The following is a 57,671-nucleotide window of genomic DNA, read 5'->3' on the forward strand; positions in this document are numbered from 1 at the left end:
TTCCCACTTCGCCATAACAACCGCGGCAATAGAATTGCCGACCACATTGACTGCCGTACGGGCCATATCTAGAATACGGTCAATTCCTGCAATAAAAGCAAGTCCTTCGAGCGGAATCCCAACCGATCCCAGCGTAGCCAGCAGCACGATAAAAGATGCACCCGGTACACCAGCAATCCCTTTGGAAGTGAGCATCAGAGCAATCACCAAGGTGATCTGAGCGCTGATCGACATGTTAATGCCATACATTTGAGCAATAAATAGAGCAGCAATGGCTTGATACAGCGTAGAGCCGTCCAGGTTGAACGAATAGCCCGTAGGAATGACAAAAGAGGTGATGGCCTTAGGTACACCGAATTTCTCCATTTTCTCCATCATCTTAGGCATTGCCGTTTCGGAGCTTGCTGTAGAGAAAGCGAGGATCAGCTCGTCTTTTAGAATGCGAATAATGGTCATTACACTTGTGCCGCAAAGCTTGGATATCAAGCCTAGCACGACGAACACAAACAGGAACATCCCAAGGTACACAGCAAACACCAGCTTACCCAGTGGAACCAAAGAGCCTACCCCGAATTTCGATACCGTCACACCAATCAATCCGAAAACACCAAGCGGTGCGAATTTCATAATTTGGTTGGTCACCCAAAACATCGATTCTGAGAGTCCCTGAAAGAAGGATAGTACCGGCTTCCCTTTCTCACCGACTGCGGCAATTCCCAAGCCTAGAAATACCGAGAAGAAAATAATGGCGAGCATATCACCCGCGACAAGAGATTCAAACACGTTTCTCGGAACGATATTGACGAACGTATCAACGAAGCTGTGACTGGTCATCTTCTCCGTCGCATCGACGTACTTGCTAATATCCGTCTTTGCAAGCGCAGACATATTGACGCCCGCTCCAGGCTTCAACACATTGGCCACGACTAATCCAAAAATAATGGCGATCGTCGTTACGATTTCAAAATAAAGAATCGTCTTTCCGCCAAGCTTGCCAAGCCTTTTTATATCCCCAACGCCCGCTACTCCGACAACAAGCGAAGAAACGACGATGGGAACGACGATCATTTTAATTAAACGGATGAAAATATCGCCCAATGGCTTTAAGTAGCTCTCAACAGTTGGGTTTCCAAAAAATATAGCTCCTACGATAATCCCCAAGATGAGACCAAACAAAATTTGAAATGCTAATCCGAACTTTTTCATGATGATTCCCCCTTTTGTTAAGCGCTTTCTTTTTCATGAAAGCTTTTGGTAACGCTTTAATAGTTTTCATCTTAATGGGGAATCTACAGAAAGCTAGATGAATCTACAAATTCTCTTTATAATTTTTTTCAAAAAATATAGGTGTATAAAAGCTAGCTATAGGTATAGAAGGAATAACGCAAACTATGTCGAATGACTTTTACTTCATGTGAGAAGGAGGGAAATAAGACACTTTGAAGGAAAAATGGTTCCTGCTCATACTTATGATCATTTCGGTTCCGATCGCAGGCGAGTTGAATTTCTATCCGTTTCAAGATGAGTTTCGGGTTAGTTTAGGCACCCCAACCTTCTTCCTTTTCCTGTTGTGGCTGCGGACTCCTTCCCCTCTTGTCTCAGGTCTTCTTGTCGGGATATCCGTTGCGCTCTTTCGCACAGGGCTTCAGGCGTTCCTTGGCTCGGATTGGAACTGGTCTGCTTCCTTTCATCATCATTACCCGGTATTCTTCTACTACCTGACCTATGGAATCGTCTTCACAGCAGTTCGTATGAACCGGTATCATAATCGGCCGCTTATTGTCGGCTTTCTCGGTGTTTCGATTGAAATCGCCGCGACGTCGGCAGAACTGCTGTTTCGATATACCTCCATCACCGAGATGGCTTCTCTTACCACCTGGAATCAGATTGCCTTAATTGCTTTTTTTCGCAGTTTTTTCGTGCTAGGAATTTTCAATATCGTGAAGTTGCGCCATTCGAGGGCAGCCGAAGAGCAGCAGCGCAAAGAAAACGAGAAGATGATCATGCTGATCTCCGAGCTGTATGAAGAATCTATTCAGTTGAAGAAAACGCTGCACAATGCGGAATATATAACGCGCGTTAGCTATGAACTATATCAGTCTTTAAAGGATGTGCATCTTCAGGGGCTCGATGACCTGTCGCAAAAAGCGCTCCGAATCGCCGGTCAGGTTCATGAAATCAAAAAAGATAATCAACGGATTTACGCGGGGTTGTCCGGTTTAATTTCACATGATAGTGATTACTTACCCATGGATGAATTGGCCGGAATCGTCTTACGTTCTAATGAGAAATATGCCAGATCCCTCAGCAAGAAGATTGCATTCTCGCTGAACAACGATGGTGAATCCCCATTATGTCACGTATATGCCACTTTATCCTTGCTTAACAACCTAGTGACTAATGCCGTTGAAGCCATTCGGGAGTCGGGCTATATCAGGATTAGCGTGATTCGAAACGGAGATGATATTGTTATCAGTGTAGTTGACAACGGTCCAGGTATTGCGCCTAAACTTCATGATCGGATCTTCATGCCAGGGTTTACTACGAAATACGATGAATCCGGCAACCCTTCCACGGGTATAGGACTCGCTTACGTGAAACAAGAAACTGAGCAGCTTCATGGGACCATACGGGTTCAAATCGGCAATGACGGGGTTGGTGCTAATTTCATCATCACATTACCAGTGAGCCAGATCGGAAAGGAGGAATAGCATAATGCGATTTTTTATTGTCGATGACGATCCGGCCGTGCGTTCCATGCTGGAGCATATTATCGAGGATGAGGATTTGGGAACTATCGTAGGTGAAGCCGCAGATGGGGCACACATTGACAGCGACCTGCTTGCCCTCAAGCAAGTGGATATCGTTCTTATCGATTTATTGATGCCTGATCGTGACGGCATAGAAACCGTTCGTGAGATTTCCGGTAACTTCGAAGGCAAAATCATCATGATTTCTCAAGTAGAGTCGAAGGAAATGATTGGGTTGGCTTATTCCTGCGGAATTGAGTATTACATCACGAAACCGATCAACCGATTGGAATTGATCGCTGTTATTCGTAAGGTTTCCGAGCTGCTTAGGCTGCACCAATCCATCCGAAACATTCAGAAATCACTAAGTGCCATCGGCATTAACGGCGTCCTTACGGAGAAAGATTCGTCTTCCAGTGCAAAAACGATAGTAACAAGCGGGAATTATGTCTTATCGGACCTTGGATTAATCGGCGAGTCTGGCTGCAAGGACTTATTGGAGATGCTTGATTATTTGTATCGTACCGATATGAATCAACCGCTGGAGCTTAACTTTCCGCCGCTTCATGAAATTTTTCAAAAAGTTGCCGAAAAAAAATTAGCCCCCTCAGCCTCCGACAGCGATTTGAGAAAAGAAGTCAAGGCAGCCGAGCAGAGGGTACGGCGGACTGTGAACCAAGCGCTAACAAACCTTGCCTCCCTTGGATTACTTGACTATTCGAATCCGAAGTTTGAGGAATACTCGAATAAATTTTTTGACCTAAGCGATGTCCGCAAGAGAATGAGGGAACTGGAGAATAAGGAAGATGAATCTCAGAGTATCATCCGACAAAACACAAAAAAGTTTATTCAGGTGCTCTATTTAGAAGCAAAAAAATTGATTAGCCAGTTGTGAGTAAGTTCCGTATCATTTGACCCGGAATATTCAATCAGGGAGTCAGCGATCAATCGCAAAAAAAATGGCGGAGCAAGAATAACCTTGCACCACCATTTTCTACTTTTCTAACCTATAGGAGCCGCACTATACTCGGTAGTTGTCGCTTCTCCAGCTCCTGATCGACTTCTTAATCGCATCAGGTGACAACTGCTCCGCGGCAGCCTTCTTACAAAGTGTAGGAAACTCCTCATCGGAAGCAAAACGTAGAGCCGCAATTTGCCCTATCGTGAGCTTGTTATCCAGCAACTTCTGAGTCAACACATAGTGCCTGAGATTCTCTTCTGCCCGTATCGCGCGATCCTGCGCTTTTAACGGATAGGACCGTACAAGGAGAAATACAATGACTAAAATAATGGAAATAAGCAGAAAAATAGCCGCGGGCAGCACGTCTGCCCCGGATTGCACTGACCTAACGAGCTGGATAAGCGATAAGATCGCTAAACCCAGCGCCAGTACACTGTAAACAAAGTGAAACAGCGGATGCATTCTACGATGATTCGCATAGTTTTGTTGACCGTTACTCATAATTTCCCCACGATCTCATCGATCTCACTTTTTAATAAAAGGTAGCGATGAACACTTCTCATAATAGGTACTTTGGTTAACTTGTTTTTGTCCACATACAGTTTCATCTGATCTTTAGAAAGACCTAATGTTTCTCCCGCTTCCATAACGGTTAGTACTTCTTCATTACTTGTAGCGTTGAACGTTGACTTCACTTTCTGATTCCAGTCTTCAAAAGTATTCATTTCCTCGCACCCTTCTAATTCCGTTACCTTGATTATACCACAGAAATTAAAAGAGGCATCATCCAATTAGCGGATACTACTTCACGTCCTCATCATTTAAAAGCTCCAGCAGCGCTTGTGGCAGGGCAAATTGCTGATTGTTAATAATAATTCGATTCAACTTATCGTCCATTGTTTCCGATTGCTCTTCTTTAATGACTTCAATTTCGGCATGCAAGCGTTCCATTTGCAGATCCAAAGCTGACGCGGCTGCAGCCGCTTGCTTTAATTCATCCAGAAGCCGCGCGGGTACAGCTTGATTGCCTTGATTGAACTTATAATAGATTTTATGCTCCAAACTTGCCCAAAAGTCCATTGCAATCGTTCGAATCTGAACTTCGATGCACACACTTTCTAGTCGATCCGACAAATGCACAGGCACTTCGATGATCAAATGAAGACTTTGGTAGCCATTAGGCTTCGGGTTCTTGATATAATCCTTCTCATCCAGTACTTTAAGGTCGCTTTGACTCTTCAGCATCTGGCTTATGACATAAATATCAGAGACAAACGAACACGTAATCCGCATACCTGCAATGTCTTTAATACTCTCCTTAATCCCTGAGAACGAAAGATCTCCTCCTTTTCTGTTGAGCTTGTGAAAGATACTTTCCGGTGACTTCAAGCGGGACTTGGTATGTTCAATCGGATTATATTCATGCAGCATTTCGAATTCCTGTACGAGAATTTCAATTCTAGTCTCTATCTCATCCAATGCGAACTTATACGTCATCATAAATCGTGTCAGTTCGTTCTTGAATCGTTTTAAATCATTGATCGAAAGTTGATTCATCATGGTTTGCTTCCATCCTTTGGTCGTGGTTATTTTACCAGTCCTTGCTAGTGTAATTCACATATATCACTCGGTGCAAATTTGGTGTTCTTATTGACACCCTCCATTGCGTCTTGGTATAGTACTCCTATCAAATGAATACTTACGACGGAAGCACCCGTAAGATATGGCCGATGGCCTTCTTGCAGGTGCTTTTTTTGTTGTATTCCCATCCCATTTTCAAATTTGAAGGAGGTTGTCTATTGAAAAATTTCACTGCTTTACTCACCGCTTTAGCCCTCGCCTCAGCCGTTCCAGCAGAATTGGCTTCAGCTGCCTCGATTGAAATCACAAGCACCATTCAATCCTCTCTGGACAAAACGATTGCAGGCGCGACTCAAACACAAGCTAATAAAATCAATTCACTCTACACCGAATTCCTCACCCTTCAGAAACAAGAACAGGATTGGGACAGCAAGATCAATACACTACATAACAGAAATAAGGACACTTCGGCAGAGCTGAGCAAACAGGCCAAAGAAATTGATTCCGCCAAATTGGCGAAATTGGAGGAGGAGATCACGCGAACGAGAGCTCGGCATCAACCTTTATTATCTCAATATGCCGCGCTAAATAAGCAAATCGAAGCCGCCCGATTGCTGAACAGCAAAAGCTTAAGCGCTCTGCTAAGAATCCAAGCGGCTGCAATGAAAATCCCCGTACAACTAGCTCGCTTCGATATCAGCGCCAAGGTAAAAGCTTCCCAAGCTTCTAAAGACAAAGCATCCAAGGCAACGAAAAAAATTCGCAGCAGCCTGAATGACATTGACCCCATTAACGTACAGATCAAAGCTAAGCAAGGTGCTTTCAAAACGATCCAAAACAGCCTCCCCCCGATATGGACCGCATTTAAACAAGGAGCCAAAAAAGAAGATACGAATGCTGTTCAAAGCTCACTCACCTCCATGATTTCTCTGTCCCGTCAAATGAATGCAGAAAAAGAAAGCATCTTCAAGCTTGAAACGAAGATAAGTGATGCACTTATTGCGATTAAGGCTCAAATCCCGTAGGGTGGATTTGTTGATATTTTGCACATAGGGCTATTCCAATATAATTTGTATAATTGTATAATTGTTATAACAACTGAATAAGATAGTAAGGAGTTGATTTTACATGAGCAAGGTGATGGACATGGAGCGTAAGGTTTCGAAATTCGGCAATAGCCTCGGCATAACGATGACGGATGCTCTTAAGCAAATTGGTCTTGAAGTTGGTGATACCGTAAACATTGATGTGCGAGAAAACGATGGAGAAATCGTCATCAAGAAGGTAAACAAAGTTGCTCTTCCCACAGGGATTAGTCCCGATTTTCTTGACACACTCTCTCAAGTCATGGAGGAGTACGACGAAACATTGAAAGGTTTAAAAGATAGATAATGAACACAATTCGCTATTTGACCACACAAGAAGCCATAGCAATTAATGTTGCTGTCATTCAAAAATATAGTCCTAGCGAACATATAGGTGTAAAAGATAGCCATTTGCTGGAGTCTGCATTATTGCGCCCGCAATCATCAGCCTTTGGAGACGATGCTTATCCCACTATTTTTCAAAAAGCAGCAGCATTATTCGAATCCTTGGGGCAAAATCATCCCTTTCAAAATGCGAACAAACGTACAGCCTTTACTGCACTATTCATCTTTCTTCGTTATAATGGTTATGGTTTCTCGATGGACAACAAGGCTGCGGAAGATTTGACAGTAGACATGGTTAACCACAGATATTCTTTCGATGACGTAGCTGAGATAATTAGGAAACATTCAGTCCCCATTGAATAATGAGACTGTCCCGAAAGTAAATAAAATTCACTTAGGGGCAAAGAAAACAAAAAAAATGAGGTGGCAAGGTTATTCTTGCCTTCTCATTTTTTGTTTTGTATCGATTATAAAGGAATGTCACCCGGACCTCTAGCTTGCGGAACGTCGATTCGCTATTTCAGGAAATCTGCGTTAGAAACCGAATTAGAGGAACGTGTGTGCGCTATTTGGTCAAAATGAGCAATCCGGAGGCAAAAAACCGAGAAATAACGCATCGTAGTTCCTCTTCCTCATGATTTCGGGTGTTTTTCGTCCGAATAGTGCATCGACGTTCCCCACGGCAACTACTGGTTACCTACAAAGGAATACGAACCTTGAACGTACTGCCCTCTCCAACTGTGCTTTCCACATGAATAGTACCCCGGCCTGCGTCCACGATGTTCTTGGCGATTGCAAGTCCAAGACCATGGCCGCCGATTTGACGCGTTCGCGACTTATCCTGGCGGTAGAAACGGTCGAAGATGCGAGGAAGTGCTTCGGCTGCAATGCCGATCCCATTATCCTTCACTTCTATGATGAAACTACGCGCCCCTTTTTCCTTACCCTCTGCTAGCGCTACATGTACCATTCCCTTGCCCGGCGTATACTTAATCGCATTATCGATCAGCAGGATAAGCAATTGAGTTAATTTCTCAGCGTCCCAATTCACCATCAGCTCATGAGGAGCATGCAGCTCAATGTCGATGTCCTTGGCTTGTGCTAATGGCTGAAGCTTACTAATCACTCTTGCGGCTATTTCACTCAGATTAAATAAGGATCGATCCAGCTCGAATTCGCCAGAATCAGAGCGGGCTAGGTGCAGCAATTCGCCGGCCAGCTTCGTTATGGAGTTAACCTCCTCTTTCATGCCGTTGAGCACGTTCTTCGAGAAGGGGTTGTTATCGATGCTTTCTTCAAGCTGAAGCGCTTCGATCGATGTTAGCATGACACTCAGCGGTGTACGCAGCTCATGAGAAGCATCGGCTACGAACTCACGTTGTTTCGCATACGCCTTGGCTATCGGTATAATCGCTTTGCGTGCCATCAGATGGCTGAACCATAAGGCTAGAACAAAGAAAAGCAGCGCCATCCCGATCAGCAGAATGAGCAGCAGACGGAATAAATCGTTTTGGAACGTAACTTCCTTCCCTACATATAAGGTTCCGATCCGCGCCCCATTCCATAGCAGTTGACGGTCCGAAACTAGAAACTTGGCATTCTCGCCCAGTTTCGGGCGTCCTAAGTCGTCTGTAGGCGGCTTATCGAATGTTTGCAAGGTAACTTTCTCGATCCCTTTCCCCTTGAAATGCCCCTTCGCGATAGCCTCTATCACCTGATTACGCAGTTCCGGCTGAATCTCATCCCCTAACTGTATGTTCCCATTTTCAGCAATCAAGTAGTAGAACGATTGGTCCGTGCTGATCGAGAAAGCATCCTCTATAGAGCGTGGGGGCCGTCTATTCGGATCGCTATCTTGGTCGGCCCATTTCTGCAAGGTGCGAATTTCACTGTCAGCAAGCTCATTCAGACCCGTTCGTTGATCGTTCCAGATGAATAGATAGAGTAGAACATAAACAATGATGACGAACAAACTCAGAAAAGCAATAAGTACACCGCTGTATTGCAGCGTCAACTTATTGCGGGTTCGATCGAACAAATCGCCTTCGGATGGCCGTTTTTTTAAAGAGCCCCTGTTAATCTCCAATTTTATAACCTACGCCTCTCACGCTCTGAATGAGCTCCCGTGAGTAGGAGGGCTCGAGCTTCTTTCGAATTAATTTCACAGTAGCATCGATCGTCTTTAGATTTACTTCGGCATCAAGACCCCATACTTTGTCCAGGATGACCTCGCGGGTCAGTGTACGTCCTTTGTTCTGCAGCAGCAGGTCTAGAATTTGAAATTCCCGCGGGGATAATTGGATTTCTTGTTCGCCTTGAATGACGACTTGACTCATCCGCTGCAGCTCTAGATCACGAATACGGATGACATCCTCCTGAATGGGAACGAAGTTTCTGCGCATTAATGCTCGCAAACGTGCCAGCAGTTCGTCCATCTCGAACGGCTTGACCAAATAATCGTCGGCTCCCGCATCGAGACCTTCCACACGATCCTGCAAAGCATCCTTCGCAGTCAGCATCAGAATCGCACCGAGATAGCCCCTTTTACGAAGTTTAGCACACGTTTCGAGACCATCCCCACCCGGCATCATCCAATCGAGAACGATAACATCGTAGCTGGAAGCCGTCGCATAGTCGAACGCATCGCTGCCCGTCTTCACCCAATCAACCGTGCATCCAGACTTTTTTCTCAACATATGCACGGTCAGTTCACCCAGACGACTATCATCTTCCGCCAATAAAATTTTCATTTTCTTCCCCATTTCCCGATTTTACCATCTTCAAAAAAGTATAACCGAAAGCTTTCGTGCTTTCACCATACTTTCACCAAGTCCAAGTAACATAGGTTTCAAGAAACAAACACAAACAATCTAAGAAAATGAAGGGAAGAATGACGATGAACTTAAAAACGAAAATCATTACCACTAGTACGCTAGTGGCCATAATTGTAGTAAGTGGAGGCATTGCACTGAGCAGTAATAACACGGTATTAGCAGCAGGAAATAATAAAGCGGTTAAGGATGCACCCGCAAGAGAAGCAGGCAACAAAGGAGGACAGAACTGTAAACCTGATCCCGCTCCTGCTCCACCATCAAGCCCAACTCCATCTGCGGGCATAACGAATGGCAGCAATCCTGGTCAAGCAGATAATTCCGTCGTGATATCGGGTGGTTTTAACACAGATCCGCAAGACCATGGCAGGCCTATCGTACTTATTGCCGCGGCCCTTGGGGTACCCACTGCGGTTTTTAGAGAGGCATTTCGCGGCGTAACGCCTGCAGGACTGGATAGTGGACCAACCTCCGAACAAGCTCAGCAAAATAAAGCAGCTCTCCTTAAAGTTCTGGCCCCCTATGGGATCACGAATGAACGCTTAGATGAGGTGTCCAACTATTACCGTTATAACGGAAGAAAAAGTGATACATGGCAAAAGACGCAAGCAACCGCAACCGCAATAGTTACGAATGGCATTGTGATGACTGGTGTAACCATTACAAATCCAGGGGCAGGTTATTCTTCCAATCCAACGATCACCGTAACGGGACCAAACGGTACATTCACTGCGACAGCTACATTAGCCTACACGAAAGACTTTAAAACAAATGGAAGCATTTCTGCTATCACTATCAAATAGAAACGTGTATAAACTTTACTCGCTTTAACACCCAATAAATCAAAAAAGCACCCTCTCAGGTGCTTTTTGTGCTTATGCTAGTAAAGTACTTCTTAACGCTTCCTAAACTACCTTGCAAAAAGGCTTATGATGTGAAATACGGGGGTACTTTTAACCACCCTTTTCTCATTAATACATCTTTTAACGTTATCGCGTATGTAAACTTCTTCATCTGAAATTTGGCGAACATTGCCGCAACATCCGGCCGTACTGCCTCTGTCATGCCCCGGCAAGCATAATTTATACCCAGTACAATATTGAAGCTGAGAAGACTCGCTATTTCCTCATCAGAAAGTTTGGATCCCTCCGGAATATTTCGAAAATCGCCAACCGGTTTATTCGGCGACGCCTCGGGCATCGGGACACCTTCTGCTTTTAAAAACTCAGTTAACTCTGCAAATATGGGACCATGAACATCGTTAATGACTTCTTTCAACTTCTCCTGTAGTTCAAGGTCCTCTACAATATTATAAGATACCTGTTCGCCGCGCATGGTTTGTTCCGTTGCGGTCAAATAAAACCATAGATTCATGACTTCTCCGACGTTTAAAGGCGGCTTTTTACCATCGAGAAACGGCTTAATCGCATCATTGAGTACTTCCATGATATTCATGTTCGCAGCTCCTTTTTGCTAGTTAGAGTACCCATCTGCCTAATTTTTATTTCATGCTTTTAATTGAAATATTTCTCGACCATTTTTTCAGCAGTGCGAGTGGCGAGAGCTTGCGTTGTAAGCGTTGGATTTGCCCCGCCCAATGCGTTAAAATGCACACTATTATCAGCTATAAATAACCGCTTGACCTGATAGGATTCACAGTTGTCATCAACGACAAACCCCATCCTCATTGTGCTCTCCATATGTATCATCAGGGAAGCCGGCCAATCCGTCCGGAGCACCTTCTTGGCTCCTGCTTTCCGCAAAATGTCCACTGCGATTTTAACCAATTCGTTGCGGTTCCTACTCCCTCGTTGTCCGCCAACGTAGCTCACCTTCGGGACAGGTCCATGTTCATCCTTATTGGCCAAATCAACCGTAACCCTGTTTCGATAATCCACCTCATCATCGGCAAATATGACTATGCTTAACGTTCTTCGATAGTTTTCCATCCACTGCTGCAGCTCAAGCCCTACAACTCGACCTCGCGCATACCACGGCATACTGGTGAAAGGCGACTGCAAGGAGCTGTATCCTGATTGACTTACTCCATAGCTCATGGAGGCGGTTAATCCTGGGCTCATCCCTGTAACCAAAATGGACCCAAGTCCAGGATAGTCCAGCCTCCCCCCAGATGTATGGCCTACAAAGGGATTGATATCCGGGCTTCCCAGAATGGCAATCAGATCTCTTTCATCGAACATTCCTGTGACCCAGTCAAAATAATGATTAACCAATCCCCGTCCTACCCATGGATTACTGGGTAAACCAGAATTTAGCCAAAGCCGGGGAGTTTCAATCGTTCCGGCAGCCATGACCACGACTCCAGCTCTGATCTCTTCTATCTCCCCTGTCCATGTATCCCTTATACGTACACCTAACGCGCGCAACCCTTCCGTCAGATGAGTCTCCGTCAAAATTTGGGTCACAAAGGCATTGGGCCTTATGGTTACACGGCCTGTCTTTAAGGCTAGCGGGACATAGCTAACGTTGGTTGAACGCTTTGCAATTTTATCCACAGAGGGCCCGTGCGGGCATCCGTTGATACAATGACCAGCAAGCGTACAGCCTTGCATCCAAGACAACTGTTCAACGGAATAGTCTGGATTGGTAAGGTTCTTATTCGGAGGCAGAATAGCGTTGGGCTGCGGGCGATAGCCAGGAACTGTCACATCCAATGTAGGAATCAGCTGCCAACCGGCCTTTTTTGCACCGTAAAAAAACAGCTCCTCTTTGGAAGTCATAGGCGCAAACTCAACCGGCAGCGTCGCTTCGACCTTTTCATAATAAGGAATAAGCGCGCGATAAGAAATCGGCCAAACACGGTCAACCGTCACTGGAAAAGCGCGCGGAGAATTGGCAAGATAGGATTGCGTCGTCCCTCCTACACCGGAATTTTGCCAAATAAACCCCCGCCTCGTTACATTCCGAAACCACGGAGAGCGATTCCTATCAGCAGGCCCCCATCGAAGTCTGCCTGTAATCAAGTCATTCATCTCTCCCTCATCCTTGTTGTATTGCTCCTTAAACAGAAATATATTCAAGTCGTCCGACTTGGAGCTGCTTTGGGCTCCTTGGTTCTTATTCGGGTCAGGCCACTGTGAATTCCCATACCAGGGACCTGCCTCCAATACCAAGACCTGAAGACCTTTTTCCCCAAGCTCTTTGGCGATTACAGCCCCACCGCCACCCGAGCCAATCACAATAACATCCGGATCAGTCACTCGGATATTCCCCCTTTGCATGAGGATATTTCAACAAAAATCCTCGAAAATCACGGTATCCGAATGCTGGCCCGGGATAATCGGCCAGACGCCAGCCCGGAGGAAAAAACTCAACCTGGCGGTAGTCTGGAGGAAAAAGACGGGTTGTTCCATACCCGTACCATTCTGAATAGTAACCGAACATCGTTAACTGAGATAACGAATCTATCATGGTTTGAATCATTCCGGGGTTGTTTTGGTAAGGAGGAGGGACCAAGTGGAGAGGGATCTCAAGCTGATCCAATAAAGCCAATGTTTGCAGCCTATCTTCGCGAGACAGAGTAGAAAACGGTCCACCTCCGTGGAAAAACCAAGGGTTTAACGGAAGCTGAGCTAGCCCTCTTCGAATTAATTGCTCAGCCCCCCTATCAAGTAATTGAGCAGTTGACCTTGAAAGAGGCATCTGAATTGGATGCTCGTCATTTACAGGAACAAATTGCGAATGATCGAGCTCGTTCATCACGAATTCATCCACACAGAGCTGAACCGCCCCGGCTGCAGGTACCGTTCCTACCACCTCTACTTGTCGTAGTGTAGGCGGAATTATAGTATCCACCACTGCTTGAAAAGTCGCCCTGACGTATATATCCCCTGTGCCTTTGCTTCCATTGGAACGCGACACTGAACTCACCACCCCATTTAATCGAGCCGCTTCGTATACTTCTACATATATTTGAATCTGTGCTCACTATGTCAAAATAATGGACAATAGGTGTACGCAGAGGGAAATATTGGTGCTTAATACAATAAAAGAGCCTGCCAACGATCACGTGGCAAAGCTCTATCTTGCGGCTTAAGGCATCTCTCCATTACTGCCCCTATCGGTCTCTAACAGTCGAACCCCTGTCTGAATTACCCCATGGATACTCCGTCACCAAATAGTCGGCGAACTTCTTGCTTTCCTCTCGTCGGTGTTTTCTCATTTCCGCCGCGATTTTCCTCTCACCACTTCTTAAATCTTCTCTGATCACTTTCACAAAAACCTCTATGTGACGAAGGACTCTAAGGAAACAGAATCCGTTGGCATCGAGTTTCTCTTATAATTTCTTTTCCAACATATCCACACAACTTTCTTACAAAATGTAGTCATTCGGACATTTTTCCCCGATCATGATTCCGCTATGCTTATTAAAAAAACACTACCCAATTCATATGAATGGATAGTGTCTTATTGATTTAATATGGAGGTATGTTCCCTCCGCTTTCACTTAGGTATTAACAGATTTTCCACCTACAGAGGGAAGTCTGCTATCTCTTTTCTTTAAAGTCCCTATCACAATACCAACCGTGGTAAGAAGAAAGGCCACAACGTGAATCCAACCAATTTTTTCATCCAAAAAAATAATTCCCCCAACCATACTGGCAAAAGGCAGCCCGTTTAGAAACATCGCTGTTTTATTGGCACCTAGAAATTTTATACCATGATTCCACCCTAGTGTACCCAGTGAAGACGCTCCCCAAGCTGACATCAACATAACGGCCCAAGCGATGGCTGGCAAATGAATCTGAGCATACGACGAAGGCCCAAAGAAAGTCACCGTACCCAGATTTAACATGACTCCCCCAATTAGCGTGGAATAGGTAGTGACAACTAAAGTTGGCATGGAGGTTGTCGACAACTTCTTGATGAACAATGCACCAACAACATAAGCCAACATGGATAGAAGCATGATGACATCTCCCCATCCAGATAAACCAACCGAACTATCTGCTGATTTGGAGGTCACCACCAAAACGACCCCTGAGAATCCAAACAGAATGCCGAGGCCTAATCTCATACTGAATTTTTCACCAATGAAAATGGATGCAAGCAGAGCGGTAGTTAGCGGATTTAATCCTAGGATCAGCGATGCATTTGTAGCTGTAGTCGTTACAACCCCATAAGCTAGAAATAACTGATGAAAGAAAATCGATGTTAGCCCAATAAGAAAAAGAAGCCCCCACTGTTTTGCATTGGGTTTATAGAATCCATACTTTTTAAGTACAAACGGAAGCAGCACAATTCCAGCGAGCGGTATCCTAATTGCGGCTACTAACATGGGCGAGATAAACTGTGTAAGGTATTTTACCATTACAATATTTAACCCCCATGAGATGACCACCAAAGCTAGGATGAAATAAATGGTTTTCTCTGACTTTACCAAGTTGATGTACGCCTGCCTCTCTATCGATTATTGATTAATACTATCTTATTACACCACAAAAAGACACCTAAGACGGTGTCTTCTAGTACCTATCATCTTTCTACACTCTTTGCTTCCATTTTAATAGATCATATAGTACCTATACTTGTTCCTATTAGGCCGAGCTGCTTTTTTGATTTACATATCTGTGCATAGACGAGCTAAATGGTACATATTTATGAAAGAGAATTCCCTGGAAGGAGGCGAATTACTACATATGGAACATCTTTTACCACTACAAATAGAATTTATTCTACAGTTTGGTATCGTCTTTTTTTGGACAATTGCTTATATATGGATCATTTATAAAGGGTTCCGGGATCGAACCTGCGGAATGCCAATTGCCGCTCTGTGTGCAAATATTACTTGGGAATTTCTATTTTCCCTCGTCATGCCTTTCCACCCACTCCAGCAAATCGTAACTTTACTATGGCTTTTATTAGACTGTATCATCCTGTTTCAATTTTTCTATTATTCAAAAAGCCTATCTCCTAAATGGCCTATAAAACCTATAGTCCTCTCCCTACTTTTCATTGCTCTACTGCTTCACTACGGAATGGCTATCGAATTTCATGACCCTGAGGGCAAATATTCCGCATTTGGAATCAATCTAATGATGTCTATCCTATTTATAAAAATGCTGCTGAAACAAGATTTACACGGCCAATCCATCTACATCGCCTACTCTAAAATGGTCGGTACCCTTTGCGCATCTATTTGGTGCTATTCCCTAAACCCGCATTCCATCTTATTAAATATAATATACATTCTGATATTTATTCTAGACGTCGTTTACATCCTGTTGGTGTATAGCAAGTCTGTTAAGATCATTCATAGATCCACTATAACTCACCGTTCCTTCTATTAAGGGGCTATAATCTTCATTAATTTCTCGTTGTTCTCAAATTGATCGGCAGCATTACGAGCCTTAATGAGAAAATAATAAGTTTTCCCGGATATATATGTTGAATCCCTATTCTCGGTTCAAGTAAGGTTTACCGAACGGAGGTGTCATCGTATTAATCCATGACCCCCTTCCTTTTTGTAAACAAGTTATTTACTTAGTGATAATACTCCAATTACATATGTACCCTACAATTGAGATATCTTATTGTGGCGGAGGCATCGAAAATATGACAGCAAAAATAATTCTTGTGCTTGCCTGTATGTTATCCCTATCTGCGTTAGGTGTCAAAGCATCAGAGAATCATATTGTCCGTCCGTACTCACCAGAACTTTATAGCTCTACCGAACAATTTGAATATGAATTTGAGTGGCAAAACGGTAAAATCATAGCCAATCCTTAATGAGAAAACATAAGCTTCCCACCTAGAGTAGAATTAACTAACATATGCTTTTGCCGCGAGTTTATAAAAAGCACCCTCACGGGTGCTTTTTCATTTTGCTTTTAAGTGTCGGTTTCCCCTCTTAACATAATCCAGAATCTCCCAACCATATTTCCATCATCTTCGATAAACTCTGATTCAAAGGCGCCACCCTGCTTGAGAATTATCTTCTCAGACCCTATGTTGCCTTTATCGCAAACCACTAATACTTTATCCAAGCCCATCTCTTTCGCTATTTGTAATGTCTGATGTAGCAAGGCACTCGCATACCCTTTTCGTCTAAAGGAGGGCCGTATGCCATAACCAATATGACCACCGCAATTTAGCAGCTTTTGGTTTAAACGGTGACGAATGTTTACAGCCCCCACTAGAAAGTTCTCTTCATTTAATAACCAGTAGGTTGAATGGGGCACCCAATTAGAAGTGACTAATTTCTCTTCGCTGTCTTCCGAATAGAGAAATTCTAGCATTGCATGGAAATCGCTAGGATCTTTCTCAACAACCCAAGGCACGATATCTTCACCACTGCTGACCCAGTCTTGGTAGAACGATAAATACTGATCACGGAATTCCATAGAAGGTTTAATTAGACGTACTTTGTTCATTCAATTCAACTCCTGACTGTTAAACTAAATTTCGCCCCAGCCCTTTGCTTCCATTTTCATTTACAAAAATCACCTAAAGATAACGATTCTGCCTGAATATTTCATCCTAACTAAATCACCGTTTCATCATTACCTTGCTGCTGATTAACCCCTTCTAAGGAGGGTTTAAGTGGGGCTTGTTCCGGTATTGGCGGTTTTACATAATGAGTGGAATAGTGTCGTTCAACTTGGTAATCACCTGTTTTGGAGAAACGCAGCTGACTTTTCGCCCCTTTTCCCCAGGACATATAGAGTCTATAAGATTCCTTAAGGTTTAATTCCCTTGCCGTTTTCCGGAATTCTTTCATGATGAAGCTGAGTTGACCCAAATTCCCGTTAAGGACCCTCTCTAGGTAGGGAACCCTTCGGAATCGCCATTCCTCTACAAGCTTTGGAGAGATCTTCTCTATCTTCAAGAACAAATCCAGTGGGCTCGCATACCCTTTTTCCCAGATCAATTGATGTACCGTATGACGAACCTTTTTTTGTAATTCTTGTCTATTCAAACAAACTACGTCCTTTCACGGTCAAAAGCGATATTATTTTTGTGCTTTTCGCTCAATTCAATGTAATCCAATTCATAAACTTTTCCGCATGAACCGATCCATTGGCTTTGATTAGTTGACGAAATGATTTGAGCCCCGTTCATGCTTTCATTTTCTCAAATTTGTCTCTTCTTGCCTACTATTGCTTTCTCAAATTAACAATAAAGAAGCCTTCCGGCGGGATACAGCAAATCGAATTGCCCAAAGAAAACACCCTCTCGGGTGCTTCTTCATTATCCGAAACTACCGCCACACAGGCAGCGCTTCGCAATGGGTGTATTCATAGTTTCGATGTCATCCGAGCAGCGCCCCGTACGACCTAAAGATACATTCCGCAATAATCCAAACCTTTTTCGAACCCTAAAGGATGTTTGTCTATACCATGCTAAAGTCATTGAATATATTGTAATTATTTTATCTTATTTAAGGGTTTTCTAAAAAACGGTTGGGGGTATCCGCTACAGTATCATCATTCCAACCTTTAATAGAACCCAGCAGCTTTTGCTCACGCTCGTTTCATTTGAAACACAAACTCATCCGAAGCATCAATTCAATGACTCATCGTTAAATTTATTCGCGCTAGTACTTCATTACTCGATTTCCCGGTGTATGCATGATTATGAGTGAGGTTGGTGATAGGTTTTGATCTATACAGCTCTTGGAGATTCTATTACATTTGGGGAAAATGCCTCCTCTTTGGTAAAGGCCTATCCCCAATTAACCATATCTACTTTAAATTCACGCTCCCGTAAGGTAACTGGGTATGTTTTGGCTCGACCTGGTTGGAGCAGTTACGATTTGTTGGATGCGGTGATATGGCAAGGTGCCTCAATGATTAGACAATCTGCTGTTGTTTCTATATGGATCGGAGGTGTTGATTTAGCCAACGCGGCACTGTTTTCATTTAGAAACCAGCAACCATTAAATGCAAAACAAATTGCAACCAACTATAAGCGAAATGTAAGTGCTATTCTATCGCAAATAAAAAATGGCAGCCATGCCCGAATTATTTGCTGCACGCAGTACAATCCATTTCCAAACAGTCCTCTTGCGGTTGAGTCGATAGCCCGATTAAATCATTTAACGAACGAACTCGCCCAAAATTACGATGCAACTATCGTTCCCGTTCATACGTGGTTTGAAGGAAAACAATCAGATCTGATTTATGGTTATCAAAAAGGAAAGATTGAAGATGCGTTAAGCGGATCTTTGCCCATCCATCCAAATGATCGGGGGCATCAAGTAATTGCAATGGGATTGGCCCCATATCTATTCTCTCGCAAGTAGCCACGCATGTTGAAAATGAAAAAAGCACCCTCTCGGGTGCTTTTTTCATCGTTAAACCTTTTCCCTCATCACTGCTGTGCCAAACCAACATTCAAGAAAGCTTTCGTCCGATCAAACTTCGGATTTGTAAAAAGCTGCTGCGGATGGCCGGATTCAACGATTTCTCCTTTATCCATAAAAATGACCCGATTCGCTACTTCTCTGGCGAAGCCCATTTCATGGGTCACAACGATCATCGTCATGTGTTCCTCTGCGAGGTTCTTCATCACCTGCATCACCTCTCCTGTCAACTCAGGGTCGAGGGCGGAAGTAGGTTCATCGAACAACAAGATTTCGGGGTTCATCATTAATGCTCGGGCAATCGCGACCCTCTGCTTCTGGCCCCCTGAAAGCTTAGCCGGATAATCCAATGCCCGCTCGGAGAGCCCAACCTTTTCCAACAATTCCAAGCTTCGTTTTCGAAATCCGGTCATCGACTCGCCTTTAACAATCCGCGGAGCGAGCTCCAAGTTTTCTCTCACTGTAAGATGAGGAAACAAATTAAAATGTTGGAACACCATCCCCATCTTGGGGGTGATCCGTTTGATTTCAGAGGGCTTGGCATAGATTCCATCTTTGACCAAAACCTCTCCTGCTATGTGAATCGTGCCGCTATTAATCTGCTCAAGATGAATAAGACTTCGGAGCATCGTACTTTTGCCGGAACCCGAAGGACCAATGACTGCAACAACATCTTTCTTTTCCACTTGAAACGTCATTTGCTTCAACACGTTCAACTCGCCATATGACTTACTGAGGTTAGCTACTTCAATGATTGCCACACGCGCCATCCCTTTTATTCAAATTTAAATCTTCGCTCCAGCCATTTAAAAAACACAGTTAGCAGAAGTGTCATGACCAAATAAATAATGCCCGCGATAAAGAAAGGCATGATGGAGAAGTCACGATTGACCGCCGTCTGGGCAAAATGAAGCAACTCCGGAACTGCAACAGCATAAAGCAGCGCCGTATCTTTAATCAGTGTAATCGACTCATTGGATACTGCAGGCAAGACGACTCGAAACATTTGAGGCAGGATGATTCGCAGCATGGTCTGCCACTTGCTAAAGCCTAGCACCTGCGAAGCCTCATATTGGCCTTTATCAATCGCTAGCAAACCGCCCCTAAAAATTTCGGCAAAATAAGCCGCATAGTTCAGAATAAAACCTAAACAGGCAGCGGTAAATCGGTCCAGCACCAGATATTGTCCGATCCCCGGCAGCATGGGAAGCCCGAAACATATCACGAGCAATTGCAGCAAGAGCGGCGTTCCGCGCATGATATAAATATACGTATTAGCGAGCCCCGCAATCGATCGGTTATTGCTTTTCACCGCCAATGTAAGGACAAAACCCAAAGGGATGGACACCACAATGGCAATTAAAAACAAAAGGATCGTCATTTGGGCCCCTTCCAGCATAGGGATGACCATCGAAGTGAAATAATCAGCTGACATCAAAAAATACCCCCAAAAACAAAAACGGAATTTCCCAAAAGAAATCCGATTTTGCCTTATCTTCTTCGATTACGTTACTTCAATACTTTATCTTCACCAAACCACTTTTGAGAAATTTTAGCAGCCGTGCCGTCTTGGTTCATCTCGTCAAGCGCTTTTTGCAGCTTTTGAAGCAGTGGCTCGTTGCCTTTCTTCACGCCAATCCCGTATTCTTCAGGAGCTAGCGATTCACCAAGCAGCTTGAAGCTTCCCTTTTCTTTGGACATGTAGTACTTAATGACAACTTCGTCAATGATCACCGCATCAATGCGGCCAATCTTCAAATCGTTTAGCGCTAGAACATTATCGGCATACTCCGTAACGGTCTTGACTTTGGATTTTAACGGACTCCCGTTCAATGCGTCTGCTGCTGAAGAGAGGGATTGAAGCCCTACAACTTTACCAGACAGATCATCCAGCTTGGCGAAATTGGATTTAGCCAGCGTGACAGCCACCTGCGCATTTTTCAAATAAGGTTTGGTAAAAAGAACTTTGCCTTTACGCTCGTCCGTAATCGTATATCCGTTCCAAATGAGATCAATCCTGCCGCTGTTCAGCTCTGATTCTTTGGTTGTCCAGTCAATCGGTTGAAAAACTGCCGTTGTACCCATTTTTTCAACAGCTGCTTTCGCATAATCGATATCAAAGCCGACGATTTCATTCTTCTCATCTCGGAAACCCATCGGCGCAAATTTGTCATCAATGCCGACCACTACCTTTTTCGCGTCACCTGTGTTACCTTTTGAACTCGAACATCCTGTAACCAGCGAAAGTGCCGCCGTAATTACTAATGCCATCGTTGCCAATCGTTTCATAAACTCCAACTCCACCTTTAACATTTGTATCAAAGACTTTAGCACGTTACCACTTTATCAAGAACTACATGATATCATATATGCTCAGAAAATGTCGATACAGTTATTGGCAGATGTTCTTCTGCACCTCAGTCCGCGCGGACTGAGCCCTCGAGGGGTCTCCTCACTAATCCTAACCTTCGCAAAAAAAAGACACCCCAGAGGGTGTCTTTTTTACTTGTATGGAGGTGAGGGGAGTATTGAAATGTCCATTTAACTTGCTCCGAAGCAACTCACCGACGACAACCCTAGCGGTACATTTCAATGCCGTGCTCCCTCCGCTCACGCTCCAGTCCGCGCGGACTGAACCCTCGAGGGGTTCTCCTCCCGAATCTCGTGCAATGAAAAAAGCACCCTCTCGGGTGCTTCTTCATTGTATGGAGGTGAGGGGAGTCGAACCCCTGTCCGAAAATATCGCCACACAGGCATCTACGGGTGTAGTCACAGTTTTGATGTCACCCGAGCAGCGCCCCGTAACCGGCTATGCGTTGGGTCAGCCTGATTGTCTTCCTACGTCCGACCCCAGGCGGAGACCAAACGTCGTATCCCACTATAGTTGAGCCCCTATCCCAGTCACATGGGCGATGCTGAGGAGGAGCACGCTAACAGGTTATTAAGCTGCTAAAGCGTAGTTGTTTTGTGTTTTGCCATTTAATAGGCTTTAGCGTTTTATAGTGGACGCGGCCCCACTACCCGCAACCCGTGCCCAAACTATCCCCGTCGAATCCAAGAACACCCCCGGATTGCCTTCGTTGCCGTCAGAGACGGTGAAGGTAAAAGAAAAGCAGGATAATCATTTGAGCCAAATTGCTTTCAAATCTTTGCTGCTAAATTAGTATAACACATGACGATGAAAAATGAACGACTAGGTTCATGGAAGTTGAGGTGTTGCCTTCCAGTATCGGCTGGCCGCCTATCTGGCAATCTTCTGCTTCTCACGCAGAGCACGTTGAATGTCTCGCTGTGCATCCTTTTTCGCTGCGGATTCACGCTTGTCGAACTGCTTTTTCCCTTTGCCTATGCCGACCAAAAGTTTGGCGTAACCATTCCGGATATACACCTTTAGTGGAACGAGAGTATAACCTTCTTGTTTTGCCTGACCTAACATCTTGGCGATCTGGGCCTTTTTTAAGAGCAGCTTCCGCGTCCGTGTTGGATCATCTGGATTGCTTCGGTTGCCTTGATCGAAAGGACTAATATGCATGTTGTGTACAAATGCTTCGCCATTGCGAATAGTCGAAAAGCTATCGCCTATGTTTGCTTTACCTGCCCGTAAGGATTTGATCTCCGTGCCGGTCAGGACAAGACCGCATTCATACGTTTCTTCAATAAAATAGTCGTGTGAAGCCTTTTTGTTCTGGGCGAGCAATTTGCCATCTGCCTTTTTCGTTGCCACATGAGATCCTCCTCCCGCACGTTCAATGCAGGTAAATACTGCTACAATGTGCATCCTATTGTAGCAAGATCAAGGCGGAAAAGCAAGAAGCGGCGTTATCTCCGCCGCTTCTTGCTGCCATCGCCGTCGTCACTCCGACGACGACCACCCTTGGCGAGCGCGTTCACGCCGCTCGCCCAATCACTGCCGCCTGTGCTGCGCTCAGCAGCAGGCGAACCGCCACCCGCTTGGGCTTCGCCCCCAAGCGCAATCCCACCGCGGCCGCGCTTGCTTTCGCCGCGGGCAACACCGCTCTCTGTCCGCCCCGCGCCGACAGATTCAAGCCTTGCGCTCAAGCTGCCGCCTTCGCTCAGCTTAGGACCGCCCGCTTTGCCGCGGCCAGATCCACCTTTGCCGCGCTTCTCGCTCCACGGCGTGCTCCCTGCCTTACCGCGCCGGGTTTTGCCTTGTCCTGCTCCGCCCTCTGCATGTCCTGCTCCACCCTCTGCACGTCCTGCTCCGCCTTCTACGCGCCCAGAACCTTCACCGCGCCCTTGCCCTGCTCCGCCTTCAGCACGCGCTGCGGCTTCTATTCTACGAGCTGCGCCACCTGCAGCACGTCCCGCTCCGCGCCCTTGACCTTCAGCTCTTTCCTTGCCTTGACCTACTCTTTCAGCTCTTTCCTTACCTTCAACCGAACCTCCGGCTCTTTCCTTGCGCTCTCCGCCTGCAGCACCAGCTCCCTGAGCTTTCGCATAGCCGCCTTTGCCTTTAGCGGCAAATCCGCCCTTACCTTTTTCAGGTCTGCCTTTATCGGATCCCCCGCGGAAACCTTTAAAACCAGCTGCACCCTTAAATGGAGGTTTTCCACCGCGGTTTGAACTTCCTCCGCCGCGACTAAACCCGCCCTCTTTGCGAGGTTTCATATCGAGCAGTTCAAAATCAATCGTATGCTCATCCATATTGACACGAGCAACACGAATCTTGATCTCATCGCCGATTCGATAGATCTTAGACGTACGCTCACCTATGAGAGCAAACTGTCTCTCATGGAAATTGTAGTAATCGTCGGTCAAATCGCTAAGGCGAATCAAGCCTTCCACCGTATTGTCGAGCTCCACGAACATACCGAAACCGGTAACACTGGAGATAATACCTTCGAATTCCTCGCCGACTTTATCCAGCATGTATTGAGCTTTCTTCAGCGCTTCCGTTTCACGTTCAGCATCAACGGCAACTCGCTCACGTTCTGAGGATTGCTGCGCAATATCACTCATCCGCGAAGACAAATATTCATGACGCTTATCGGATAATGTACCGCTGCTTTCCAGCACTTCGCGAATCACCCGATGAATAATTAAATCGGGATAACGGCGAATCGGAGATGTAAAGTGAGAATAAAATTCTGCCGCCAAACCAAAGTGCCCCAAACTCTGCGCATCATAGCGAGCTTGCTTCATGGAGCGAAGCATAATTTTACTAAGAACCGTTTCTTCCGGAGTCCCTTTAATCTCTTCCAAAAGCGCCTGCAAAGCCCGTGGATGTACCGAATTCCCTTTACCTTTAACCGAGTACCCGAAGTTCGTCACAAACTCCATGAAATTCATCAACTTTTCAGCATCCGGGTCTTCATGGACACGGTAAAGGAAAGGTACTTTCAACCATGAAAAATGCTCAGCAACCGTTTCATTGGCGGCTAACATAAACTCTTCGATCATCATTTCTGCGACGGAACGCTCTCTTTTCACAATATCCGTAGGCTTGCCTTCGGCATCGACGATAATTTTAGACTCCTCAAAATCAAAATCTATCGCCCCGCGCTTCATCCGTCTGGAACGCAGCCTTGCAGCAAGCTCTTCCATTCGTTTAAAATCTTCCATCAAGTAATCATATTTCTCGACAATCTCCGGCTCCGCTTCACCAGTCAGAAGCTTACGCACATTCGTATACGTCATGCGTTCGCTAGTTTTAATAACACTCGTGAAAATTTCGTGGTTCACCAGTTTTAAATCCTCATCGAACTCCATCTCACAAGACATCGTTAAACGGTCTACACGAGGGTTTAACGAACATATTCCGTTAGACAATCTATGAGGCAGCATCGGAATAACGCGATCAGTCAAATACACGGAGCAGCCGCGATTATAAGCTTCAATATCAAGCGCAGTACCTTCCCGCACATAATAGCTCACATCGGCAATGTGCACGCCCAAACGAAGATTCCCATTTTCCAGAAGCTCCACATTTACCGCGTCATCCAAGTCCTTCGCATCTTCACCATCAATCGTTACAATACGCTTGGAACGAAGATCGCGGCGTCCTTGATCAATAATTTCTGCTTCCGTAATGGAATCCGGTGCGTCATCTGCCTCAGCCAACACGCCCTCTTGGAAAGCCTCTGGCAGTTGGTGTTTGCGTACGATTGCTAAAATATCAACACCAGGATCATCTTTGTGGCCAAGAATCTCGATAACTTCCCCTTCAGCCGCAGAACGTCCCTCTGGATAGTTAACAATCTTGACGACGACTTTTTGCCCCGTAACAGCTCCCATGAAGGCATGCTGAGGAATGAAAATATCCCGAGACACACGCTTATCATCCGCAATCACGAACCCAAACGTCTCCTGACTCTGAAAAACGCCAACAATTTGCGTATTCGCACGCGTAATAACTCGCACGACTTCCCCTTCGAGCCGGCCTCCGCCTTGACTCCTTGCAGTTATCTTCACGAAAACAATGTCGCCATTCATCGCGGTGTTTAGGTCATGTGCATTAATGTATACGTCCGGGTGGTCCCGATCATCTGGAATTAAGAAACCGAAGCCTTTGGCATGAGCTTGCAGCTTGCCTCTCACCAAATTCATTCGTTCAGGAACGCCGTAGCGGTCATTTCCGCCTCTGACAATGTGACCACTTTCCTCTAATTGATTTAACAATTTAATAAAATCCTTAAACTCGTTCGCACTTTCAATCCCAAAATGCTTTTCAAGCTCCTTATAGGACATAGGCTTATAAGCCTCTTCTTGCATCAAACTTATGATTTCTTTATCTGTGATCATACTCTCTTCACCTTCTTGTTGTTGTTGAGCCTAGCTTTCTAATTCGCCGTACTTGCTTCCTTTACTCCATAGTATGCCACTTTCAGAGAAAGGATAAACGCAGTAATATCGGCATAGATAAGCTCTCTCTCTTGATCCAGCAGCATTCCGTGGGATGACTCTGGATAATAACGAAGTTCTTTCACTTGGGAACTAATGCGCTTATGTAAAAACGCTGCGCTTTCCTGATGGACCACGCCATCCTTGCTCCCTTGACCGATCCATATCGGTGCTTCGACTTGAGACAGCAAGTTTTTCACTTGTTTTAACAGCTTTCGCAGGCTTACTACGCATCGAATCGGCGTTTTGGTATATGCACATGACTCATCTAATAACGTGGAGATTTGTTTGGGCTTCTTGGCTACATATTTGATAAAATATTGCAGCAGTACGGCCAGCGCCGACTTCCTTGATGTCAAAAAAATAGGCGTAGCCAGCGAAATAACGCCAGCCGCATGACGTTCCACAGCCAGCTTCAAGGCGAGCAGTCCGCCCATGGAATGTCCCATAACAATAACGCTTTTGCATTTAGCTGCAAGCTCGTCATAACTCTCCAGCACATGCCCATACCAATCCGTCCATCCGGTTCGTATCATTTCTTCGGGTGAGGTGCCGTGTCCTGGAAGCTTTACAGCTTGGATGGTGTAGCCTTCATCTCTGAGCACATATCCAATCCTTCTAAACTCCGAGGGCGACCCCGTGAATCCATGGATCATCAATATGCCTGTCTCTTGATTATCTCCACTTCCCGACCAAAAGAATGGTTCTGTCGACTTGTAAATTCTGCTCTCGATGGTAACCAGCTCCTACTCCTAACACCCGTTTAAAATGAAAAAACAGCAGGAGTATATTTCCCCTGCTGTTATCGTTTTATGTGTGTTAAGCCTTCACTACGTATGCTACGACAATGGAAAGAATGAAAAATGCAGCAGCAAGCCCCATAGTAAAACGGGACAAAAATAGATCCAAACCGCGTGCTTTTTGCTTACCAAATAAGTGTTCTGCACCACCGGAAATGGCACCGGACAAACCTGCGCTTTTACCTTTTTGTAAAAGTACAATCGCAATTAATCCAACCGAAGCTATGATTAACAAAATTTTCATAAAGATTACCATGTTATTAGCACCCCAATTGCCTGTTCTTTGCCTTATACAACTAGCATGAGTATTTTAACACAGTTCGTCCTAGAATACAACAAAGAGGCACCCTAGTGATTCCCCTTCTAGTCACGGTAGGACGGTGTTGGTGATTGTCGGCTAGAGCTCCTAGCACGTTTGTTACGTCCTAGAAAAGCTTGCACGGCTTGTTTCGCACACAACAAAGCAAATAGTGTGAAGCCGACGGCCCATACTATAGCCGGAATACCGGTATGCAGTGCCAGATTCGTGGCATCACCCGCTTGCCGGGCATTGCCCCATGCATAGATGATCAGAGAGAATGGGCCAAACACAGATTCTTCCAAGCATAAGAAAGCGAGCAATAAGTAATAGAAATCACTTAACCATTTGGGCGTAAGCGCCAAGATAATGATCGTCAGAGCAATGAAGCCAACTAAGAACGTGATTCCAAAACCATTTCGCACGAACAATATTAACGAAAGACCAGATAGGAGAATCATAACCTGCAGACCTAATCGCTGCTTGCCCCTCGAATAAGCTGAGAACAGGAACCACGCAAAGAGCGAGGCGGTTATATAGCCTGCTAAAGCTACCGGGATGATTGCCCATTGCTTCGTAATTGATGAATAAGTAACCCCGCTATGATCCTGATAGAGCTCAATGTACATCACTTTTCCCGATAGGGCCAAAGTGACTACTGCATGCCCAAACTCATGAACCATCGTGTCGATGTTGCGAAAAAAAGAAGAAGGGATCCAGTGCGTGAGCAACGCGGAACCTATCAGAAATAAAATAGTTTTCACCCAATTGCTCATACAGCAGACCCCCAAGGTATTTAATTATTTACTACGATTTATATTATTTAAAGTTTCTCAAGTTGTAGAATGCTTTTTTACCAGCGTATTGAGCTACAGTGAACAACTCGTCTTCGATACGAAGAAGTTGGTTGTATTTCGCTACACGGTCCGTACGGGACGGAGCACCTGTTTTGATTTGACCAGCGTTTGTAGCAACAGCGATATCAGCGATTGTGCTGTCTTCGCTCTCACCGGAACGGTGGGAGATAACCGCTGTGTAACCAGCGCGTTTTGCCATTTCGATCGCATCAAAAGTCTCAGTAAGTGTACCGATTTGGTTAACTTTAACCAAGATGGAGTTACCGATGTTTTGCTCGATACCAGTGGAAAGGCGCTCAGTGTTCGTAACGAACAGATCGTCACCAACCAGTTGTACTTTGCTGCCCAATTTCTCAGTAAGCAATTTCCAACCTTCCCAATCGTCTTCGGAACAACCATCTTCAACTGTGATGATTGGATATTTATCAACCCATGCAGCAAGGAAGTCAACCCACTCAGCGGATGTGAAGGATTTGCCTTCGCCTTCAAGGTGGTATTTACCATCTTTGAAGAACTCAGTGGAAGCTACGTCCATACCCAAGAATACATCAACACCTGGTTTGTAGCCAGCTTTTTCAATGGCTGTAAGGATGGTAGTGATTGCTTCTTCGTTGGAAGTGAAGTTAGGAGCGAACCCGCCTTCGTCGCCAACAGCTGTGTTAAGGCCTTTTTCTTTCAATACGGATTTCAAGCTATGGAAAATCTCAGCGCCAATGCGAAGAGCTTCTTTGAATGTAGGCGCGCCTACCGGCAGAACCATGAACTCTTGAACGTCAACGTTGTTATCGGCATGTGCCCCACCGTTGATGATGTTCATCATAGGAACTGGAAGCGTCTTAGCGTTGAATCCGCCAAGGTATACGTAAAGTGGAACATCCAAAGCGTCAGCAGCTGCGCGAGCTACTGCCATGGAAACAGCTAGGATCGCGTTAGCGCCTAATTTTGCTTTGTTAGGAGTACCGTCAAGCTCGATCATTTTGTGGTCGATGCCAACTTGATCAAGCGCATCTAGACCGATGATTTCAGGAGCGATGATTTCGTTCACGTTCTCAACGGCTTTCAGAACGCCTTTACCAAGGTAACGGCCTTTGTCACCATCACGAAGCTCAACAGCCTCGTATGCGCCTGTGGAAGCGCCTGAAGGTACGATAGCGCGGCCGAATGCGCCGGACTCTAGATATACTTCTACCTCTACTGTCGGGTTACCGCGGGAATCCAATACTTCGCGTGCATAAACATCAGAAATAATCGTCATTGTTAGAAAACACTCCTTTAATATTATGGTTTAATTAGCGCTTTATGATGGTTGTCCCGGTCATTTGTTCCGGTTGTGTAACCTCTAAGAAGTCTAGCATCGTTGGGGCAATATCTGCCAAAATTCCGCCGTCTCTTAGTGTAACAGATTTGTCCGTAACAATAAAAGGCACAGGATTCGTTGTATGTGCTGTATTGCGTGATCCATCTGCGTTCGTAACAACATCCGCATTCCCGTGATCGGCTGTAATGCACACCACGCCGCCTTTGGCGAGGATTGCTTCTACTACTTGACCTAGACAAGTATCTGTTGCTTCGATTGCTTTCACTGTTGGCTCCAACAAACCGGAGTGACCTACCATGTCAGGGTTAGCGAAGTTGAGAATGATCACGTCATGACGCTCATCTTCGACTTCCTTAACTACTGCAGCTGCCAACTCATATGCACTCATTTCTGGTTGCAAATCGTACGTAGCTACTTTCGGCGAAGGAATAAGAAGACGCGTTTCGCCAGGCAATTCAGCATCACGCCCGCCGCTGAAGAAGAACGTCACATGCGGATATTTCTCAGTTTCCGCTGCGCGAAGCTGCTTCAGACCATTCTGAGCCAGTACTTCTCCGAGGGTATTGTCCAGATCCTTAGGCTTGTAGGCAACGAAGCCCTCAACGGATTCACTGAACAGTGTCAGACATACGTAGTACAGGTTCTTAGCTGCTTTAGGACCACGGTCAAAACCGCGGAAATCTTCATTCGTGAAGACTTGCGATAGCTGGATCGCACGGTCAGGGCGGAAGTTGAAGAAGATAACCGCATCCCCTGATTCTACAAGACCTACCGGCTTGCCGTCCTCACCAACGATAACCGTTGGCATAACGAACTCGTCGAAGATCGATTTCTCATAGGATTCAACAATAGCTTTCATTGGATCTGTGTAAGCAGGGCCCTCGCCATAAACCATGGCGCGGTAGGATTTCTCCGTCCGCTCCCAACGTTTATCGCGATCCATCGCATAATAGCGGCCTTGAACGGTCGCAATATGCCCTACGCCGACTTCCATGATTTTGTGCTGCAGGCTGGCCATATAACTCTTTGCAGAATCGGGAGCCACGTCGCGGCCATCTAAGAAAGCATGGATGTACACATCATCAAATTGTTCTTTTTTAGCCAAGTCCAGCAAAGCGAACAAATGCTGAATGTGACTATGTACGCCGCCATCGGAGAGCAGTCCGTAAAGGTGCAGCTTCTTTCCGTTCTCTTTTGCATGATGAAATGCGCCTAGAATCGTTTCATTATCGTAAAATTCACCATCACGAATCGATTTGGAAATCCGCGTCAGATCCTGATAAACGATACGGCCTGCGCCGATGTTTAGGTGTCCCACTTCAGAATTCCCCATCTGGCCTTCCGGCAAACCTACGGCCTCACCGCTAGCGGTAAGGGTTGTATGTGGATAACTCGACCAGTAACGGTCGTAGTTAGGCTTTTTGGCATGAGCAACCGCATTCCCCTGCTCTTCTGAGCGGAGTCCGAAGCCATCGAGAATGATGAGTGCTACCGGTTTCGGTCTGGACATGTTACTTCGCCCCCTGGACAAGCTGGATGTAGGAAGCTGACTCTAAGCTCGCTCCGCCTACAAGTGCGCCGTCAATGTCAGGCTGTGCCATATACTCAGCAATGTTGTTCGGCTTCACGCTGCCGCCGTATTGAATGCGAACCGCATCAGCTACGGACGCGCCGTATAGACCGCTCACAAGCTGACGAATGTAGCCGATAACATCTTGTGCATCTGCAGCAGTGGAAGATTTACCTGTTCCAATAGCCCAGATTGGCTCATAAGCGATAACAACTTGCGCTGCTTGCTCTGCGCTAAGACCAGCAAAAGCTGCTTCTGTTTGCACTTTACAAACATCTTTCGTTTGACCCGCTTCGCGCTCTTCCAACTTCTCACCTACGCAAAGGATTGGAGTTAAGCCGTGTTTGAAAGCCGCTACGACTTTCTTGTTCACGATTTCATCTGTCTCAGCGAAATAAGCTCTACGCTCGGAGTGACCGATAATGACATACTCTACGCCTAGATCTTTCAGCATAACGCCGCTGATTTCACCTGTGAACGCGCCATTGTCTTCAAAATGCAGATTTTGTGCGCCTACATGAACATCGGTACCTTTTGCAGCTTCAACTAGAGCTGGCAGATTCGTGAACGGAGAGCAAATTACGCTTTCTACGCCTTCAACTGTGCTGCCTTTTACTTCGTTCACGAAGCTAATAGCTTCGGAAACGGTTTTGAACATTTTCCAGTTACCCGCGATAATCGGTTTTCTACTCATTGGATAGGCTCTCCTTAAAGTTATTCGCCAGAATAACTGGCATCGTAAGCATTCACTGTGTGAAAATCATTATTTATCGTTCAAGGCTACTACGCCTGGCAATGCTTTACCTTCCATAAACTCCAAGGAAGCTCCGCCGCCTGTGGACATATGGTTCATTTGTTCAGCCAAGTGGAATTTCTCTGTTGCTGCAGCGGAATCGCCACCACCGATAACCGTGTAACCCTCAGTAGTTGCACAAGCTTGCGCTACGGCACGTGTACCATGGGAGAAAGGCTCGATTTCGAAAACGCCCATCGGTCCGTTCCAAACAACCAGTTTGGATTTCGCGATAACGTCAGCGTATAGTTCACGTGTTTTCGGTCCGATATCAATACCTTCCCAATCAGCAGGAATGCCGTCAACGTCAACGATTTGTGTGTTCGCATCTGCGCCGAATTTATCAGCAACAACGATATCAACTGGAATCAAGAAGTTAACGCCTTTTTCTTTCGCTTTTTCAATAAAGCTAAGCGCTAGGTCGAGTTTCTCGTTATCCACGAGAGATTTACCGATTTCGTGACCTTGTGCTTTCAGGAATGTATAAGTCAGACCTCCGCCAATAAGGACGTTATCTGCAATGTTCAGGAGGTTGTTAATGACAGCGATTTTGTCTTTCACTTTGGATCCGCCAACGATGGCTGTGAAAGGACGCTCTGGGTTGTTCAATGCTTTACCTAGCACATCAAGTTCTTTCTCCATCAATAAGCCGGAAACCGCTGGAATGAAGTGTGCGATTCCTTCTGTCGAAGCATGCGCACGGTGAGCTGCACCAAATGCATCATTGACGAACAGGTCTGCAAGCTCGGCAAAAGCTTTTGCCAATTCAGGATCATTCTTCTCTTCGCCTTCATTGAAACGAACGTTTTCAAGCAAGAGAACGTCACCATTTTCAAGAGCATCCACTTGCGCTTTCACGATTTCGCCAACCGATACATCCGCTTTAATCACGGATTGACCAAGCAATTCAGCCAATTTTGCAGCCACAGGTGTTAAACGTAATTCTTCAACGACTTGACCATTTGGACGTCCGAAGTGACTTGCAAGAATGACTTTCGCACCTTTTTCGACTAAAAATTTAATCGTAGGTAGTGTTTCTCTGATCCGTGTATCGTCAGTGATCTGACCATTTTCTACAGGTACGTTGAAATCAACGCGAACAAATACTCTTTTACCAGCTACTTCAACATCGCGAACACTTTTCTTACTCATAGGTCAAAGCCTCCTGAACATAATATAGGGATCTTTGAGTAGAGCTCAAAGTCTCTCCTTTTTAGGGATCTTTGAGCGGAGCTCAAAGTCTCTCCTTGTAGGGTATACTTCCTGTCAACCTTTTCTAGGGGTAAATCGCACATAAAGAGGAGAATCTCTTCTCCCCTTCATGTGTTTTCCAAATCTGTGATTAGTAAATATTATAGACCTTTTTTAGCAATGAAAGCTACTAAATCAACAACACGGTTCGAGTAGCCCCACTCGTTATCGTACCAGGAAACCACTTTCAGCATGTTGTCGCCAACTACCATTGTGGAAAGAGCATCGATTGTGGAGGAAGCTGGGTCACCATTGAAGTCGCTGGATACAAGCGGATCTTCTGTGTAATTCAAAATGCCTTTAAGAGGGCCTTCGGAAGCTTGTTTCAGAGCTGCGTTTACTTCGTCAACTGTTACGTTAACTTTAAGCTCAACAACCAAATCAGTTACGGATACGTTAGGTGTAGGAACACGCATAGCCATACCGTTCAATTTGCCTTTAAGTTCTGGAAGAACAAGACCGATTGCTTTTGCTGCACCAGTGCTGGAAGGAATGATGTTCTCAGCTGCTGCGCGAGCACGACGAAGGTCTTTATGAGGAACGTCAAGCACGGATTGGTCATTTGTGTAAGAGTGAACAGTTGTCATCATACCTTTTACGATACCGAAGCTATCGTTGATAACTTTCGCGAAAGGAGCCAGACAGTTTGTTGTACAAGAAGCGTTGGAGATAATTGTATGAGCTGCTGGATCGTATTTATCTTCGTTCACACCAAGTACGATTGTGATATCTTCGTCGGAAGCTGGAGCGGAAATGATAACTTTCTTAGCTCCGCCTTTCAAGTGAAGGGCTGCTTTTTCTTTAGCTGTGAAAATACCAGTAGATTCGATAACGATTTCTGCGCCTACAGATGCCCAAGGCAGGTTCCCAGGGTCACGCTCAGCAAAAACTTTGATGGAACGACCGTTAACGATCAATTCGCCTTCACCAGCTTCAACTGTAGCGTCTAGTTTACCGTGAGTTGTGTCATATTTGAGCAAATGAGCCAATGTTTTAACGTCAGTCAAATCGTTTACTGCAACGATCTGTACTTCTGAATTGTTCAAAGCTGCGCGAAATACGTTACGACCAATACGTCCGAAACCGTTAATACCTACTTTTGTTGTCATAGCCAATTCCTCCTAAGATTAAATAAATAATTATATTTCAAAACGCAGCTGATGAAGGCATACGTTATGATGTCTTTCGTCTTTATTAAAGATGTTTCATAATCTCCAAAGCTGCTGCCTCATCGGTTACAAGAACATCTTCCTGTCCATGACGAAGCACGGAAGCGATCGCTTCCCCCTTACTCTTCCCGCCGGCTACACCAATAACGACTTCAATACGCTGAAGATCCTCCAGACGAAGCCCTACGGTTGGCATCTTGTGAACCACATTCCCTTGGCGGTCAAAATAGTACCCTAACGCCTCTGCGAGAGCACCCTCGAGTTCCAGACTGCGTGTCGTCTCAGCGTCCACCTTACGTCTGCGTGCCATGACCATAGCATCCCCGATACCGTGTACAACGATGCGACAACTGCGAACAGCGTCAACAACTTCTTGAATTTGCGGATCTTGGATAAGCGATTGGTACGCTTCCTCCCCGAGATGATCCGGTACATGCAACAATCGGTATTTACCGCCTGTTTTCTTGGCCATAATAGAAGCAATGGTGTTCGCCTGCATATCCACACTTTCACCAAGTCCACCGCGAGCCGGTACGAACCAGCTGCCTTTCATGGAAGAGGATATCGCCAGGTTATTGGCAATCTGCGCCATCGTAGATCCGCCGGTTACAGCGATGATATCATCTTTGGATACGTACTTGCGGAGTGCTGCTGCACCTGCACGTCCTAGCTCCTTCTTCGTAAATACCGAAGTGTCGGAATCACCAGGAACAACAATCACTTGCGAGATGCCATATGACTTAGCAATACTTTCCTCCAAGTCCGTTAATCCAAAAGCCATCTTAATGATGGGCTGCATGTCCTCGAGCAATTGACGACCCGATTCACTAATCTTCATCCCTGTTGCATCCGATTCGAGAAGTCCAAGCTCCTTAAGGAAATCAACTTCCCCGCGCAGCACGCGTTCGGTCATATCGAGCGAAGAAGCTAACGTTCTGCGTCCGACAACACCGGAGACTAAGATATGATGTAGAATCGAGTACCGCTTCTTCATGATGTCCATGAGATCCGGCAAGAGCTGTTTCTGAATGTCAAGAATTTCTCTCATATGACGACTTATAACGCTCCTGATCCGTCGATGGACGTTTTATGTCCCGGGTATACATTTTGTGTCCCACCCGGGCGAAAAAAAAGTTCCTTACTCAATTTCCAAATCAGAAAGAGGAATTCACTGAAGATTATTCTGCGTGAATGCTTTCTGATAGCTTACTATTTCATTATAACCAATTCTCTTTCCAGATTCAACATTTGTTCAAACATTTTTCACTAATATGGGCTGAAAGGGCTTACTGTCTTGCTTTTTCTGGGCGTCTGACATATAATAACCCTTGCTTCACTTATTAACTTTTTATGCGCCCGTGGTCCAATGGATATGACGTAGGCCTCCGAAGCCTGAGATAAAGGTTCGATTCCTTTCGGGCGCGTTCCTAAGAATTACAGCAGAATCAGCACCAGATTGGCCAAAATCAGCATCCTTGCTGATTTTTTTTATTGTTAGTTTGACCTTTCTTGACCTTCAGAGGTTTTTTCGTTATCATACTTGTAGATACTGTAAACAGTATGTACAAAGGAGATCAATTTCATTATTCTATGATCACATTGACTCCACGCATCAATCTTTTAAACCATGTACCCACCCCAAGGAGGTCATTCTCATGAGTTTTATTCCTATGGTCGTCGAACAGGACGCGCGCGGTGAAAGAGGGTATGACATCTACTCTCGCTTACTGAAGGACCGCATTATTTTCTTAGGCACGGGTGTCAACGATGTTGTGGCTAATTCCATCATTGCTCAGCTACTTTTCTTGGCCGCACAAGATCCTGATAAAGATATCTCGCTTTACATCAACAGCCCTGGCGGATCCATTACAGCTGGTATGGCTATCTTTGACACGATGCAGTTCATTAAGCCAGACGTATCCACGATCTGCGTTGGTATGGCTGCTTCTATGGGAGCATTCCTCCTCACAGCAGGTGCCAAAGGCAAACGTTACGCCTTGCCTAACAGTGAAGTCATGATTCACCAACCACTCGGTGGTGCTGAAGGTCAAGCCTCCGACATCGAAATCCGCGCTAAGCGTATTTTGAAAATGAGAGACAACCTGAACAAAATCCTAGCAGAGCGCACGGGTCAAACTTTCGAGCGCATCGAAAAGGACACAGACCGCGATAATTTCATGAGCGCTGCGGAAGCGGCCGAATACGGACTCATCGATAAAGTTATCGAGCGCGTCTAATTTGTAAAATAAAAACCAGCCTGCGGTGACTGCTCAAATGAGCAGTTCTGCGGCTGGTTTTTTCATTGGATCTCCCCGCTCTCCCCTTCTCACCGCCGCCGTAAGCTTGAAAAAAAAGAGCCTCCAGAGACACTAGTGTTATGCAACACTGGATTCTCCAAAGGCTCTTATCTATTCAAACTTATCTTAATTCTTCTCATCCAATGGATAGAAAATCAGGTCAATCGGGAATGCCGAGCCTGCCGGAGGCGTGAACTCGATGTCCAGCGCGTCTTCCGTACCTGTTGTACGAGCTAGCACTTCCATTCCGTCAAATGCTGTAATGACACCGGAATAAGGAACCGGAATGATTTCACCGTTTATTTTGAATGGTCCTTTGAACACGCCACCTTTGGCCATAATCATAACAGCCATTTTGCGCGGCTTATCCGCATGGATTTTATAGACCACGCCATAATTACCGCCGTTCTCTACATTCTGCTTACGCATCACGTCATACCCTTTAATGAACGGATCCGTCTTATTATCACCAATCGTTAGTACCGACGTTTTCGTGAAGCTTGTGGCGTCTATATCCCATTTAATTTCCGATGTCGGGAATGTCCCGCGTACGTGGCCTGTGAAGCCCAATAACGGAAGCTCCTGCGCTATCGTTGGCGTCAGCATGCGATCCGTCACACCGAATGAGATTTGCAGCTCACCGTCTGTTTCTACATCATAAAATAAGTTCACGCCCTGTCCCGGATAGAAGTCCGGAAGCTTCGCATACACGTAAGTCTCATGAGGAGGCACTGTCAGTTCGTCCGTATACACATTGCCTAGAAGGAAGTCTACGGACGCTTCGCTACCGATCAAATTCGCATAAACGGAGGGATACACCTCTCCTTTATTCGTTGTCTTGATCTTAACCGGTTTATCCGAGTTATTCGTTGCGAATATCGCCATGGTCATCTTCTGCTTAGTACCGTTGATGTGATCGGCATACAGTCGCGCCTTACCATTGATGTTATCGCGGTACAGAATACCGCTCTCTGTAAATTCCTCCGGACTGTCACTCACTAGCAGCGTACGCCCTGGAACTTCGGTTACTTTCTTAGGCAAAGGAGCCATCTCATTGAAATGAGCCCAAATCGTGCCCCAGTCTGACTTGATGAAACCACCAACCGGCTTCATATAAATCGGGTATTCCACTTCAGTCAAATAAGGTTCATTAACCACCGTTACAAAGCTTTTGAACAATTTACTTACATGTCCGTGACCATCTTTAACCGTCAACGTAACCGGATATTTACCTGGTTTGAAAAAGGCTTCCTGATTACCTGCCCAATCATAGGATGCAATACCTTCTGCATCGGGATCATAGCTAAGATCGAGATACTTCACAGGCTCTCCAAGACGGTATGTAGGCTTTGCTGTTGTAAACTTAGCTACAGGTCTGGAGTTGCTATCCTGGTCAATGTAGATGCCTTCAGGCGTCTTAAAGTGTACGATTTCCACTCGGCGAAGTTCGTTGTTATATTTATACTTCGCGCCCATATAATCGGCTAACCAAGTTAGCTTCACCAGAAGCTTTCCATTAACGATCGCAGCAACCGAGTTAAAATCCGTATCTACCCCATTGGTCGTCACGGTCTTATGATCAGCATCGAGAACGATGTTGTAACCCGGAGGGGTCATCTGAATGGTCCGCGAAGCATCATTCCATTCCACCTTGAAACCCATTGTATCCCCAAGGAACTTAGCAGGGACAAATGTACTTCCATTGATTATCGTAGACGGAGACTCCAAATGGATTTGCTCCTCATTCACGAAAGCTTCTGACTTATCGATATAAAGTAAAATGAAGGACGAGCTTGTCGATACCGCGTAAGCTGCCGGCGCTGTTATCGTACTAGCAAGAAACACGATGAACGCAAGCAGGAGGGTAACCTCTTTTTTTAGCGAATTCAATTTCATTCTCTTCTCTGGCTCCTTTAACATTTAAATGCAGCACGGCAGAAACGGCAAATAGCCCTTTCCTCCGCCAGCCACGTACATTAGACGTCGACAAGAGAAAAAGGTTGCTAATTTCCCTAATTGTTAACAAATTTGACACTTATTAAACTTTGCTGTACTGTACGGCCACTTCACTCGCAAAAAAGCCTCCTCGAGAGGAAGCTTTTGAAGGATTATTGGTTTTCCAATTCTTCCTTGCTAACTAATGTGACTAAAGCGTTTACAGCCTGCTCGGCGTCCGAACCTTCTGCACTTATGAAGACTTCGGTCCCTGTACTGATCGCAAGACTCATAATTCCCATGATGCTTTTCGCATTCACTTTCTTTTCATCCTTCTCAACAAAGATCTCGGATGAAAATTTATTCGCCTCTTGAACAAACAATGCCGCAGGTCTGGCATGAAGTCCTGTTCTCAACTTCACAACGACTGGACGTCTGGACATGGAACTAATTCCCCCTAATATGGAGCTTATATGAATTACTATTGATAACAGTGCTATACCCTATGTTTTAACATTATAGCATTTTTCCCCGAAGTACACTAGAAAAAATGAGAAAAACTTATAGATGCGCTGTACAGGGGCTTCTTATCTACGAATTCCGCTGTTTTTCAGCCAATTCGTCGATTTTCCGCAGACGATGATTGACGCCGGATTTGCTTACACTGCCCTTAAGCATGTCGCCAACTTCCTTGAGATTCAGATCGGGGTGCTGAAGTCTTATTTCGGCAACCTCTCTTAGCTTCTCAGGCAAGCTATCCAGTCCAACCTCCCTTTGCAGGAGGCGGATATTTTCGATCTGTCTAACAGCAGCACCAATCGTCTTGTTGAGGTTCGCTGTTTCACAATTGACAATGCGATTCACCGAGTTACGCATATCCTTCATGATCCGGACATCCTCAAAGCGCAGAAGCGCTTGATGTGCCCCAATGATACTTAGAAACTCGATAATCTTCTCGCCTTCCTTGATATACAAGACGAAACCTTTTTTGCGTTCGATGCAGCGGGCATTCAAATCGAATTTGTTCGCAAGCTGTGACAATGCCTTACAATGCTCTTCGTAAATCGAGGCAATCTCGAGATGATAAGAAGAACCCTCGGGATTATTCACCGAGCCTCCAGCCATGAATGCCCCGCGAAGATAGGCCCGTTTGCAGCAGTTGCCTCGAATGATCTCTTTGTTAATTCCCGTGGTGAAGATGAACCCTTCGGAAACAATTTTCAGATCACTGAGGAGCTCTTGAACCTGACCAGGAACTCTAACGATGTACACGTTATTCTTCTTCAAACGCATTTTTTTACGCACGAGCAGTTCCGTGTGTAATTTGTACGTCTTTTTGATTAGCGTATATATCCGCCTAGCAATAGCTGCATTTTCGGTGGAGATATCAAGTACGACGCGTTGGCTGGTTAGCTGCACAGATCCATTCATTCGAATCAAAGCCGACAGCTCCGCTTTCTCACAACATGCTTCCGCATCTGTAATTAGCGTTAATTCTTTTTTGGTTGTTGCCGCAAAGGACAAGGGACTCACTTCTTCCTTAACATCCAGCTTTCGACGAGCTGATAAATATGATCACTCAATTTCTCTGCATCATGACGAAGGTAGGTACGAAATAGCACGAGTCGATCAGCAATAATCCGATACCCTCTCTTCGTGACTTCTTCTAGGTCCAAATGAACCGCTTTCGAACCCTTTTCCGCATATCTCGCCTGGACTTGCGGAGGGATTTCCCCATTGTTCACAATCACATAGTCAAACAAATGTTGGCCCAGGTGATCATAAATGGCATCCAGGTGATCGCTGACCGAGTAGTCGTCGGTTTCGCCTGGCTGTGTCATCACATTGCAGATGAACAACTTTACAGCATTCGATTTCACAATCTCTTCCGCAATCCCAGGGACAAGTAGATTCGGCAGCAAGCTGGTATATAAACTACCGGGGCCGCATAATATAGCATCCGCCTCACGTATAGCTTGAACGGCTTCAGCTAGCGGTGTCACATTAGCCGGCTCGATGAATACACGCTTGATGCGTCCATCCGCTTTTGGAATCTTGGACTCGCCTACGACTAAGGTACCATCTTCCATGATCGCTTTCAATACGATTGCTTGATTCGATGCGGGAAGCACCCGACCTCGGACAGCAAATACCCGATTCATTTCTTGAACCGCAGTGACAAAGTCACCTGTAATATCCGTAAGTGCTGCTAGTATTAGATTTCCCAGACTGTGTCCAGCTAAACCTGTACCCACTTGAAATCTATATTGCAGAATAAGCGACAGCAAGGGCTCGACATCAGCAAGGGCCGTTAGCACACTGCGAATGTCACCTGGGGGCGGCATCTGCAATTCATTCCGGAGAATACCTGAGCTTCCTCCATCATCCGCTACCGTCACAATGGCTGTAATATCAACCGGTTTCTCCTTCAATCCTCTAAGCATAACCGAAAGACCTGTTCCACCGCCAATAACGACTATTCTGGGCTTGCGTTGTAATTCAACATGTTCCATACTTCTTTCACCCTCTTAATCGTAGGACTGCTTATACACGGTCCCGCTCGGCGTCTCGATGACTCAAACGCACGGTTTCGGTTTCGCTGTTCCCCATCACCTTACCGAGGTATTCAGTGATGGCGACGGATCGATGTTTACCTCCAGTGCAACCTATGCCTACAACAACCTGACTCTTGCCTTCTTTCTTATATTGAGGCATTAAGAAATGCAGCATATCGAGCAGCTTATTCAGGAACTCTTGTGTTTCGCTCCACTTCATCACGTAGTCATATACATCGGGATCTTGACCTGTCTGCGGACGAAGCTGTTCCACATAGTGTGGATTCGGTAAAAAGCGAACATCGAAGATTAAATCAGCATCAATAGGGACACCATACTTAAATCCGAAGGAGATTACATTTATAGATATGCGGTTTGTTTCCAAATTGGTAAACCTGGAAATAATTCTTTCTTTGAGCTGCACCGGCTTAAGCGTGCTTGTGTCAATAACCTGTGTGGCTAAGCCTTTCAGCTCTTCAAGCAGTTTACGCTCAAGACCAATACCTTCAAGCGGCGCTCCATCAGGAGCTAGCGGGTGACGGCGGCGGCTTTCCTTATAACGCTGTACTAGCGTCGCATCGGTAGCATCTAGGAATAGAATTTCATAACTAAGCGTGTAATTCTCTTGAATATAACGAAGCGACTCCTGAAGTGCAGTGAAAAATTCACGCCCTCGCAAATCAATCACCAGTGCCACTTTGCCGATTTTCCCCATCGACTGCTCGATCAACTCAGCAAATTTAGGAATCAGCACAGGAGGGAGATTATCGACGCAGAAGAATCCTAGATCCTCTAGACTCTGTACGGCAATCGTCTTACCTGCACCTGACATTCCTGTAATTATGACCAGTTTCGCTAAAGGGTGGTTTTCTTCCATGAATGACACCTTCCTTTGGAGTGCTTCTCGCAGGCCAACTCAGATTCGCTAACCATACGAACAGTTCATACTACGTCTATCTTAAATTCAAACCAGCAGCGCCTACGATGCCCGCGTCGTTACCGAGTGTTGCAGCAACGATCTCAACACCTTCAGAGGCTGTCTCTGGCGTGTATTTTTTAAAGGTTTCACGAATCGGTTGGAATAAAATTTCCCCTGCTTTAGAAACACCACCACCGAGTATGAATCGTTTCGGGTTAATAATAACAGCCATCGCAGCCATCGAACGTCCAATATAATAGGCAGCACGGTTCACGATGCGCAGGGATACTTCATCTCCACTCTTCGCTGCATCGAAGACATGCTTCGCTTCAATCTTCTCATGAAGAGCTAATGACGTTTTCTCGCCGCGTTCAACCGCTTCATTGGCCATACGAACGATGCCTGTCGCCGAAGAAACAGTTTCTAGACAACCCATTTGTCCACATCCACACTGAATCGCTTCAATGTCTGGTACAACGGACATATGCCCCAGCTCTCCAGCCATACCCGTAGAACCTTGATAAATTTTCCCGTTAATAATAATCCCGCCGCCAACACCTGTTCCAAGCGTATAGCAAACCACATTTGGAATTCCTGCTCCGCTGCCTGCCCAAGCTTCGCCTAACGCAGCTACATTGGCATCGTTGTCAATTTTAACTGTTTTACCAAGAAATTCTTCCAACATTTTCTTCGCAGGGACATTGTGCCATAGCAAATTTGGAGAGAATTTGACGAAGCCTTCCGGAATATCCATGAATCCGGCTAAACCTGCGCCAATACCAGCCACTTGCTCCCATTCAAACGGAGACTCTTCGACAATTTGGCGTACATACTGCGCAATTCGCTCAATTACAAAATCAGAACCATTCTCCGCGCCTGTAGGGCCTTCAAACGTATGCAGCAGTTTTCCCTGCTCGTCGCAGATACCCACTTTGATATTCGTACCGCCTAAATCTACACCGATATAAATCTGATCTGACATTGCAAGGTCACCTCATGAATATTCATATAATTTTCGGGAATATGCTCCTGTTCCAACTATAAGTCAAGCCTGTAAACTGGTCAAGATTCAACAGCTCCCAAAGAAATGAGAAAACGTGGAGAGATTAGCCCTCCACGTTTGCTGTAAAGACTCCAGACCACTTACAGCGACTGGCTCCAATCGTGTACGATGTTGCCTTCTAGGAACTTTTCAGCTTCCAGGGCAGCTGCGCATCCACTTCCTGCCGCTGTAATCGCTTGGCGATACTTCGTGTCTTGCACGTCACCACAAGCAAATACTCCAGGGATATTCGTCTCCGTCGTTCCCGGCTTCACAATAATATAGCCTTGCTCATCCGTATCGATTTGTCCACCTAAGAACTTCGTATTCGGTGTATGGCCGATAGCTACAAAGATACCATCCGTTTCGATGATTTCATCTTCACCGGTTTCGTTATTTTTGACCTTTAGGCCTGTTACACCTTTTTCGCCAGCTACAACTTCAAGCGGTGTATTATTCAGTGCCCATTTCACTTTTTCGTTGCCGCGAGCACGGTCCTGCATAATCTTCGAAGCGCGCAGCTCATCGCGACGGTGGACTAAGCGAACTTCCGAAGCAAAGCGAGTAAGGAAATTCGCCTCTTCCATGGCGGAATCACCGCCACCAACAACAACAATCTTTTTGCCGCGGAAGAAGAATCCATCACACGTTGCGCAAGTACTTACGCCGCGTCCGATGTTTTCTCTTTCATTGGTAATTCCCAGCAATCTGGCAGAAGCACCCGTGGAGATAATCAGTGTTTCTGTCTCGATCTCGCCGAGACCTTCAACTTGCAGCTTAAACGGACGATTCGTCAGCTCAACAGAGTTCACCCAACCGGTTTTGAATTCGGCGCCGAAACGTTCTGCTTGCTTACGCATATTTTCCATTAATTCAGGACCCATAATCCCTTCAGGGAAGCCGGGGAAGTTCTCTACTTCGGTAGTAGTGGTGAGCTGTCCGCCTGGCTCTGGCCCCTCTATAACGAGTGGGCTAAGGTTGGCGCGCGCTAAATAAATGGCTGCTGTTAGACCGGATGGTCCTGTTCCTACAACGACTGATTTGTACATATGGTTTCCCTCCTAGGTGCTTTCCTCAGGAAAGCTATCTACGTAAGCATCGCCTGTGTTTTGCTTCAGCAAGACAGCCTTCGTATGCTCCGCTTTATTGTGCTTCCATGCGAGCAGTTGAAACCGCCGCTTTATTTATGTATGAAAGCCAAGTCTTTCGACAAGGCAAAAGACTGGCTATCAAATACTCGTGAATTTGTTGAAAATAGCTTCCATTTTCTCACGTAAACCGCACGTGTCATCAATCAACTTTACATTGCGGCTTACTGTCGAGACTGTAACGCCATAGCGTGTAGATACTTCCTGGTAGGAAATAGCTCGGCGATGCATTTTGGCGATCAAATATTCTAACGCTGCTGCCCAGCCCTCTGATTTATGAATCTTAGGCACGCCTGGGTAGATCTTCGTTAGAAATTCAACCCATAGGATTTCCAAATCATACTGTTGAACCATATCATAGCGTTTGTGCATATGCGACAGCGCCGTTTCCATCACACTCTGCCATTTGGCATCCCAAATAGGCAAATGCGGTGAGTATGGAGAGGCTTCCACCGTAATCTCTTGATTCTCAAGATAAGCTGGAAGTGACTCTCGGATCCCCATGCTGCGGAGCACGAAAATGGCGACTCGTTTCAAATAGTCATCCTCTTGACGATCTAGGATGAAATCCTGTAAAGCATCTCTCACTTCATTATCAGCAATTAAGCCGAACGCTTGGATCACCTGCAGCTTCGTCTCGATATCGCCATGGCGCAAAGCCCAGAAGAAGGAGGATCGCACTAATGGATCTTTCTTCAGTTGGTCTGGGATTCCTTGCGTGGATTTCTCCAATACCCTAAACTGCTCTTCGAAAGGCAGATGGTAATGGTAGCTCCACGTTAGCGGCCCTTCGACCTTCTCGCGTGAGCGCAGCTGCTCCAAGTAAAACTTGGAGATTTCGGCACCAGGATCAAGCTTCTCGGCTTGTTTCCAATAACGGTAAGCTTCGCCGAATCGACCGATGTGGCTGGCTGCTACTGCTGCGTAATGATAGAGGCAAGGGTCTGCTGTTCCGTCTCCTGCTTTAAGCAGTCGCTTAAACAAGTGGTATGCCTTCTCATGCTCAGAAAGGATACCCATTGTTGTAGCAAGCTTGAACACATGATCCTGCTGAAAAGGAAACGTCTTGCACAATAGAGATGTTAGCTCAGCTAACTCCTCCTTGTTACCGAAATGCTGATGGAAAATGGCCATGTTACATAGCGCATGCAGATTTCCGGCATCGATGTCGAGCACCGCACGAATCGTTTCCATCGCCTTCTCAAACTGACCCATATAGTAATAAGCAAGGGCCAGATTGTTGCGGGCAGCTGTGAATTCAGGCTGATTCTTCACCAATTTCTCTAACTGCCTCACAGCTTCAGCGAATTTACCCTCTTCGAGAAGCGCACGGGCTTTATCATGCTCGAAGAGCCCTTCTCGACTCTTAATGCTAGTGAGAGGGGCGGGACGTTCAAGCTCGTAGCTCAGCATTTCCATCATTTCTTCGGACTCATCCATGAATTGACCTGTTGGGTCAGTTTCCAAATATCGAACCAACGCTTGTTCGGCCTGCTCGAAATTTTCCATGTTGGCATAGTTGTTTGCCATATAAAAGTGACATTCCGTCATCTCGGGATCGATCGTATCAAGGACATGCTGCAGAATTTGGTTCGACTCGTCATAATTGCCCATTTCGGAGAGAACTCCTGCGAGATTACAGTGATTCACAGGGTTATCCTGCTCATACTCTGCAGCTCGCCGGAAATATTTCAATGCCTTATCATAATGAAACCGATCCAAAGATTGAACCGCTCTCTCGAAAAAGAATGCGGCATCCATGTTAATTGAGATAACTTTAGGCTTTGGCGCTTCGGACACACGCTTAATCTTTTCCATAGCAAGACACCTCCGGCAATTTGATTACACTCAAATTATACCATAGATCGCTTGGAAGCCAAAAACATAATCCGAAGGTAAGATCTGGTCTATAGTTCTGGTCTTAATCTCCGCTCTAGACCCTCGTGCAATAGTGGCTTTAAAAGTCGGCTTTCAAAACCGAGAAGGTTGAACGAAATCCGAGGAACGAGGAACGGAGCGTAGGTAAGCCTACGTGAGTACCACAGTTCCCGGATTTCGTTCAAGATTCGACGCCGAATCCACTTCCCTGCTTAATCCTCGTTTTCAAAGTCGCCTTTTAAAGCTTCCTTATACGCCGCCGTATTTGAAGAGGGAGGATAGGGATCCACCTTCGTTGATAATGCGAATCGCATCAGACAACAGCGGAGCTACTGAAAGCACATTGAATTTATCGGAATGTCCTTCCGGAATCGCAATGGAGTCCGTGATGATAACTTCCTTAATGCTAGGATGATCTAAACGCTGCAGGGCAGGTCCGGAGAACACAGGATGTGTCGCACAGATATATACATCATGCGCTCCTCTTTCCTTCAGACTCTCAACAACGTTGACAATCGTCGTACCGGTATCGATAAGATCCTCGATAATGATCGGTGTACGTCCTACAACATCACCAATGACGTGAGTAATCACAGACTCATTGTGTTCTGGGCGTTTCTTAATCATCATCGCGAAAGGCGCATCGAGAATGTTCGCCATTTTTTCAGCGGTTGTCGCACGTCCCGCATCCGGAGATACGATGATCGGGTTAGGTAAGTTTTTCTTCTTGATGCAATCACTGATAAGATCAAGAGCGGTCAGATGATCCACCGGAATATTGAAGAAGCCTTGAATCGCAGGCGCATGAAGGTCAATCGTTACAACACGAGTTGCACCTGCTGCACTGAACAAGTCAGCTACTAATTTAGCAGAAATCGGCTCACGGGGAGCAGCTTTACGTTCTTGACGAGAGTAACCATAGTAAGGGATGACAAGGTTGATCGTTCTTGCAGAAGCTCTTTTCGCCGCATCCATCATGACCAAAAGTTCCATCATGTGCTCATTAATCGGATGGGAAAAAGTTTGTACCAGGAATACGTCACAGTTACGAATCGTTTCTTCGTAAAGACAGTAAATTTCTCCGCTTTTAAAACGGGAAAGCTTAATTTGTCCAAGCGGCTGGCCGAGCTCTTTACAAATACGTTCCGCAAGCTTCGGATTCGAAGATCCGGAAAAGATTTTAACATTGTCGCTATGCATGGTTAATGGTTACCTCCGAAGGTTCATTAAATAGATTATACAGTTCCTACTCATTATACATGAAACATGTCGAAATTAAAAAGTCACAAGATGTCGTTTTCGGGCAGAAAATGTGGCTATTTCGTTAAATCCAACGGATTTCAAGAGTTCCCTAGCTTCGTCCAAATATTGGGACAACCGATCCGGCTGGTGCGCGTCCGATCCTATCGTCAGTGGAATTCCCACCTTATGACAATATTCCAGCATTCGGCGGCTCGGGAACATCTCTTTACACGGATGGCGCAAGCCAGAAGCATTCAGCTCGATCGCAAGCCCACATTCTTTTACAGTGTCCAGTGCCGCCTTCTCAAGTTCCCATGTATCACGATCCGGGACGTAACCAAAGCGTTTAATCATATCGATATGACCGATATAGTCATACAGTCCGGTTCGGACTGCTTTCTTCACTGCCTCGTAGTATTGGGTATAAACGGCGTAAATATCCTTGCCTTCCCAACCCGCTAGCTGCCTAAAATCAGAAATATCCCACTCGCCAAGGAAATGGACAGAACCGATAACATAGTCCCATGGGTACGCTTGGATAATTGCGGCAATCTGCGTCTCATAGCCTTCGATATAATCGCCTTCTAGCCCGACACGGATATCAATCTGATCTTTGTACTTCTCTTTAAGATGCAGACACTCCTCTACATATCGAGGCAGCTCTTCCATCGGCATGGCCATTTCCGGCCAATAAGTCGCAGGGTCCACATGCAAAAGCGGCATATGATCCGAAAGCCCCAACTGTGTGAGCCCGATCTCGATGCCGCGTTTGACGTATTCCTCCAGTTCCCCGGAGGCGTGACCGCAGCGCACATGATGTGTATGATAATCAATCAACATCGTGAATTCACTCCAGGTCGTTTTTATTTATTTTTTGACGTGCCGATTGGCCAGCTCTTTCATTATATCATCCAAAGGTAATTTATTATTACGTAAAAGGACCATTAAGTGGAAAATAAGATCACTCGCTTCATAGCGAAGCTCATCGTTATCTTTGTTTTTGGCTGCGATAATCACTTCGGCCGTTTCTTCGCCGACTTTTTTGAGAATCTTATCGACACCTTTTTCGAAAAGATACGTTGTATAAGCACCCTCAGGGCGCTCAGCGTCACGCGAAGCAATAACAGCCTCCAACTCGCCAAGGATCGCGAAACGATCACCAGCAGAGGCAGTAGGTGCATCTTCTTGTGCAGAACCTTCTGTTTCTAGGGGGATATTAGCTGTGAAGCACGTATAAGTACCATTGTGGCAAGCAGGTCCCACTTGTTCCACGAGAACCAGAAGTGTGTCTGCATCGCAGTCGTAACGCAGTGATTTTACTTTTTGTGTATGACCGGAAGTTGCCCCTTTGTTCCACAGCTCCCCGCGGGAACGACTCCAGAACCAAGTATCACCCGTTTGTATCGTACGCTGCAATGACTCGCTATTCATGTAAGCAAGCATGAGCACTTCTTTGCTGACTGCGTCCTGTACGATGGCAGGTACAAGACCCTGTGCATCATAAGTAATCTGATTTATTGAAAATGTCATCGGATTTCAACCCCTTTACCTTTAAGGTCGTCTTTGACCCCTTGAATCGTTAACTCTTTATAGTGAAAAATAGTTGCCGCCAGCCCTGCATCGGCTTTGCCTTCGGTAAATACATCGTAGAAATGTTCCGCTTTGCCCGCTCCACCGGAAGCAATCACAGGAATCGTGAGCAGCTCGGACACGGCACGCGTTAGCTTCAAATCAAAGCCGTCCTTCGTCCCATCCGCATCCATGCTAGTAAGCAGGATTTCTCCAGCGCCAAGCTCTTCCATACGTTTCGCCCACTCCAACGTCTTAATGCCAGTGGCGTTGCGTCCGCCATGCGTGAACACTTCCCACTCGCCCCACTCTGCATTAAATTTCGCATCAATGGCAACGACAATACATTGGGAACCGAACTTCCGCGCTCCATCCGAAACCAGCTGAGGATTACGAACCGCCGCTGTGTTGATTCCGATTTTATCCGCTCCGGCGCGAAGCAGGCGTTTCATGTCGTCCACACTGGAGATGCCGCCGCCAACGGTGAAAGGGATCGTAATCTCTCCTGCCGTTTGACGGACAACCTCTACCATTGTCGCCCGTCCTTCCACCGAAGCCGAAATATCGAGGAACACCAGTTCATCCGCGCCCTCTTTATCATAAATCGCTGCCAGCTCCACCGGATCGCCTGCATCGCGCAGATTAACGAAATTAACGCCCTTGACCACCCTGCCATCCTTGACGTCTAGGCAAGGTATAATTCTTTTGGCTAACATGATGGCACTTCCTTCCTAAGCTAAACTTCTAATTATGAAAAACAAACTGGAATGCTAACCCAACACACAATATAGCTCCCTAGCTTTGCACCGAATAAGAGTCTCTAAAAGCTTCTATTTTTGCAAAACTGGCTAAATCACTCCAAATAAGAGTCTTTCCAGACTTCTATTTCCCCAAAACCATTCCTATTCACACTTTTCGCCCGGAATAAGAGTCCCTAGAAGCTTCTATCTGTGTCTAACCCGCCCTATCGCACCAAATAAGAGACGATAAAGACTGTTATTTGCTAACACACATAGCGAGGAAATTATTAAGCAGCTGCATGCCGATGTCTCCGCTTTTTTCGGGGTGAAACTGCATGCCGTATACGTTGTCTCTGCCTACAATGGCCGTCACTGGCTGATGGTAATCCGTTACCGCCAACAAGTCGCTTTCGCGCTCCGGCTTCGCATGATAGGAGTGGACGAAGTACACGTGCCCTTCTTCGATACCTTGGAAAATCGGACTCTCATTTTGCTTGGTGACTAATCGATTCCAACCCATATGCGGCACCTTGTAGTCGCCGCGGAAGCGAACGACCGAGCCAGGCAAAAGAGCAAGCCCCTCATGATCCCCATGCTCCTCGCTGCTGGCGAATAACAACTGCATACCAAGGCAAATGCCTAATAGAGGCTTACCCGATTCCGCATAACGGATGACGACATCATTCAAGCCCGACTCGCGCAGCTGCTCCATCGCATCCCCGAATGCGCCTACACCTGGCAGGATAGCACCCTCAGCTGCGAGGATCTGCTCAGCATCCCCTGTTACAACAGCTTCGTAACCTAAACGCTCGACAGCCTTGCTTACGCTGTGTAAATTGCCCATCCCATAATCAATAATTGCGATCATTCCTACAGCACTCCCTTCGTCGAAGGAACCCCCTGCACACGAGGATCAATCGATGTCGCTTCATCTAGCGCTCGGCCTAAAGCTTTAAATACAGCTTCAATCATGTGATGCGTGTTTTGTCCGTAATGCACGATAACATGCAGCGTGATACGGGCTTCAAGAGCAAACTTCCACAGAAACTCTTGAACAAGCTGCGTATCAAAACTGCCCACAGTTTGTGAAGGATACTGCGCACGATATTCGAAATGCGGTCTATTGCTAATGTCGATGACAACTTGAGCAAGGGCTTCATCCATAGGAACGAACACGCTGGCATAACGTTTAATCCCTTTTTTATCGCCTAGTGCTTCACGAAGGGTTTGACCTAAGCAAATGCCGATATCTTCAACCGTATGATGATCATCGATCTCGATATCGCCTTTAGCATCAACGTTCAGATCGAACTGTCCGTGTTTCGTGAACAAATCAAGCATATGGTTCAAGAAAGGAACATCGGTTTGGATCTCAGAAACCCCTGTTCCATCTACTTGAAACGCGAGGGCAATGTCAGTCTCATTCGTTTTGCGGGTTACACGCGCTGAGCGAGTGATCCCTTTATCTTGTTCAGCCATTATTTCAACTTCCCTTCCTTCTTGAGTCGGATCTCTACCGCTCTAGCATGACCTTCCAACCCTTCGTTACGGGCCAGTGTCATAATCATTTCGCCATTTGCGATCAGCGCTTCCTTGCTATAGTGAATAACGCTTGATTTTTTTAGGAAATCGTCCACATTCAGTGGCGATGAAAAGCGAGCAGTGCCATTCGTCGGCAGCACATGATTGGGCCCAGCGAAATAATCGCCGACGGGTTCCGTGCTGTAGGCGCCGAGGAAAATAGCTCCAGCATTCTCAATGCGAGGCAGCAGGTTAAAAGGCTCCTGTACCAGCAGCTCGCAATGCTCGGGCGCTAAACGATTGACAACGTCAACGCCCTCGTCCAAGTTATCCACAAGGAGTATAGCTCCTTTGGTTGCTGTGGACACAGAGGCGATCGCTTTCTTCGGCAGCACATCCAGCTGCCGCCACAGCTCTTGCCGAACCGCTTCGGCAAGCTCTCTTGATGGTGTCACCAGAATCGACGGTGACATCTCATCATGCTCTGCCTGCGCCAGCAAATCGGCCGCGACGTATTCAGGATCGGCGTACTCATCAGCAAGCACGACGATGTCCGTTGGTCCGGCGATCATGTCGATATCGACGACGCCGAATACGAAGCGCTTCGCCAGCGCGACATAGATGTTGCCGGGCCCAACGATCTTATCGACCGGCGGGATCGATTCCGTGCCGTAGGCCAGCGCGGCTACCGCCTGCGCCCCGCCTACGCGGTAGATCTCTTTCACACCCGCTTCGGCTGCTGCCACGAGGATATGCGGGTTGATGCCCTCTTCCCCCGCGGTGGCCGGAGGCGTCACCATCGCGATCTCCGGCACCCCCGCAACGATCGCGGGGATGGCGTTCATGAGCACGGAGGAAGGGTAAGCCGCCTTCCCTCCGGGCACGTACAATCCGACCCGCTTCAGCGGTCGGATGATTTGGCCCAGCAGGCTGCCGTTCGCCTGCAGGTCCATCCATGATGTGCGTTTCTGCTTCTCATGAAACGCACGAATGTTGGCGGCGGCTTGTCGCAGCGCCGCCAGGAACTCGGCGTCGACCTGCGCGTACGCCGCTTGGATCTCCTCGTCGCTGACGCGAAGCTCTGCGACGGTGACGCGGTCGAACTGCTGCGCCATGCGCCTGAGCGCGGCATCTCCGTCCTGCCGCACCTCATCGATGATGCGGCGGACGGTCTCATTTTGCTCGGGTGAGCCGTATTCGACCTCGCGGTTCAATTGAAATTCCGAGGCGGGAAGTATCCGCATCTTCATCATCCTCTCTTGATCTTGTTACTTTATCTCTTGATCTTGTTACTTTATCTATTGATCTTGTTAAATTATTTATTTGCTCCATTTCCCGCGCATTACGATAACATTTCCTCTATGAGTGGGAACGTCGATGCGTTATTTGCAGGAAAACAGCCTATTTCATGAATTCGAGGAACGAGGATCCCTTATTTCGTTGTTTCTGCCTCATTGAACCCTAATTTCGCTCAAATAGAGTACTCTCGTTCCGCTAATTTGAGTTTCTTAACGTTTTCGTTCAAATAGAGGATCGTCGTTCCTCTAAAGTGGGTAAACTTAGGCTGCATAACAGATTCAACATTCAATGTGAGTGGTCAAATCTCTATGGTTTGCTCTACGCCTTAATCACAGGCAAAACAGCCTGGAGCATATCACATAACCGCTGAATAGAATCATTCTTCATGCGGTAACTCACCCGATTCGCAATTAAGCGGCTCGTAATCTGAAAAATCTCCTCTTGCTCCACAAGTCCGTTCTCCCGAAGCGTCTCTCCCGTTTCGACCATATCCACGATCCGATCAGCAAGGCCAATCAGCGGCGCAAGCTCGATAGAGCCGTTTAGCTTGATAACTTCAACCTGCTGCCCTCGCTCGCGAAAATACTGAGAAGCAACGTTCGGATACTTCGTCGCGACGCGCGGATTAATCTCTTGCTTCCAATCCGGCAGTCCAATAACCGACATTCGGCAGCGTGCGATGCCCAGATCCAGCAGCTCGTACACGTTGCGGTTCTCCTCCATCAGGACATCCTTACCGACAACCCCGATATCCGCTACGCCATATTCGACATAGGTAGGAACATCCACCGGTTTTGCCAAAATGAATTCCATTCTTGCTTCATGAACCGGAATTATTAACCGGCGTCCTTCTTCCAGGTCCTCCGGAATCGGCAAACCAGCTTTATGAAAAAGCTTCGCTGCTTGTTTATATATACGGCCTTTCGGCATCGCTACTTTTAGAATATCATCCACCGTACCAACCTCCTTCAAAACTTCCAACCAACGGAGCGAGACGAACTCATTCATTTGATTTCGCTTTTGCAACTGCATTTTCTACTGCACTTGTGGATCTTATACTTGCTTTTGCTTTTGCTCTTGCTCTTGCTCTTGCTATTGCTCTTGCTCTTGCACTTGTTTCTTGCTCTTGTTCTTGCTATTGTTCTTGCACTTGCTCTTGTGCTTGCTCTCGCACTTGCTCCGAATCAAACCGCCGCTCTTTCAATCATCGTAATAACATCACTATAAACCGTTCCACCAAGCTCGTACTGGCCGTCTCCCTTGTTCAACAACTCGTTCGACCAAGCTTCATACTCGCTCACCAACTGTGTGATAATGATAACCTCATCATCACTGCTGCGCATAGCCTTCGCCAGCTGCAGCGCTTCTTCACGATGCTCAGCATCGTAGGCAATCAGCACACGGCCTGGCTGCTCCACGCTTTCTTTGCCTGTAACCTCAAGGATTCTGTTCGTCTTAAGCGCAAACCCCGTCGCCGGAGCCGGACGTCCAAATTGACTTAGCAGATTGTCATATCTGCCGCCGCTGCAAACCGGGAAGCCTAAATCGGAAGCATAGCCTTCAAAGGTCATGCCAGTATAGTAGGAGAAATCTCCAATCATCGTTAAGTCAATGACTACATGCTCACTAACCCCATAGGCTTTCAGTACATCCCATACTTCGCATAAATGACGAATCGCATCCTGCGCGATAGGGTGCTGAGATACCATACGAGCTTGCTCGCATATTTCATCTCCGCCTCTAAGCCGCAGCACGCCAATAAGCTCACGCTCCACCTCAGGTGTAAGAGCCAACGACTTAATAGCTTCGCGGTACCCCACATAATCGCGACTGAGCAAATGCTCCTTCAGCGCGAGCTGTGCATCACTGCGTCCTTCCAGCGTTTCCTGGAACAAACCGTTCAGGAAACCTACGTGACCGAGCGCAATTTTGAATGCGCCTACGCCAGCCGCTTGCAGCGATGCAATCGCTAAAGCTACAACCTCAGCATCCGCTTCAGATGAACCATCTCCAATAAGCTCGACGCCCGTCTGGTAAAACTCTGAATCCCGGCCAGCTTCCTCTTCAATCGAACGAAAGACATTCGAATGGTAGGAGAGACGCAATGGGAACGCATGTTCTTTGAGCAAGGAAGAAGCCACACGCGCAATTGGCGCTGTCAATTCAGACCGCAAAACAAGCGTCTTTCCCTTACGGTCGAGCAGCTTGAACAGCTTTTTATCTTCTGTTGAGCTCGCAACACCAACGGTATCGTAATATTCGAGTGTAGGCGTAATGATCTGGTTATATCCCCAGCGTTCCATACAGGCCAATACACGGAATTCTATATTTCTCAATTTCGTAACCGCTTCGGGCAAATAATCTTTAACCCCTAACGGTTTTTCAAATACTTTTGGCTTTGACACCGTCTCACCTCAATATGTAGGAATTCAATTTCCTTTTATTCACTTTAACACGGTAACGTGCTACCATACTACCAAAATAAAGAATGTACGGCTATTTTATCACGTAAGCTTAGGACCGTCAATCGTCTTTCCCCTGATTATCCGCTCTTGATATCTCTTCATTCATACGCAAAAAAAGAGCTGTACGGCTCTAGAGCATACAACTCTCATTTCTCATTCATTCTTTCACGAATCGTCTGAAGTGGATTCCCTGCTACAAAGCTATACGGTGCCACATCCTTGTGCACAACCGAACCCGCTCCAATAATGGCATAGTCTCCAATCGTCACACCCGGTAGGATCGTCGTATTGGCACCGACCATCACATGCGAACCTATATTTACGGCCCCGAGTCTATACTCATTGGTTAAATATTCATGGGCCAATATCGTTGTGTTATACCCAATAATCGTATTGCTCCCAATATGAATCTTCTCTGGAAAAAAGACATCCACCATCACCATCAAAGCAAAAGCGGTATGTTCACCAACCTTCATCCCCAATACGTGCCGGTAGATCCAATTTTTCATACGCAGCGAAGGCGAGTACCGCGTTATCTGTATGAAAACGAAATTCCGCATCGCCTTCCATTTGCTAACGGTATGATAGATTTGCCATAAAGCATTAGGTCCATCTACCGGATACTTATCCGTTTTCCTCAAACAGCATCCACATCCGACGTCAGCCCCACAATAGGAAGCAGGTCAAGCATATCGTCGATCAAATGATCCGGGTTATACTGCTCTAAGTAGGAGCGCCCTTTCCATGACCAGGATACGCCAACAGATATGACTCCCGCATTTTTGGCTGCCTCAATGTCGTAATGGCTATCTCCAACCATAACCGCTTGATCCGCAGTACTTCCTAACACCTTAAGCGCTGCAATTATACCTTCCGGATGCGGTTTCGGTTCCTTTACATCTTCAACGGTCACAATGGTACTAACGAAAGTATCCAGCCCATACAGTTTTAAACCCATCAGAGTTGTTTGTCGAATCTTGCTCGTTACGATCCCGATTTTAATCCCGTTTGCGTGCAGCTTCGCCATCGCCGTGTGCACATTCGGGAATTCTTTGACCAGCTCATCATGCTTGGATAAATTGAAGGTCCGATACTTCTTAATGATTTCTTCAACTTCTTTCCTGCCTGTAAAGAATTCCATTTGTTCCACAAGCGGACGCCCCATATTCGGAATGATGAGTTCCCGACTGACAGGCTCTGCCGTCTCACCTTCCAAACTATGCAAAAAAGATTGCACGATAAGCTCGTTAGTATCAACAATCGTTCCATCCAGATCAAACAGTACGGTTTGAATCATAGTCTGCTCCTTTATCTATCTCTTGATCTTTCATTACTTTGTTTTTCTCTTCAGCTTTCGTGGAAACAATCGGATCAGCATAACGCACATTCGCGTAACCTTTTTGCCTTCTCACGATAATAACGATAACCATCCCTATCACAATCAGAAGCGCTAACAACTGCGAGAATCTCACATTGCCGCCATAGGTAAGCACGCCCGGTTCAAATACAACCGTCATTGGTGACCACAGTGTATTCAAGAGTGACGCAAGCCACGTGGGCCCTGTGAAATCAAGACTATCTGTACGCACACCTTCGATAAAGAAACGACCAATGGAATACCAGATAAAATAACTGAAAAATAGTTCCCCTGCCCGAAGGAACGGCCTACGACGAAGCCAGAGTAGAACCAGCAGCCCTAAGATATTCCAGACGGATTCATACAGGAAAGCCGGATGATAAAAAGTACCCTCAATGTTCATTTGATTTACGATAAAATTAGGTAGGTGCAAGGTGTTGCGTAAGAATGACTCCGTAACAGGGCCTCCGTGGGCTTCCTGATTCATAAAGTTGCCCCAACGTCCTATCGCTTGTCCCACAATTAAACCTGGTGCACAAATGTCCGCGATTCTTAAGAATGAGTACCCTTTGGCTCTTACATAGAAAAAAGTACCGATTATCGCACCAATTAGCGCTCCATAAATGGCAATACCGCCGTGCCATATCATAAAAATTTCTGCTAAATTATCCTTATAATCGGACCATTGGAAGGCTACATAGTAAATTCTAGCGCCAATAATCGCTGAAGGTACCCCAATTAACAATAAATCCATGAAAAAGTCAGGAACGATTCGGAACCGTTTCCCTTCTCGAATTGCCAGTAACAAACCAATTAACGCGGCTGTACCTAAAATAATGCCATACCACCGGACATGAATAGGTCCTAAGGAAAACGCAACACTTTCGAGCATATTTTCACTCCTTCATTAATCTTTATATAAATTGCTTCTTAATCAATCGAAATCCTCAAAATCCTCGTTCAACGACTCCGTCAGTTTATTCGTAAACTGAAGTGCCGCGTTGTATCCCATTCGTTTTAAACGATAGTTCATCGCGGCCACTTCCACGATAACCGCTAAGTTTCGTCCTGGTCGAACAGGAATAGTGACGAGTGGAAGATCCGTATCAATGATGCGTGTCAATTCTTCATCAAGACCCAATCGGTCATATTGCTTGTCCTGCTGCCAATTTTCCAATTTAACAACAACCGAAATTTTCTTCACATTACGAATCGCACCAGCTCCGAATAAAGTCATTACATTAATGATACCTACACCGCGGATTTCAAGCAAATGACGAATAAGCTCAGGAGCATTTCCTGTGAGCACCTTATCGCCATTTTGACGAATTTCTACGGCGTCATCCGCAATAAGCCGGTGACCTCTTTTTACAAGCTCAAGTGCTGTTTCACTTTTCCCGATGCCGCTGCTCCCTGTAATGAGCATACCAATTCCGTATACATCGACAAGTACACCATGGATTGTCGTGCTTGGAGCTAATTTATTCTCTAGAAACCCTGTTAAACGACTTGCAAAAATCGTTGTAGACATTTGGCTTCGAAGTACGGGGAGATCACGCTTAGTCGCTTCTTCCAGTAATTCAACAGGAACATCTAATCCTCTTGTCACGATGATACAAGGTGTTTCCTCCGGCGAACATAGCTGCTCTACCCGATTTCGCCTTACACCCGTCGTTAACATTTCCATGAAGGTGACTTCCGTCTTCCCTAACATTTGGATACGTTCTCTTGGATGGTAATTAAAATATCCGGCCATCTCGAGACCTGGACGGTATAGATCACCGGTTGTTATGGGACGTTTCAGTCCAGACTCACCTGCAAGAACCTCCATATGGAGTTGTTCTACCAATTCGGAAACCTTCACTTTTTTGGCCATCGTCCTGTCTCCTCCGAGTTTTGCCTGTGCAAA

At 46.1% G+C, this 57,671-nt stretch carries 57 protein-coding genes, 1 tRNA gene and 1 other RNA gene (1 of these 59 cut by a window edge); 11 read left to right on the forward strand and 48 right to left on the reverse strand.

The annotated features are described in order from the left end of the window. On the reverse strand, nucleotides 1–1,206 hold the 5' portion of the coding sequence (locus ASD40_RS06880) for a cation:dicarboxylate symporter family transporter (RefSeq protein WP_057302593.1). It extends 60 nt beyond the left edge of the window; 1,206 of the gene's 1,266 nt are visible here — the first part of the coding sequence; it begins with the start codon at nucleotides 1,204–1,206; its stop codon lies beyond the left edge, outside the window. A 233-nt stretch (nucleotides 1,207–1,439) separates the two neighbouring features. Here ASD40_RS06880 and ASD40_RS06885 point away from each other — a divergent pair, with 233 nt between their 5' ends. Both ASD40_RS06885 and ASD40_RS06890 read left to right on the forward strand, forming a co-directional pair. Continuing rightward, nucleotides 1,440–2,711: a sensor histidine kinase gene (locus tag ASD40_RS06885; RefSeq protein WP_235549186.1), complete on the forward strand. Its 1,272-nt coding sequence runs from the start codon at nucleotides 1,440–1,442 to the stop codon at nucleotides 2,709–2,711. Nucleotides 2,712–2,715: 4 nt separating this feature from the next. After that, the gene (locus tag ASD40_RS06890; protein WP_057302594.1) at nucleotides 2,716–3,645 is read left to right on the forward strand and encodes a DNA-binding domain-containing protein; all 930 of its coding nucleotides are present in this window, start codon (nucleotides 2,716–2,718) and stop codon (nucleotides 3,643–3,645) included. Nucleotides 3,646–3,771: 126 nt separating this feature from the next. On the opposite strand, the gene ASD40_RS06895 is transcribed toward ASD40_RS06890, so the two are convergent. The 3 genes from ASD40_RS06895 to ASD40_RS06905 all read right to left on the reverse strand — a co-directional run bounded on the left by ASD40_RS06895 (nucleotide 3,772) and on the right by ASD40_RS06905 (nucleotide 5,268). Then, a complete protein-coding gene (locus ASD40_RS06895; RefSeq protein WP_057302595.1) occupies nucleotides 3,772–4,212 on the reverse strand; it encodes a DUF6526 family protein in 441 nt (146 codons plus the stop codon). After that, nucleotides 4,209–4,436, reverse strand: a complete 228-nt coding sequence (locus tag ASD40_RS06900; protein WP_057302596.1) for a hypothetical protein — start codon at nucleotides 4,434–4,436, stop codon at nucleotides 4,209–4,211. The genes ASD40_RS06895 and ASD40_RS06900 overlap by 4 nt, the downstream gene beginning before the upstream one ends. Nucleotides 4,437–4,512: 76 nt before the next feature. After that, complete coding sequence (locus tag ASD40_RS06905; protein ID WP_057302645.1) at nucleotides 4,513–5,268, reverse strand: GTP pyrophosphokinase; 756 nt, start codon at nucleotides 5,266–5,268, stop codon at nucleotides 4,513–4,515. A gap of 242 nt (nucleotides 5,269–5,510) precedes the next feature. Between ASD40_RS06905 and ASD40_RS06910 the strand changes: the two genes are divergently transcribed. From ASD40_RS06910 to ASD40_RS06920, 3 genes are all read left to right on the forward strand, one after another. Further along, nucleotides 5,511–6,317: a hypothetical protein gene (locus ASD40_RS06910; RefSeq protein ID WP_057302597.1), complete on the forward strand. Its 807-nt coding sequence runs from the start codon at nucleotides 5,511–5,513 to the stop codon at nucleotides 6,315–6,317. A gap of 103 nt (nucleotides 6,318–6,420) precedes the next feature. After that, nucleotides 6,421–6,684: an AbrB/MazE/SpoVT family DNA-binding domain-containing protein gene (locus ASD40_RS06915; protein ID WP_057302598.1), complete on the forward strand. Its 264-nt coding sequence runs from the start codon at nucleotides 6,421–6,423 to the stop codon at nucleotides 6,682–6,684. Beyond that, on the forward strand, nucleotides 6,684–7,085 hold the full coding sequence (locus ASD40_RS06920) for a type II toxin-antitoxin system death-on-curing family toxin (protein WP_057302599.1): 402 nt from the start codon (nucleotides 6,684–6,686) through the stop codon (nucleotides 7,083–7,085). Before ASD40_RS06915 ends, ASD40_RS06920 begins: the two co-directional genes overlap by 1 nt. Nucleotides 7,086–7,419: 334 nt before the next feature. Here the strand turns inward: ASD40_RS06920 and ASD40_RS06925 are convergent, their stop codons facing one another. Together ASD40_RS06925 and ASD40_RS06930 are read right to left on the reverse strand one after the other, a co-directional pair. Next, complete coding sequence (locus ASD40_RS06925; RefSeq protein ID WP_082562107.1) at nucleotides 7,420–8,808, reverse strand: sensor histidine kinase; 1,389 nt, start codon at nucleotides 8,806–8,808, stop codon at nucleotides 7,420–7,422. Then, nucleotides 8,798–9,472, reverse strand: a complete 675-nt coding sequence (locus ASD40_RS06930) for a response regulator transcription factor (RefSeq protein WP_057302647.1) — start codon at nucleotides 9,470–9,472, stop codon at nucleotides 8,798–8,800. The genes ASD40_RS06925 and ASD40_RS06930 overlap by 11 nt, the downstream gene beginning before the upstream one ends. 146 nt (nucleotides 9,473–9,618) lie before the next feature. Between ASD40_RS06930 and ASD40_RS06935 the strand changes: the two genes are divergently transcribed. Next, nucleotides 9,619–10,356: a hypothetical protein gene (locus tag ASD40_RS06935; RefSeq protein ID WP_057302600.1), complete on the forward strand. Its 738-nt coding sequence runs from the start codon at nucleotides 9,619–9,621 to the stop codon at nucleotides 10,354–10,356. A 124-nt stretch (nucleotides 10,357–10,480) separates the two neighbouring features. Here ASD40_RS06935 and ASD40_RS06940 read toward each other — a convergent pair whose 3' ends face one another. The 4 genes from ASD40_RS06940 to ASD40_RS06955 form a co-directional block, all read right to left on the reverse strand. Further along, entirely contained in the window at nucleotides 10,481–11,008 is a 528-nt protein-coding gene (locus ASD40_RS06940) for a DUF3231 family protein (RefSeq protein WP_057302601.1), read from the reverse strand. A 59-nt stretch (nucleotides 11,009–11,067) separates the two neighbouring features. After that, nucleotides 11,068–12,774, reverse strand: coding sequence for a GMC family oxidoreductase N-terminal domain-containing protein (locus tag ASD40_RS06945; protein WP_057302602.1), 1,707 nt, complete (start codon nucleotides 12,772–12,774; stop codon nucleotides 11,068–11,070). Continuing rightward, nucleotides 12,767–13,435: a gluconate 2-dehydrogenase subunit 3 family protein gene (locus ASD40_RS06950; protein ID WP_057302603.1), complete on the reverse strand. Its 669-nt coding sequence runs from the start codon at nucleotides 13,433–13,435 to the stop codon at nucleotides 12,767–12,769. The genes ASD40_RS06945 and ASD40_RS06950 overlap by 8 nt, the downstream gene beginning before the upstream one ends. A gap of 586 nt (nucleotides 13,436–14,021) precedes the next feature. After that, nucleotides 14,022–14,957, reverse strand: coding sequence for a DMT family transporter (locus ASD40_RS06955; RefSeq protein ID WP_057302604.1), 936 nt, complete (start codon nucleotides 14,955–14,957; stop codon nucleotides 14,022–14,024). A 256-nt stretch (nucleotides 14,958–15,213) separates the two neighbouring features. Here ASD40_RS06955 and ASD40_RS39355 point away from each other — a divergent pair, with 256 nt between their 5' ends. Both ASD40_RS39355 and ASD40_RS37080 read left to right on the forward strand, forming a co-directional pair. Then, entirely contained in the window at nucleotides 15,214–15,864 is a 651-nt protein-coding gene (locus tag ASD40_RS39355) for a transmembrane-type terpene cyclase (RefSeq protein ID WP_057302605.1), read from the forward strand. Between the two features lie 265 nt (nucleotides 15,865–16,129). After that, complete coding sequence (locus ASD40_RS37080) at nucleotides 16,130–16,303, forward strand: hypothetical protein (protein WP_156389915.1); 174 nt, start codon at nucleotides 16,130–16,132, stop codon at nucleotides 16,301–16,303. Nucleotides 16,304–16,404: 101 nt separating this feature from the next. On the opposite strand, the gene ASD40_RS06965 is transcribed toward ASD40_RS37080, so the two are convergent. Next, a complete protein-coding gene (locus ASD40_RS06965) occupies nucleotides 16,405–16,947 on the reverse strand; it encodes a GNAT family N-acetyltransferase (RefSeq protein WP_057302606.1) in 543 nt (180 codons plus the stop codon). Nucleotides 16,948–17,057: 110 nt separating this feature from the next. After that, complete coding sequence (locus ASD40_RS06970; protein ID WP_057302607.1) at nucleotides 17,058–17,492, reverse strand: hypothetical protein; 435 nt, start codon at nucleotides 17,490–17,492, stop codon at nucleotides 17,058–17,060. A 681-nt stretch (nucleotides 17,493–18,173) separates the two neighbouring features. Between ASD40_RS06970 and ASD40_RS06975 the strand changes: the two genes are divergently transcribed. Beyond that, the gene (locus ASD40_RS06975; protein ID WP_057302608.1) at nucleotides 18,174–18,818 is read left to right on the forward strand and encodes an SGNH/GDSL hydrolase family protein; all 645 of its coding nucleotides are present in this window, start codon (nucleotides 18,174–18,176) and stop codon (nucleotides 18,816–18,818) included. Nucleotides 18,819–18,886: 68 nt separating this feature from the next. Here the strand turns inward: ASD40_RS06975 and ASD40_RS06980 are convergent, their stop codons facing one another. From ASD40_RS06980 to ASD40_RS07045, 15 genes are all read right to left on the reverse strand, one after another. Next, nucleotides 18,887–19,639 carry an amino acid ABC transporter ATP-binding protein gene (locus ASD40_RS06980; RefSeq protein WP_057302648.1) on the reverse strand — a complete coding sequence of 251 codons (753 nt, stop codon included), beginning with the start codon at nucleotides 19,637–19,639 and terminating at the stop codon, nucleotides 18,887–18,889. Between the two features lie 14 nt (nucleotides 19,640–19,653). Then, nucleotides 19,654–20,313 carry an amino acid ABC transporter permease gene (locus ASD40_RS06985; protein ID WP_057302609.1) on the reverse strand — a complete coding sequence of 220 codons (660 nt, stop codon included), beginning with the start codon at nucleotides 20,311–20,313 and terminating at the stop codon, nucleotides 19,654–19,656. 74 nt (nucleotides 20,314–20,387) lie between these two features. Then, complete coding sequence (locus tag ASD40_RS06990) at nucleotides 20,388–21,167, reverse strand: amino acid ABC transporter substrate-binding protein (RefSeq protein WP_057302610.1); 780 nt, start codon at nucleotides 21,165–21,167, stop codon at nucleotides 20,388–20,390. A gap of 414 nt (nucleotides 21,168–21,581) precedes the next feature. Further along, nucleotides 21,582–21,946, reverse strand: a transfer-messenger RNA (tmRNA) gene (gene ssrA, locus ASD40_RS36050). Between the two features lie 173 nt (nucleotides 21,947–22,119). Then, nucleotides 22,120–22,602, reverse strand: a complete 483-nt coding sequence (gene smpB, locus ASD40_RS06995) for an SsrA-binding protein SmpB (protein ID WP_029196006.1) — start codon at nucleotides 22,600–22,602, stop codon at nucleotides 22,120–22,122. 95 nt (nucleotides 22,603–22,697) lie between these two features. Next, on the reverse strand, nucleotides 22,698–25,640 hold the full coding sequence (gene rnr, locus ASD40_RS07000; RefSeq protein ID WP_082562109.1) for a ribonuclease R: 2,943 nt from the start codon (nucleotides 25,638–25,640) through the stop codon (nucleotides 22,698–22,700). A 38-nt stretch (nucleotides 25,641–25,678) separates the two neighbouring features. Continuing rightward, the gene (locus ASD40_RS07005) at nucleotides 25,679–26,482 is read right to left on the reverse strand and encodes an alpha/beta hydrolase (protein ID WP_327205279.1); all 804 of its coding nucleotides are present in this window, start codon (nucleotides 26,480–26,482) and stop codon (nucleotides 25,679–25,681) included. Nucleotides 26,483–26,558: 76 nt separating this feature from the next. After that, a complete protein-coding gene (gene secG / locus ASD40_RS07010; RefSeq protein WP_057302612.1) occupies nucleotides 26,559–26,795 on the reverse strand; it encodes a preprotein translocase subunit SecG in 237 nt (78 codons plus the stop codon). A 107-nt stretch (nucleotides 26,796–26,902) separates the two neighbouring features. Continuing rightward, on the reverse strand, nucleotides 26,903–27,613 hold the full coding sequence (locus ASD40_RS07015) for a M50 family metallopeptidase (protein ID WP_057302613.1): 711 nt from the start codon (nucleotides 27,611–27,613) through the stop codon (nucleotides 26,903–26,905). 43 nt (nucleotides 27,614–27,656) lie between these two features. Next, nucleotides 27,657–28,949, reverse strand: coding sequence for a phosphopyruvate hydratase (eno, locus tag ASD40_RS07020; RefSeq protein WP_047678993.1), 1,293 nt, complete (start codon nucleotides 28,947–28,949; stop codon nucleotides 27,657–27,659). 34 nt (nucleotides 28,950–28,983) lie between these two features. Further along, nucleotides 28,984–30,522, reverse strand: coding sequence for a 2,3-bisphosphoglycerate-independent phosphoglycerate mutase (gpmI, locus tag ASD40_RS07025; RefSeq protein ID WP_057302614.1), 1,539 nt, complete (start codon nucleotides 30,520–30,522; stop codon nucleotides 28,984–28,986). A gap of 1 nt (nucleotide 30,523) precedes the next feature. Then, nucleotides 30,524–31,276, reverse strand: coding sequence for a triose-phosphate isomerase (gene tpiA / locus ASD40_RS07030; RefSeq protein WP_057302615.1), 753 nt, complete (start codon nucleotides 31,274–31,276; stop codon nucleotides 30,524–30,526). 69 nt (nucleotides 31,277–31,345) lie between these two features. Further along, nucleotides 31,346–32,527 carry a phosphoglycerate kinase gene (locus ASD40_RS07035; protein ID WP_057302616.1) on the reverse strand — a complete coding sequence of 394 codons (1,182 nt, stop codon included), beginning with the start codon at nucleotides 32,525–32,527 and terminating at the stop codon, nucleotides 31,346–31,348. Between the two features lie 200 nt (nucleotides 32,528–32,727). Continuing rightward, entirely contained in the window at nucleotides 32,728–33,735 is a 1,008-nt protein-coding gene (gap, locus tag ASD40_RS07040; RefSeq protein WP_057302617.1) for a type I glyceraldehyde-3-phosphate dehydrogenase, read from the reverse strand. Between the two features lie 85 nt (nucleotides 33,736–33,820). Continuing rightward, entirely contained in the window at nucleotides 33,821–34,843 is a 1,023-nt protein-coding gene (locus tag ASD40_RS07045; RefSeq protein ID WP_057302618.1) for a sugar-binding transcriptional regulator, read from the reverse strand. A 304-nt stretch (nucleotides 34,844–35,147) separates the two neighbouring features. Between ASD40_RS07045 and ASD40_RS07050 the strand changes: the two genes are divergently transcribed. After that, nucleotides 35,148–35,219 (forward strand) — tRNA-Arg (locus ASD40_RS07050). A gap of 231 nt (nucleotides 35,220–35,450) precedes the next feature. Then, nucleotides 35,451–36,032 carry an ATP-dependent Clp endopeptidase proteolytic subunit ClpP gene (gene clpP / locus ASD40_RS07055; RefSeq protein WP_029195996.1) on the forward strand — a complete coding sequence of 194 codons (582 nt, stop codon included), beginning with the start codon at nucleotides 35,451–35,453 and terminating at the stop codon, nucleotides 36,030–36,032. Between the two features lie 186 nt (nucleotides 36,033–36,218). On the opposite strand, the gene ASD40_RS07060 is transcribed toward clpP, so the two are convergent. The 21 genes from ASD40_RS07060 to hprK form a co-directional block, all read right to left on the reverse strand. Beyond that, entirely contained in the window at nucleotides 36,219–37,988 is a 1,770-nt protein-coding gene (locus tag ASD40_RS07060; protein WP_057302619.1) for a stalk domain-containing protein, read from the reverse strand. A 212-nt stretch (nucleotides 37,989–38,200) separates the two neighbouring features. Beyond that, nucleotides 38,201–38,470 (reverse strand): HPr family phosphocarrier protein, encoded by a 270-nt coding sequence (locus tag ASD40_RS07065; protein WP_028555561.1) that lies wholly within the window; start codon nucleotides 38,468–38,470, stop codon nucleotides 38,201–38,203. Nucleotides 38,471–38,618: 148 nt separating this feature from the next. Then, entirely contained in the window at nucleotides 38,619–39,551 is a 933-nt protein-coding gene (gene whiA, locus ASD40_RS07070) for a DNA-binding protein WhiA (protein WP_029195994.1), read from the reverse strand. A 5-nt stretch (nucleotides 39,552–39,556) separates the two neighbouring features. Further along, nucleotides 39,557–40,540 (reverse strand): gluconeogenesis factor YvcK family protein, encoded by a 984-nt coding sequence (locus tag ASD40_RS07075; protein ID WP_057302620.1) that lies wholly within the window; start codon nucleotides 40,538–40,540, stop codon nucleotides 39,557–39,559. 31 nt (nucleotides 40,541–40,571) lie between these two features. Further along, nucleotides 40,572–41,459 carry an RNase adapter RapZ gene (gene rapZ / locus ASD40_RS07080; protein WP_056833528.1) on the reverse strand — a complete coding sequence of 296 codons (888 nt, stop codon included), beginning with the start codon at nucleotides 41,457–41,459 and terminating at the stop codon, nucleotides 40,572–40,574. Between the two features lie 76 nt (nucleotides 41,460–41,535). Then, nucleotides 41,536–42,483, reverse strand: coding sequence for an ROK family glucokinase (locus ASD40_RS07085; RefSeq protein WP_057302621.1), 948 nt, complete (start codon nucleotides 42,481–42,483; stop codon nucleotides 41,536–41,538). Nucleotides 42,484–42,644: 161 nt separating this feature from the next. Continuing rightward, on the reverse strand, nucleotides 42,645–43,592 hold the full coding sequence (gene trxB / locus ASD40_RS07090) for a thioredoxin-disulfide reductase (RefSeq protein WP_057302622.1): 948 nt from the start codon (nucleotides 43,590–43,592) through the stop codon (nucleotides 42,645–42,647). Between the two features lie 180 nt (nucleotides 43,593–43,772). After that, nucleotides 43,773–45,509, reverse strand: coding sequence for a tetratricopeptide repeat protein (locus ASD40_RS07095; protein ID WP_057302623.1), 1,737 nt, complete (start codon nucleotides 45,507–45,509; stop codon nucleotides 43,773–43,775). A 309-nt stretch (nucleotides 45,510–45,818) separates the two neighbouring features. After that, nucleotides 45,819–46,769 (reverse strand): ribose-phosphate diphosphokinase, encoded by a 951-nt coding sequence (locus ASD40_RS07100; RefSeq protein WP_057302624.1) that lies wholly within the window; start codon nucleotides 46,767–46,769, stop codon nucleotides 45,819–45,821. Between the two features lie 75 nt (nucleotides 46,770–46,844). Further along, entirely contained in the window at nucleotides 46,845–47,651 is an 807-nt protein-coding gene (gene hisJ / locus ASD40_RS07105) for a histidinol-phosphatase HisJ (RefSeq protein WP_057302625.1), read from the reverse strand. A gap of 27 nt (nucleotides 47,652–47,678) precedes the next feature. Beyond that, nucleotides 47,679–48,341, reverse strand: a complete 663-nt coding sequence (gene hisIE, locus ASD40_RS07110; RefSeq protein ID WP_057302626.1) for a bifunctional phosphoribosyl-AMP cyclohydrolase/phosphoribosyl-ATP diphosphatase HisIE — start codon at nucleotides 48,339–48,341, stop codon at nucleotides 47,679–47,681. After that, the gene (gene hisF, locus ASD40_RS07115) at nucleotides 48,338–49,096 is read right to left on the reverse strand and encodes an imidazole glycerol phosphate synthase subunit HisF (protein WP_057302627.1); all 759 of its coding nucleotides are present in this window, start codon (nucleotides 49,094–49,096) and stop codon (nucleotides 48,338–48,340) included. The genes hisIE and hisF overlap by 4 nt, the downstream gene beginning before the upstream one ends. Nucleotides 49,097–49,376: 280 nt before the next feature. Further along, complete coding sequence (hisH, locus tag ASD40_RS07120) at nucleotides 49,377–49,988, reverse strand: imidazole glycerol phosphate synthase subunit HisH (RefSeq protein WP_057302628.1); 612 nt, start codon at nucleotides 49,986–49,988, stop codon at nucleotides 49,377–49,379. A gap of 2 nt (nucleotides 49,989–49,990) precedes the next feature. Continuing rightward, the gene (gene hisB, locus ASD40_RS07125; RefSeq protein ID WP_057302629.1) at nucleotides 49,991–50,599 is read right to left on the reverse strand and encodes an imidazoleglycerol-phosphate dehydratase HisB; all 609 of its coding nucleotides are present in this window, start codon (nucleotides 50,597–50,599) and stop codon (nucleotides 49,991–49,993) included. After that, entirely contained in the window at nucleotides 50,599–51,885 is a 1,287-nt protein-coding gene (gene hisD, locus ASD40_RS07130; RefSeq protein WP_057302630.1) for a histidinol dehydrogenase, read from the reverse strand. Before hisD ends, hisB begins: the two co-directional genes overlap by 1 nt. Before the next feature lie 373 nt (nucleotides 51,886–52,258). Further along, nucleotides 52,259–52,894: an ATP phosphoribosyltransferase gene (gene hisG, locus ASD40_RS07135; protein ID WP_057302649.1), complete on the reverse strand. Its 636-nt coding sequence runs from the start codon at nucleotides 52,892–52,894 to the stop codon at nucleotides 52,259–52,261. A 230-nt stretch (nucleotides 52,895–53,124) separates the two neighbouring features. Beyond that, complete coding sequence (locus tag ASD40_RS07140) at nucleotides 53,125–54,345, reverse strand: ATP phosphoribosyltransferase regulatory subunit (protein ID WP_057302631.1); 1,221 nt, start codon at nucleotides 54,343–54,345, stop codon at nucleotides 53,125–53,127. 206 nt (nucleotides 54,346–54,551) lie between these two features. Next, complete coding sequence (locus ASD40_RS07145; RefSeq protein ID WP_057302632.1) at nucleotides 54,552–55,046, reverse strand: acyltransferase; 495 nt, start codon at nucleotides 55,044–55,046, stop codon at nucleotides 54,552–54,554. Next, complete coding sequence (ppaX, locus tag ASD40_RS07150; RefSeq protein ID WP_057302633.1) at nucleotides 55,043–55,702, reverse strand: pyrophosphatase PpaX; 660 nt, start codon at nucleotides 55,700–55,702, stop codon at nucleotides 55,043–55,045. The genes ASD40_RS07145 and ppaX overlap by 4 nt, the downstream gene beginning before the upstream one ends. After that, a complete protein-coding gene (gene lgt / locus ASD40_RS07155) occupies nucleotides 55,680–56,654 on the reverse strand; it encodes a prolipoprotein diacylglyceryl transferase (protein WP_082562111.1) in 975 nt (324 codons plus the stop codon). Before lgt ends, ppaX begins: the two co-directional genes overlap by 23 nt. Before the next feature lie 42 nt (nucleotides 56,655–56,696). Continuing rightward, complete coding sequence (gene hprK / locus ASD40_RS07160; protein WP_057302634.1) at nucleotides 56,697–57,638, reverse strand: HPr(Ser) kinase/phosphatase; 942 nt, start codon at nucleotides 57,636–57,638, stop codon at nucleotides 56,697–56,699. Between the last annotated feature and the right edge of the window lie 33 nt (nucleotides 57,639–57,671).

Source organism: Paenibacillus sp. Root444D2, assembly GCF_001426375.1.
In the GTDB taxonomy this organism is placed as follows: domain Bacteria; phylum Bacillota; class Bacilli; order Paenibacillales; family NBRC-103111; genus Paenibacillus_E.

What these genes read in the sequence shown, in the direction of transcription:
- gpmI (WP_057302614.1), bottom strand. Translation starts at nt 30,522, where the DNA reads ATGTCCAGACCGAAACCGGTAGCACTCATCATTCTCGATGGCTTCGGA.
- hisJ (WP_057302625.1), bottom strand. Translation starts at nt 47,651, where the DNA reads ATGTTGATTGATTATCATACACATCATGTGCGCTGCGGTCACGCCTCC.
- ASD40_RS07100 (WP_057302624.1), bottom strand. Translation starts at nt 46,769, where the DNA reads ATGCATAGCGACAATGTTAAAATCTTTTCCGGATCTTCGAATCCGAAG.
- hisH (WP_057302628.1), bottom strand. Translation starts at nt 49,988, where the DNA reads ATGATCGCAATTATTGATTATGGGATGGGCAATTTACACAGCGTAAGC.
- hprK (WP_057302634.1), bottom strand. Translation starts at nt 57,638, where the DNA reads ATGGCCAAAAAAGTGAAGGTTTCCGAATTGGTAGAACAACTCCATATG.
- eno (WP_047678993.1), bottom strand. Translation starts at nt 28,949, where the DNA reads ATGACGATTATTTCTGATGTTTATGCACGCGAAGTATTGGATTCCCGC.
- ASD40_RS06900 (WP_057302596.1), bottom strand. Translation starts at nt 4,436, where the DNA reads ATGAATACTTTTGAAGACTGGAATCAGAAAGTGAAGTCAACGTTCAAC.
- secG (WP_057302612.1), bottom strand. Translation starts at nt 26,795, where the DNA reads ATGGTAATCTTTATGAAAATTTTGTTAATCATAGCTTCGGTTGGATTA.
- ASD40_RS06920 (WP_057302599.1), top strand. Translation starts at nt 6,684, where the DNA reads ATGAACACAATTCGCTATTTGACCACACAAGAAGCCATAGCAATTAAT.
- ASD40_RS07015 (WP_057302613.1), bottom strand. Translation starts at nt 27,613, where the DNA reads ATGAGCAATTGGGTGAAAACTATTTTATTTCTGATAGGTTCCGCGTTG.
- gap (WP_057302617.1), bottom strand. Translation starts at nt 33,735, where the DNA reads ATGACAACAAAAGTAGGTATTAACGGTTTCGGACGTATTGGTCGTAAC.
- ASD40_RS07085 (WP_057302621.1), bottom strand. Translation starts at nt 42,483, where the DNA reads ATGTCAGATCAGATTTATATCGGTGTAGATTTAGGCGGTACGAATATC.
- ASD40_RS07075 (WP_057302620.1), bottom strand. Translation starts at nt 40,540, where the DNA reads ATGGAACATGTTGAATTACAACGCAAGCCCAGAATAGTCGTTATTGGC.
- clpP (WP_029195996.1), top strand. Translation starts at nt 35,451, where the DNA reads ATGAGTTTTATTCCTATGGTCGTCGAACAGGACGCGCGCGGTGAAAGA.
- ASD40_RS06990 (WP_057302610.1), bottom strand. Translation starts at nt 21,167, where the DNA reads ATGAAACGATTGGCAACGATGGCATTAGTAATTACGGCGGCACTTTCG.
- ASD40_RS07035 (WP_057302616.1), bottom strand. Translation starts at nt 32,527, where the DNA reads ATGAGTAAGAAAAGTGTTCGCGATGTTGAAGTAGCTGGTAAAAGAGTA.
- hisF (WP_057302627.1), bottom strand. Translation starts at nt 49,096, where the DNA reads ATGTTAGCCAAAAGAATTATACCTTGCCTAGACGTCAAGGATGGCAGG.
- hisD (WP_057302630.1), bottom strand. Translation starts at nt 51,885, where the DNA reads ATGCGGATACTTCCCGCCTCGGAATTTCAATTGAACCGCGAGGTCGAA.
- rapZ (WP_056833528.1), bottom strand. Translation starts at nt 41,459, where the DNA reads ATGGAAGAAAACCACCCTTTAGCGAAACTGGTCATAATTACAGGAATG.
- ASD40_RS06965 (WP_057302606.1), bottom strand. Translation starts at nt 16,947, where the DNA reads ATGAACAAAGTACGTCTAATTAAACCTTCTATGGAATTCCGTGATCAG.
- ASD40_RS07095 (WP_057302623.1), bottom strand. Translation starts at nt 45,509, where the DNA reads ATGGAAAAGATTAAGCGTGTGTCCGAAGCGCCAAAGCCTAAAGTTATC.
- ASD40_RS06890 (WP_057302594.1), top strand. Translation starts at nt 2,716, where the DNA reads ATGCGATTTTTTATTGTCGATGACGATCCGGCCGTGCGTTCCATGCTG.
- lgt (WP_082562111.1), bottom strand. Translation starts at nt 56,654, where the DNA reads ATGCTCGAAAGTGTTGCGTTTTCCTTAGGACCTATTCATGTCCGGTGG.
- ASD40_RS07045 (WP_057302618.1), bottom strand. Translation starts at nt 34,843, where the DNA reads ATGAGAGAAATTCTTGACATTCAGAAACAGCTCTTGCCGGATCTCATG.
- hisIE (WP_057302626.1), bottom strand. Translation starts at nt 48,341, where the DNA reads ATGACATTTTCAATAAATCAGATTACTTATGATGCACAGGGTCTTGTA.
- ASD40_RS06985 (WP_057302609.1), bottom strand. Translation starts at nt 20,313, where the DNA reads ATGTCAGCTGATTATTTCACTTCGATGGTCATCCCTATGCTGGAAGGG.
- ASD40_RS06940 (WP_057302601.1), bottom strand. Translation starts at nt 11,008, where the DNA reads ATGAATATCATGGAAGTACTCAATGATGCGATTAAGCCGTTTCTCGAT.
- ASD40_RS37080 (WP_156389915.1), top strand. Translation starts at nt 16,130, where the DNA reads ATGACAGCAAAAATAATTCTTGTGCTTGCCTGTATGTTATCCCTATCT.
- ASD40_RS07060 (WP_057302619.1), bottom strand. Translation starts at nt 37,988, where the DNA reads ATGAAATTGAATTCGCTAAAAAAAGAGGTTACCCTCCTGCTTGCGTTC.
- ASD40_RS39355 (WP_057302605.1), top strand. Translation starts at nt 15,214, where the DNA reads ATGGAACATCTTTTACCACTACAAATAGAATTTATTCTACAGTTTGGT.
- ppaX (WP_057302633.1), bottom strand. Translation starts at nt 55,702, where the DNA reads ATGATTCAAACCGTACTGTTTGATCTGGATGGAACGATTGTTGATACT.
- ASD40_RS06905 (WP_057302645.1), bottom strand. Translation starts at nt 5,268, where the DNA reads ATGAATCAACTTTCGATCAATGATTTAAAACGATTCAAGAACGAACTG.
- ASD40_RS07065 (WP_028555561.1), bottom strand. Translation starts at nt 38,470, where the DNA reads ATGTCCAGACGTCCAGTCGTTGTGAAGTTGAGAACAGGACTTCATGCC.
- rnr (WP_082562109.1), bottom strand. Translation starts at nt 25,640, where the DNA reads ATGATCACAGATAAAGAAATCATAAGTTTGATGCAAGAAGAGGCTTAT.
- ASD40_RS06915 (WP_057302598.1), top strand. Translation starts at nt 6,421, where the DNA reads ATGAGCAAGGTGATGGACATGGAGCGTAAGGTTTCGAAATTCGGCAAT.
- hisB (WP_057302629.1), bottom strand. Translation starts at nt 50,599, where the DNA reads ATGGCTGAACAAGATAAAGGGATCACTCGCTCAGCGCGTGTAACCCGC.
- ASD40_RS06930 (WP_057302647.1), bottom strand. Translation starts at nt 9,472, where the DNA reads ATGAAAATTTTATTGGCGGAAGATGATAGTCGTCTGGGTGAACTGACC.
- ASD40_RS06935 (WP_057302600.1), top strand. Translation starts at nt 9,619, where the DNA reads ATGAACTTAAAAACGAAAATCATTACCACTAGTACGCTAGTGGCCATA.
- trxB (WP_057302622.1), bottom strand. Translation starts at nt 43,592, where the DNA reads ATGTACAAATCAGTCGTTGTAGGAACAGGACCATCCGGTCTAACAGCA.
- ASD40_RS06895 (WP_057302595.1), bottom strand. Translation starts at nt 4,212, where the DNA reads ATGAGTAACGGTCAACAAAACTATGCGAATCATCGTAGAATGCATCCG.
- tpiA (WP_057302615.1), bottom strand. Translation starts at nt 31,276, where the DNA reads ATGAGTAGAAAACCGATTATCGCGGGTAACTGGAAAATGTTCAAAACC.